The sequence below is a fragment of the Shewanella electrodiphila genome (genome assembly GCF_023283985.1).
GTDB classification, from domain to species: Bacteria; Pseudomonadota; Gammaproteobacteria; order Enterobacterales; family Shewanellaceae; genus Shewanella; species Shewanella electrodiphila.
The window spans coordinates 1-57,671 of sequence record NZ_JAKIKU010000013.1 but is presented as its reverse complement, the minus strand read 5'-3'; the positions used below and the strand labels follow the sequence as shown (position 1 = coordinate 57,671).

Below are 57,671 nucleotides of genomic sequence, written 5' to 3'. Positions count from 1 at the left end.
ATGTGGGTAATGAACCGCGAATTTATTGTTGTGAATCGATAAAAGTAGATGATTCCGCAGGTAACCCACATGTGTTGTGTGCTGGGATTGATCTGAATCCTGCCATTGAAGCACAAGGAAAAGATGCGGTTAAAATTACCGAAGATTTAAAGCAAGCCTGTGTTGAAAATGGTGGCTTAGTGGCGATTCCAAAAGCCATTAAGGCGGATCTCACTAGTGTGGCTAAAATACTCAATATTAATTGGATTGAACGTGGTATCGAAAATGATGCTAGGGTGATTTGTTCACGTGGTGCAGTGTGTCCACGTCAGCCAAGCTGCTATGCCAGTGGCAAAGCGCAGTGTGAATAAAGCCCTTTGTTTGCTGTGTTATGTGAATAAGCCCTATGCAGAGCATAGGGCTTACCAGTTAAGTAAACATACGATTAAGCAAATTATTAAGCCAAGTATCGAGCTGTAGTTGGGCTGATAACATTTGCCCATCATTGTTATTAAATGGACAGTCATCGCCAAAAGCGAGTTGTAGCTGCACGATTTGTGCTGTATCCCACTCAGGGTGAAATTGCACACCCACTTGCCGCTGATGATGGAACATTTGCTGAGGCCAAAGGGAAGAGCTTGCCGTAATTGTTACTACAGCATCTGTGAAATTAAACCCTTGATAATGCCATTGAGGCACCTGCAGCAATTGGTTATTATCAAAAAGCACTCGCTGCCAGCCTAATTCTGGCTTTTTCAACGGGCTTAAGCTTGCGCCCAATGTTGAAGCTAATAACTGGGCCCCTAAACAAATTCCTAAAATAGGCATGTTACGCTGAACAGCTTGGTTGATAAGTGCCAGCTCTGCTTGCATCCAACAGGGACTATCGACCACATCCATTGGCCCACCTAATATGATTAATCCATCTATTTCATCTAATCTAGGTAAGCAGTTATTCGGCGCCATGAAGTGCACCAAAGTGTGCCCCTCAATGCTGGCCCAATCAGCAATTCTCCCAGCACCCTCGGCTGGGTGATGTTGGATTATTGCTATGGTTAAATTTGACATATGTTTTCCCTAATCGTCATTCCACTACTGCAATTCACCTGTTTCAAGGTAAATCTCAATCAGCTGTTCAGGCGACATTGATAAGTGCTCAGCTAATTCAACCTTTGATGCGTGCAATGAATTTGATAATTCTAGGGTTGTCGGAGCCGTGAATGGCCCAGCTTGTTTTTCAGTTGTAAGTTGCTCAGTAAGCGCAGAATTCACTTGAGAAGTCATTGGTCGGTCAGGGTTTAATACCCGTAAAAGGTGGTCGACTTCAGGCCTGTTTTTAAGTAATTTAATTAAAAACTGATTCTGGCTTTGGTTAGAGGCTGCAACCATTAAGTATTGAGCAATGTTGGTCTTCTCTTGGGCGGGTTGCATACTGAGCTCAGTAAAGATGATCACTTTATCAATAATAATCTTCTGCGATGAGAAGCGTGATGTTCCACCTCGCTCAAAATGTCCCTCTACAACCTCTATTTGTAAATGGGTGAGAGGGCTATCGCTGTTGGGATGTAAGCGCATTAAGTCAAAGGGCTTAGGGACAATCGTCCAAAGTTGTTCAGACTGCGTTGATTGTTGCGCTAGCTGCTGTTTGACCGCTTTGTCGGTTGCGGCATCACTAAAGTGAAATTGCATGACCATTTGTACATTATGAGGTTGATGATACATGGGCAAATGCGATGCAAACAAGCCATCATCGCCACCGAATAAGGTCATGCCGTGCAAACCAAAATGGCTGTCATTTGCATGGGAGGTGGGAGAAATAAACTGGCTGATGATGATAAAACATACTGCGATAAATCTGAGGTTGTACATTGTCGGCTCCTATCTGGAAAATAAATCAGATGGGGCCGTCCCCGGATGAATATCTACTGGCATACATCCCTTATGTGGAAGGTATAAGTAAATTGAGGTCGTCCTCAAATACCATTTTACTACAAACTAATAACAATTCGTAGATGTAGAAATAAGTAGATAACTTGTCATAAATCTCGAGAGCGCTTTGAATTGTTAGATGAGTTGATATCAGGTTAGAAGATTGAGAGGGGGGGACATTTTTGCTCGATAGGCGTGGTTCACTTCATACTGCTTAAGCAGGGTTACTTTTGGCTTCAATAAAAAATGTTCGCTGTTTGAACTCGCTCACATCTCGGATAAGTTTGTAACAAAATTTTGTCGACAGTTTACTAAATTAACATTATTTTAGCGTGCCTGTATTGCCGTTAATGTCATAAGCATTAGACAACCTGGCGTTTTAACAACGGTTCACGCACAGTATTCCAACTCTTCAAAAAGTAAACCTACCTGGCTGTCTCGCAGCATGGGGAAGCACGTGTGGTGTGGACTCTCTCAAATGAGTTTTTAATTGTTTCGGACAATGAAAATGAACAAACACTTCGAGCTTATCGATAAACCGACCTTTTTTGGTGCGTTAATATTACTTTTTTCAGTTGTGATCCCCTTGATGATATTCCCTGTAGAGGGAGCACAATGGATTGCAGTGGCTAAAACCTTCATGACAGATAAGTTAGGCTTTGCTTACCTTGCTCTGGGGTTAGCGGCATTTTTCTTTATGATCTATATCGTTTTTTCTGATATTGGTCAGATTAAACTAGGCGATCCAGATGAATCGCCAGAATTTGGTTTAGCCTCTTGGGCTGCAATGCTTTTTTGCGGCGGCATTGGTGCAAGTATTTTATTTTGGGGCACCATTGAATGGGCTTATTACTATCAAAACCCACCTTTTCAATTAGAGCCAGGTAGCGAAGAAGCTATTCGTTGGGCCGCCACCTATGGTCTATTTCATTGGGGACCGATTGCCTGGTGTATCTATATGATCCCAGCAATCCCAATTGCCTACTTTTTCTATGTTCGCAAACAGCCGGTGTTGAAAGTCTCTGCTGCGTTAATGCCAGTGATTGGCGAAGCCCACAGTTTTGGTAAAGTGGGAAAGTTTATCGATATTCTGTTTATCTTTGGTCTGTTAGGAGGTGCGGCAACGACACTTGGTTTAGCTGCGCCATTGATCAATGAAGGTATCAGTTACTTATTTGGCATCCCTACTACGACAGGTAGCCAAATTGGTGTGTTGATGCTGTGTACTGCTATTTTTGCCTATTCAGCTTATATGGGCATGGATAAAGGGATTAAAATTCTTAGTAATATTAATTTCTGGGGTGCATTAGGGTTATTACTATTTGTGCTGGTGTGTGGTCCAACCATTTTCATGCTAGAAACTGGCTTAGACTCCATTGGTCGAATGCTATCAAACTTCTTTGTGATGGCCACGTGGGCAGAGCCTTTTGGCGGCCTAGGGACATTTGAAAATACTCACTTCCCACAGGATTGGACTATTTTTTACTGGGCTTGGTGGTTGGTTTTTGCACCTAGTATGGGGTTGTTTGTTGCGCGAATTTCTCGTGGAAGAACCATTAAACAGATGATTTCTGGTGCGGTGTTCTTTGGTTCGCTTGGTTGCTCAATGTACTTCATTATTCTGGGTAACTATGGTTTATCATTGCAGTTATCTGGTCAATTGGATGTGGTGTCAATCCTCAATACTGACGGGGCTACCCGAGCAATTTTTGCTATTTTAGAGCAATTGCCTTTTAGTACGCTGGTTATAACGGTGTTTACTCTACTGTGTATCATTTTCACTGCCACTACATTTGACTCTATTTCCTATATTTTGGCGTCTGTGGTGCAAACCAACGTAACCGACGATCCTCTACGCTGGAACCGCCTTTTCTGGGCTTTTACGTTATCCCTCATGCCATCGGCATTGATGTTTATGGGCGGTTTAGCCACATTACAAACTGCTGCGATTGTTGGTGGTTTACCCTTGCTAGTGATTGCAGTCATGCTGATGATTTCTGGTGTTAAAGCAGCTTCGTTAGATTTGAGTCATCAAGATGACTATGTTGACCCTGTGATTAATATTTCTGATCTGCCTGATGTTGATCCATGGAGCAAAGAAGGCCAAGCTTTGGCTCGTTTTGAACTCTTACGGGACAATGCTATTGAAGCGGCCAACTCAGAGCGTGAAGCTAATGAAGCCATTTGGATGTTGAAAAAACAATTACGAAAAGAGGCATTATCTCGCGGTGAATCTAGTGTCGATTTAGGAGATGCACCAGATGATATTATTGCTAACTTGCAGCAGCTTAATGTAGATGCTTTAAAAGCAAAAGAGGCAAAACTTGCAGCATCTGAACTTGCACAGCAGGCTCGTGTCGCCTTTGATGTTTTGATGAGAGAAAAGGAAGAACAGGAGCTGTTACTTGAGCAAGAAGAAGTAAAACTTGCGATTCAAGCAAGACTAAACTCGCAAAGCTAATTAGGATTAATTTGCTGAAATTAAGCCACAAAAAAGCCGCTATTAAGCGGCTTTTTTTATTCAAGATGAAGAATGAGGTTGAAGTGCTATCGCACTCATTATCTCAATATTTATCTCAATCTTTATCGCATGGTAACAAATTCTTCAGCGCCGGTCGGGTGAATCGCGACAACAGCATCAAAGTCAGCTTTTGTTGCACCCATCTTCATCGCAACACCAAAGCCTTGGAGGATTTCATCCATGCCAAAACCAATACCATGAATACCGACAACCACTTCATCTTCGCCAGCACAGATTAATTTCATTTTACACGCTTCACGATGAGCGGTAATTGCGGTGTACATAGAGGTGAATCCAGATGTGTACACTTTAATGTTATCTTCGCCGAACTGTTCAGCCGCTTCTGGTTCAGTTAAGCCCATAGTGCCAATTGGTGGGTGACTGAATACGACAGTTGGAATGACACTGTAATCCATTTTAGCGTTTGGCATATTGCCAAATAAACGCTCAGACAGAAGACGCCCAGCTTTAACCGCAACAGGGGTCAGCTCTACGCCGCCTTCCATAATGTCGCCAACACAGTAAATGCCTTTTGCTGTGGTATTTTGCTGCTCATCAGTGACAACATAACCTTTAGCGTTAAGCTTAACGTCGGTGTTTTCTAGGCCGATATTACCCGTTGAAGGTGAGCGACCAATTGCCCAAATCAGCGTATCGACAGTGAGACTTTCACCGTTTTCAAGCTCTAAGGTTAAGCTGTCGTCTGCATTTTTCACTACCGCTTTTGGAATGCTGTGAGTGTGCAGCGTTGGGCCATTGATTTCCATGGCTTCAACTAAAGTGTCAGTTAAAATTGGGTCAAAATTACGAAGTGGAGCATGCTTACGGACTAACAAATGCGTTTCGCTGCCTAGGGCATGCAATACACCAGCAAGCTCTACAGCAATGTAACCTGCACCAACTACAGCGACACGTTTAGGTTGTTCGCGTAGCGCGAAGAAACCGTCAGAGTCGATACCGTACTCTGCGCCTGGAATATTTGGGATCGTTGGCGCGCCGCCTGTGGCAATAAGAATATGATCGGCAGTGTAATGCTCGCCATCGACTTCAATAGTATTGCTATTGACGAATTTACCGTAACCGTTCAGTAGGGTGACGTTGTTACTTGCAAAGCCACGGCCGTACGCATCATGGATGCGGCTGATATAAGCTTCACGGTTATCGACTAAGGTATTCCAGTTAAAGTTATTAACGGTGACGTCAAAACCATAATCTTTAGCAAATAAATGCATTGCTTCGGCTACATGAGCGCCATACCACATGACTTTTTTCGGTACACAGCCCACGTTTACGCAAGTGCCGCCAACGTGCTTAGCTTCAATAACCAATACTTTTGCGCCACGCATAGCCGCGCGATTACCAGAAGCGATACCACCACTACCTGCACCTAGGCAGATATAGTCAAAATGTTGAGCCATGTTAACCCTCTCTATTTATTACTTCTGCCAAGCTATCAATTAATTACAGCCTGACTTTAATAAGTGTTTATTTGAGTTTGAATGATTTAATTGCAGCCATTGTAGGGTGGAATGCAATCACAAGCTAGTTTCAAAGACCGTAAAGTCGGGGAATTTATTGCAGCGAATTACTGACACTCAGTTTAAGACAGAGTCACAATACAGATACAAACAATCATGACTTTGCAGTGAGTAAGACTGCAAAGCTCTGTGTTAAATGATGAGTTGATCATTAGCGGCGGTACTGACATTCAGCTTGTTGCCCTTGTGAAGGACCTTCGCCTTCACAATCCATGCATTGCCATTCTGTCTCACGATGTGACAATTCAGTTTGCAGGTATGCCGCTTGATCATGGTGTTTGAGTTGATTCGATAACTGCTTTATGCGGTTGCCAAGCCAGCGGCAACTCGGGTCGTTGGCAGTTTTTCCTGAGCTGGCGCTCAGTTTTGTTGGCTCAGGTTTACCTGTTATTTGGGGCTTATTATAAGGGGCAATGGATTCATCTCGAAGCATATCTGTGGATGAAAAGTTTAGCGAGCCTTGTTCTGGTGGCAGTGAGATCGGTTGGCCTTGATGGTCGAGCACCATGCCCATGGGGATTGGCTTTGGGGGCGTTGAACTTGTTTTGGTTTGCGTTCCTGTTTGCGTTTTAGCTTTAGTGAGTGTTGATAAGTCACTGGCTTGAGTGGCTGAGCTGAAAAAAGCACAGATAATGAGGCACAAGTATCCTTTTGAATATGTCATAAGCATTCCTTTGCTTGGTGAGTTTGCGCCTTGTTTGCAATGTAAAAACAAACAGGCTTAGGTCAGTGAGCTTAGAAGGCGATGCGTATTAATGCCAGTTTGAGGGAGAGGGTGATGGAAGTTAAAAGCGCCAAGTTAAATGAATGCCAGCGTAACTTTCATCTAAACTACCGCTAATGCCCTCAACTTTTGCTTGTTCTTTGATATCGTCCATAGCAATGGAGTGACTAAAGTGAGCACTGACGGCGATATTGCTTGAGAGTTCATAACTTGCTTCAACGCCCATTTGGAAATGGTTGGCACCATTGTGTTCTTCAGTCGCATATTGAAAATCAAAGCCCTGAGTAATATATGGGGTTACTGTGAACTGCTCTGTCAATTGCCAAGGGCTATGTAAGCTGACCTCGACAAAATATCCTCCAGCTTCTGTTGCATAGGTATACGCAACTGATGGGATCAACCAGTCGACACCGGTGTAGGCTATGACGGCAAAGACTTCATTGTCTGAGCTGCGTTCATCACCATAAAACTCTAAACGTTGGTAACCTATTACAGTCTCAATATCTTCATGTAGGTGTAAAGCGTACTCAAGACCAAAATTCCATTCGATGTAATGTTCAGAGTCACCCCTGACCATAGTGGCATAAGTGGTTAAATCACCAGACGTCACCGCCGCTCCAGCTTGATATATGCCACCACTGTCTAAATTATTTCTACCTTCTGACACATACTTAGAATCCCAGCCCGCATTAAAAGCAAACTCAAGATCTTCTGCTTTAGCATGGGAAGAACAAAGAGCGGTAATCGTCATTATTGATAAGAACAAAGGGGTTATGTTTACTTTCATATCAGTAACGTTTCTCAATAGTGTCGGTAGATGAGTCAAGAATACATCAACTTAACGGGCTAAAAATGATAATGAGTTAGATTTGCGATCAGTTTGTCAATAATTGATATGTAAATTATGAGTAAATGAATATGGATGATACATCACATTTTTTAAGGTTATTTTCAGGTAGAAGAAAAATTAGCCATGTTTATGCCAATCAATGCCATTTAAACAGAGGGCTAATTCTTACTTCAATAAAGAGCTAGACTTGAATTCAATCACTTGAGCCCTTATTAATGTGTAACAGGCAATTATTACCCTATTTCCCGAGGAATCACCTATGAGCAACCCATTGCTAGATAATCCTTTGCTTAAACAAAGCGAACTGCCGCAGTTTTCAGCCATTAAAGCAGAGCATATTCAGCCAGCTGTTGAGCAAGCGATTGCCGATTGTCGTAGTAAAATTGAACAAGTATTGGCAAGTACTAACCAATACACTTGGGAAAACTTGATTGAGCCACTTGAAGAAGTCGATGACCGCTTAAGTAAAATTTGGTCTCCAGTTTCACATATGAATTCAGTGACAAGTACAGATGAATGGCGCGAAGCACACGATGCTTGTTTACCATTATTGTCTGAGTACGGCACGTTCGTTGGCCAACATGAAGGCTTATACCAAGCCTATAAGTCGATTCAAGAATCTGCAGATTTTGAAAAACTGACGACCCCGCAAAAAACCTTATTAACTCAAAGCTTACGTGACTTTGAATTGTCAGGCATTGGTTTGAATGATGAGCAAAAAGTACGCTATGGTGAGATTGTAAAACGCTTATCGGAATTAACTAGCAGCTTTTCAAACCAACTATTAGATGCGACAGAAGCATGGTCTAAATTGATCACTGATGAGGCTGCATTGGCTGGATTACCTGATTCAGCAATTGCTGCAGCAAAGGCAATGGCTGAGGATAAACAGCAGCAAGGTTGGTTATTCACGCTGGATTTCCCTTCCTATTTACCGGTAATGACTTACAGCGAAAACCGTGAGTTGCGTGAAGAGTGCTACCGTGCTTTCGTTACTCGCGCATCAGACCAAGGCCCGAATGCGGGTGAGTTTGATAACAGTGCCAATATGGATGAGATTTTGGCTTTACGCCATGAGCTTGCGCAATTGCTTGGGTTCGATAGCTACGCAGATAAGTCTTTGGCAACTAAAATGGCCAACGACCCAAGCCAAGTTTTATCATTCTTAAATGAATTAGCATTACGTTCAAAAGAGCAAGGAAAGGCAGAACTCGCTGAACTGAAAGCCTTTGCTAAAGAGCACTTTGATGTCACTGAAATGGCTTCATGGGATTTAAGTTTTTATGCTGAAAAATTACAGCAGCACAAATATGAAGTTTCTCAAGAATTACTGCGTCCATATTTTCCTGAAGACAAAGTCTTATCAGGTTTGTTTTATACCGTGTCACGCTTATTCGGCTTGAGCATTGAAGAACAAAAAGACGTGGATACTTGGCATAACGATGTACGCTTCTTCCAGATTTATGATGCTGACAAGGTTCACCGTGGTAGCTTCTATTTAGATTTGTACGCCCGCAGCGGTAAACGTGGCGGCGCATGGATGGATGATTGTCGAGGCCGTCGTGTAACAAGTTCTGGTCTTCAAAAACCCGTTGCTTACTTAACGTGTAACTTTAATGGTCCAGTCGATGGTAAACCCGCGTTGTTTACCCATGATGAAGTCACCACTTTATTCCATGAATTTGGTCATGGTATTCACCATATGTTGACGCAAATTGAAGTCGGCGGTGTTGCTGGCATTAACGGCGTACCTTGGGATGCCGTTGAGCTACCAAGTCAGTTTATGGAAAACTGGTGTTGGCAAGAAGAGGCACTGGCTGAAATTTCTGGTCACTTTGAAACAGGCGAACAGTTACCAAAAGCCTTGTTAGATAAGATGCTAGCAGCAAAGAACTTCCAGTCAGGCATGATGATGTTGCGCCAGCTTGAATTCTCACTGTTTGATTTCAGAATGCATCATGAGTTTGATGCTGAAAAGGGCGCTGATATTCAAGGCATTTTGGATGAAGTACGTAGCCAGGTTGCGGTGAATGTACCTCCTGAGTTCAATCGTTTTCAACATGGTTTTGCACACATTTTTGCTGGTGGATATGCCGCAGGCTATTACAGTTACAAGTGGGCTGAAGTGCTGTCAGCTGATGCATTTTCTCGTTTTGAGGATGAAGGTATTTTTAATCCTGAAACGGGTAAAAGCTTCTTGAATAACATCCTAGAAATGGGCGGCAGTGAAGAACCAATGACTTTATTTGTGCGCTTTATGGGTCGTGAGCCTAATACAGATGCATTATTGCGTCACTCTGGGATCAATGCCTAAGTTGCATTTACTCTTATTTTACGTGTAAGCCATTTATACGTATTAAGAAATGCTAAAAATGAAGAGGCGCCCTAGGGTGCCTTTTATTATTTTTATTCCATCGCAGCTAGCTGGGTTGCAAAATAAACTTATTTTATCGTGAAAGTTACATTACTATGATGGAAGCTACGATAAAAACAACGATAGAACTAATAATATCGAATAAATAATATCGAATAAATAATATCGAATAAATAATCGAATGATTTGAATGGACTCTATTTTGAACGAACAGACATCACCAGAACAACAAATCTTTTTTAACCTATCGCCAGGGCGAACGGTTGATTTGCAGATTGATTTTCCTGTGAAATTTAGAACCAAAGCAACATTAGTAGGTTATGAGTTAGGAAAGTACATCATCTTAAAGCATCCCGCACCGCAGCAGATGAATAACTACAGCGATGTGTTTGTTGAAGGTAATGGCGTGGTGGTGCGCTACTTGTTAGAAGGTCAGCAGGGCGAGTGTTACGCATTCAAGTCAAACATCCGCAATATTACCAAATTACCTGAAAAGCTGATCTTCCTTTCATATCCGAAGCAAATTGAGAATCGGCAATTACGTACTCACCAACGATATGTCACTCATTTGCCCGCCGCGATTCAAGCGAAAGACGAAAATGATGCCAGTCGTGGCACTCAATTAAAGGGCATTATTTCGGATATTTCGCCTAAAGGCTGTGGCTTTGTTTTTAAAACAGATAACCCTAACCTAAAAGTGAGTCAGAAGGACATCATAGTGATGATCCGCAATCCAAATGACGAAGGAATTAGCATTCCTGCCAAAGTTTGTAATAGCCGATTTGAAGACGGCAAGGTCAATGTTGGGATTAAGTTTGAAGAGAATGACCAGCAGATTAAAACCTTACTAAATCAACTTTATATTGATTTGTAATTCCCCAGCATGCATGCCATTTCAATGAAAAAAGCGACTGATTTCAGTCGCTTTTGCCATCGTGCTATCACCTTTAGTAAACCTTTAGTAAACCTTTAGACTGAATTGGTTATCGTTTATCGATAACTTATTGCTGTTATATAACCAATCCGCTAGTTTGGGTTTAAATATTAGTTAGCCCTAAAGTGAATCATGGATAGAATTTATCGCTTAAGTAAATGGATAAAAGGATTGCTGCTGTTGCTCTCATTGATGCAATTAGGCAGCTATATTGCTGTGATGTTTAGTGGCGAATATCGCGATGGTGAATACGCAATGAGTATTGACTGGTGGGGATATTTTAGTAGTTTCTTAAGTGTCAGTTTTGAGTCTTCATGGCAAGCACTCGCAGAGAATTTATATTCGGCAGGATTACATCCTGGCATCATCTTAGGCAGCGTTGAAATATTGCCTTATTTATTCATTTACTATTTCTTGTTCCAACTGTTTAGCCTTTATCAACAGGGTCAGGTATTCACTTCAGCTAATTTCCGCTGTTTAACTCGTATTGCTCAAGTCTTTTTAGTGTGGATCTTTGTCAGCCTTTTTTACCCCATGCTGGTGGCCTATTTCATTCATGTAACCGATCTCGCCGATGGGGTGCCGGGGTATTTTACATTAGGCAGTCAAGAACTCGAATATGCGTTATTTGGACTGATATTTTACTGTATCGGCTGGGTAATGAAGCAAGCAGTAGAGTTGCAAGCAGAAGCGGAATTAACCATTTAATGGCCATCATTATTGAACTAGATGTCATGTTGGCAAAACGGAAAATGAAGTCAACGCAGTTGGCTGAACTTGTAGATATTACCCCGCAAAATTTATCGGTATTACGCAGTGGCCGTGCTAAGGCTATTCGCTTTTCAACGCTGGACGCAATTTGTCATCACTTACAATGTTCGCCCGGCGATATTTTGGTGTATCAGGACGAAACGTAAACATGTTTTTTATTAAGGAAAATAGTATGCACAATTCAGTTAACAGAGTGTCTAGTGTCATTATTGCGGCAGCAGTTCTTATGACAACAGCCTGTACGGTTAGATTAAGTGAAGACACTTTCATTGCCAGCGATGATTCCGCCACCCCTTTTACCGCTGAGTTTACTCATCAGTTACAACAAGCTATGCCTAACAATACCATTAACCCAATAAGCTTAGACGCCAGCGAGCAAGCCCGTTTACATGGCTTTTATATTGATAACCCTAATAGCAAAACCACCATTATGTTCTTTCAAGGTAATGGCATGAAAATCGAGCCTCATACCCTTAATACGCTAACAAGGTTATCGACATTAAATACTGACATTCTAATCGTTGATAGACGCGGACTCGGTGCGAGTGAAGGTCAGCCCAGAATTTACAACCTTGTTGCTGATGCACAACTGCAGCTAGATTACTTACATCAACAATATCAGCCAGACAACGTGATTATTCACGGCTATTCATTGGGTAGTTTTATTGCCGCAGATTTAGCAAAAAACAATAAGATTGCAGGATTGGTATTACAAGGTTCTGCAACAAATGCCGATGACTGGGTCGATGAAAAAACACCATGGTACATGTCACCTTTTATGAGCTTAGAAATGCCACAAGGTTTCCGTAATATAGACAATGAACAAGTGGTGGCTAATCATTATCAAGGGCCGTTATTAGTTATTGCGGGTGAAAATGACGAAGAGGTGCCGCCAGAGTTATCTGAGAAACTCTTTGCTGCTAGTCAGTCTGCTCAAAAACAACTGATAATGGTGCCTAATGTGGGTCATCAAGGTATGTTAGATAGCAAAAAGACCTTGCAGCAATATCAGGCCTTTATAGCCGAGCTTTAAATATGTTGCTTGTGTATACGGAGCTTAATTTCTGATAAATCATATCGTCTGAAATAATAAAAAACGGTACAGCGTATTTACGCCATACCGTTTATTTTTATCTGCATTATGTTGCTTAAAGTTAATTCCGACCACCTTTTAAAGCAGGCCGATATCAAGCTTAACTCGATTAAAGTTAAGCTAATTTAAGGTCATATTGCTGACGGTACATCACCATGTCTTCAATGGTGAGCACTGGCATATTGTGCTTTAAGCCAAAAGCGACAATTTCAGGCGCTTTTGCCATCGTGCCATCTTCGTTAGTGACTTCACACAATACGCCATAAGGCTGTAAACCTGCCATTTGCATTAAATCTACCGTGCCTTCGGTATGACCACGACGAGTGAGTACACCACCTGCGCGAGCGCGTAATGGGAATACATGTCCAGGTCTTGCTAAATCTGATGCTTTAGCATTTGCCGCAGTAGCCGTTTTGATTGTTGTCACGCGATCGGCTGCTGAAACGCCAGTCGTGACGCCTTCTTTAGCTTCAATTGATACCGTAAATGCGGTTTGATTGGCGCTATTGTTATCTGCAACCATTGGCGGTAATTCAAGTTTGCTCGCTTGTGCATCCGTTAAGCATAAACACACGATACCGCTGCATTCGCGGATCATTAATGCCATTTGCTGACTGGTAAGATGCTCAGCTGAATAGATAATATCGCCTTCGTTTTCTCGATCTTCATCATCGAGTAACAATACGCCATTACCTTGTCTTAAGGCAGCTAAGGCTTTTTCAACACGTTCTAGAGGATCGCCAAAAGGCGCAAGTAGTGATAGCTGATTCATGGTTAACTCCTAAAAAATACCAGAATCAGGGCTTTAAAGAGGGTTTTTACGCCAAACGAAATACACCAGTAAGCCCTAGGCTCACTGGTGTATTTCTATTCTCTCTCATCCGGACTATAACCGTCGGCTCTGGAATATGAAGTATTACACTTCAGTCACCAAATCTGCTGACCTCGAAAAATCGAGCGCTCGCGGGCTTAGCTAACTCTACATATAGGTAAAATAGCATCACCGCCGGTGGGGAATTTCGCCCCGCCCTGAGAATTAAAATAATCTGCTTAACGCCCTATGCATTAAACAGCGCCGTCATGGTAAGCCAAAATGTAGCGATAAAAAAGTGCTAATGCTCACAGAGATGGTAATTATTTATTCAACTCTGGCAGGTGAACTTTTCAGGGCTCAATTCGTAATAAGGTGTTCTATTTTATGATTTGTTAATTTAGGTGACGGACTTGATAGCTGGTATGACCTCTGATAGCCTGATGCGCTCAAAAGGAGTAGTAGTATATGAATTTATATTTCCGTCTAATATGGTTAATGTTTTGGCGTAATCGCAAAGCCAAAAAAATCAGCTTTTTAGATATCAGTCGTATTAGTTACCGTGCATTGCCACTTGATTGCGATATCAATATGCATTTAACCAACTCCCGCTATCCAGCGTTTATGGATCTCGCGCGTACCCATATGATTGCCGAAATGGGCATCATGAAAAAACTATTAAAGCTGAAATGGCTACCCATCGTGAATGCGTCGGAATTTACTTTTTTCCGCGACATTAAGCCGATGGAAAAGTTTGAGATTGAAACCAGAATTGTCAGCTGGGATGAAAAATACTTTTATATCGAGCAGCGCTTTGTCACTGCTAGAGGTTTGCACTGCATCATGCATGTTCGTGGTGTATTTGTGTGTAAGGGTAAACAAGTGCCTATTACTGAATTAGTGGCCGCAGCAGGTTATGAAGGTCCCACTCCTGAAATGCCACCTGAATTAGTTAAGTGGAAAGCGTTTTTACAGGTGAAGAAAGAACAAAATCAAGCGCCTAAATTGAGTTTAGCATCATAAGGTTTATGATAGGTATTTAGGCTCAACATTGACTGGAATGACTGTGGCAACATTAGAGAAGTTTAGTGATATTTTTGATCGTGCAGCTGAGCGAAAAGGCGGTGCTAAGTCGTTAGGCTTATTGATGCCACACACCTTAGAAGCCGACGAAATTGGACAGTTTTCTGATGCTCAGTTGTTATCAGCGATGAGCAAGCAAGTGTTTCAGAGTGGTTTTGTATGGCGGGTTGTTGAAAATAAATGGCCAGCGTACGAAAAAGCCTTCTTTGACTTTGAGCCACTCAAAGTATTGATGTTGTCACCGGATCAAATCCAGCAAAGAGCATCAGATGCGACACTCATTCGTCATCAAAAGAAAACCCAGTCGATTGTCGATAATGCTTATATGATCCAACAAATTGCTGCGGAACACGGTAGCTTTGCGGAGTTTATTGCTAACTGGCCTGAAGAGGATATTACTGGTTTGTGGCAAGCTCTAAAAAAGAAAGGTAGCCGTTTAGGCGGGAATACTGGGCCATACTTTTTACGCAATGTTGGTAAAGATACGTTTTTATTGACCAATGACGTACAGTCATACCTTAAAGCAACTCAGGTTGTTGATGCTGGATTTACATCACAAACGGCTTTACGCCAAGCGCAAGCCGCTTTTAATCATTGGCAGCAAGAATCAAGCTTAAGCCTTGCACACATTAGTCGGATTATTTCGCTGAGTGTAGGTGATAACCGAGTTTAACTGGGTTTCGTTTCATAGCGACATAAAAACATCAACGCGACTTCTGACGCTATTTCCTGCAGCTCTGCCTCAGTGAGTTGTTTTGAAAATTGCAGCACTTGAGGCCAAAAGCATGGTCCTTTAATCAGGCTGTGAATTTGCATTAAAGCAACATTCTCATCTTTTATCTCGAGTTTACCATCTGCCATTGCCGCTCTTATCCAGCGTAAAGTCGCCCCTTCCTGATTTTTAACTCGCATCAGTTCTTGGTTCATTTCTTGTGGACAATAGAAAAAGTGTCCCATTGCCATGCGCGTTAACTCGATATATTCATTACTGTTGATGAAGTTAATCTCAGTGAGTACTAAGTCCGTTAACTGCTGGTGTAGCGGAACATCAAGCTGATATTTAGCGACATTATGATTGATTGAACGTTCCCACAGATCAGCCATTAATGTCATGACAATGGCTTCTTTAGTTTCAAAATGATTGTAAACCGTGCGCTTAGATACTTTGGCGACTTCCGCTAATTTATCCATGCTTGTTGCTGCTACACCAAATTCAGTAAAGGTGATTTTGGCTGCTTCAATAATCGCGATGCGCTTTTTTTGGCTTAAGGTCATTTTTTCAGTGGTCATCGTTAGGTCTCAAATCATCTTCTGCGGGATATTCTACACTGAGCAGTTTACTTTTCAATATAAGTTTAATAAACTGCACCGTGTAGTTTACTTTTGGTGGTGTGAATGAAATATTTACTTGTCTTGATAGGGGTCGTAGTGATGGGGTTGTCAATTAAGTCATTTTTGGGTGCTGATAAAACAGAGACACCTAAATACCAAAATAGCGATATTCAGTACCAGTCAGGTTTAAGTGATATATGGAGTATTGCTAAAAGCTATATGACCACTAAAAGACTGCATCCCGTCCCAGAAGTAGACGTACCAGTCAAACCTATGACTGCTGTTAGTTTAAGTTTTTCTACAGAAGATGAAATTTTTAGACTTGGCCATTCCACCTTACTTATTCGCCTTGATGGTGAATATATCCTTTTAGATCCGGTGTTTAGTCAAAGAGCATCACCTGTTCAATGGGCGGGGCCAAAACGTTTTCATCAGTCTCCGATAAATATTGAACAATTACCCCCTATAAAGACGGTCATTATTAGTCATGACCATTATGATCATCTTGATAAAGCAGCCGTGATTGCACTTGAAGATAAGGTTGAGCATTTTGTGACGCCCCAAAAAGTTGGCGATCACTTAATTGAGTGGGGTATTGAACCAAGCAAAGTGACACAGTTAGCTTGGTGGGATGAGTTGACGTTAGGTGAGTTAACCTTAGTCGCCACACCAGCTCAGCATTTTTCTGGGCGCGGGCTATTTGATCGAGATGCGACTTTATGGGCGAGTTGGGTGATCCAAGGTCAGCAAAGTAAGCTATTTTTTAGTGGTGACGGTGGTTATTTTTCTGGTTTCAAGGAAATCGGTGAAAGATACGGACCATTTGATCTCACCATGATTGAAACGGGTGCCTATAATGAAATGTGGAGTGAGATCCATATGCTTCCTGAACAAAGTTTACAGGCGCACATTGATTTAAATGGCGAACTGTTTAATCAAAAAGCCATGTTACCAATTCATAATGGCACCTTTGATTTAGCATTACATGATTGGTTTGAACCATTGGAGCGTATTGTGGCATTAGGTGAAAAAGCCAATGTAAATGTGATTACTCCTGTGTTTGGTGAGGCGATTAGCTTGAAAGCGCCTATAGTTAAATCACGGTGGTGGCGTGAGATGCTTGCCAATGAAGAGTTGGTTTTGCAGTCACAGTAAGTTTTGTAAGAAAATAGGAAAATATCTGGTTTAACCTAAATTAAACCAAACAATATACTATTTCATATACATTTATTTTAACGTTATGTTGTATATTGGTGTTTTTGTAGCCCGTTTCAATGTAACGTTTTTGTAACATAAAAGGGTTGTATTTTTTGTTGACACAAATTAGTTAACAAACCAGAAACAAGTCAGCTAAGTTTATTATTTGTTTACAATTTATAATATTTTAAATGGTTGTTGAGTTTATATGGGTGTGCGATAACAGTGCCCATCAAAAAGTAAGTAAATTAAAACGTTAGGAATATCGCTATTTAGCAACTGTTACGCAATGAAGCGAATGGTTACTGATGATGTCATTAGGAGTAAGAACAGTCATGCACAAAGCACTGAAAATAGCCTCAGTAATCACTGCGGCTTTATGGATTACCGCTTGTGGTCAAGCCGATAAGGCTCAAACCCAGCAAAAAGCACCTCCCGTTCCAGTTGGAGTGTTGAGTGTGACTGAGCAATCTCAAGCTATTCAAGTTGAGCTACCTGGTCGTAGTCGTGCTTTTTTAGAAGCTGAAGTACGTCCGCAGGTATCTGGCATTATCACTAATCGTGGTTTTGTTGAAGGCAAAGATGTTGAAGCCGGTCAATCACTGTATCAAATTGACTCAGCAACATATAAAGCTGCGTTAATCAGTGCAGAAGCTGACTTAGCAAGCGCCAATGCAGCTTTAGGTTCAGCAAAAGCAACGGCTGATCGTTATGCTGCACTTGTGCAAACCAATGCCATTAGTAAGCAAGACTTTGATGAAGCAGATGCCGCTTATAAAGAAGCGATTGCGAATGTGACAGTGGCCGAAGCTGCAATTAACACTGCCAACATTAACCTTGAATATACTGAAGTTAAAGCGCCTATTTCTGGCCGCATCGGTAAATCAAGTGTGACTCCTGGTGCATTGGTTACAGCTAACCAATCAACGATTTTAGCTAAAATTCAGCAACTTGATCCAATCAATGTTGATATCGCTCAATCAAGTGCCCAGTTACTTCGTTTAAAAGCAAAGCTGAAAGCAGGTAAATTACAGCAAAGTGAAAATGCCGAAGTAAAGCTTATTCTTGAAGATGGCAGCACTTACGAGCAGATTGGTACGTTACAGTTTGCTGAAGTCAGTGTTGATGAAGCAACAGGTTCAGTGACCTTACGTGCTGAATTCCCTAACCCTGATGGTGTATTGCTGCCTGGTATGTATGTACGTGCGATTTTGAATGCTGGTCAAGATCCTAAAGCGATTTTAGTTCCGCAAAAAGCCATTTCACGTAATACCAAAGGCGAAGCAGTGGCGATGGTTGTTGGTCAAGGCAATAAAGTTGAAACGCGTGTTGTGACAACTGCTGAAGTGATTAATCACCAATGGCGTATCACTGAAGGTTTGAAAACTGGCGATAAATTGATTGTTGAAGGCTTACAAAAAATTCGTCACGGATCGGAAGTAACTCCACAAGTATTGTCAGCGACTAAAGCAACCACTGAAACTAAATAGGGTAACGTTATGGCTCGTTTCTTTATCGATCGCCCTATTTTTGCATGGGTGATTTCAATCTTAATCATGCTGGCAGGTGTCTTAGCAATTAAAGACCTTCCAGTTGCACAATACCCAAGTATTGCGCCACCAACCGTAGAGATTACTGCGTTTTATCCAGGTGCGTCTGCAAAGACCATGGAAGATACAGTAACTCAGGTTATTGAGCAGCGTATGACAGGTATTGACCATCTGCGCTACATTGCTTCAAGCAGTGACAGTTTCGGTAATGCGACTATTACCTTAACGTTTAATGCTGAAGCAGACCCTGATATTGCCCAAGTACAGGTGCAAAATAAGCTGCAAGCAGCGATGACTTTGTTACCTCAAGAAGTGCAGTCTCAAGGGGTTAACGTTGTTAAATCAAGTGCTGGCTTCTTGATGGTTGCAGCATTTGTATCTGAAGATGGCTCTTTAGAAAAAGGCGACATCGCGGATTATGTTGCTGCCAACATTCAAGATCCATTAAGCCGTGTACCTGGCGTAGGTGAAATCCAGTTATTTGGTGCCCAGTATGCAATGCGTATATGGCTAGACCCGCTTAAACTTACCCAATATAACCTGACCAGTATTGATGTCATGGCTGCGATTCAAGAGCAAAATGCTCAAGTTTCAGCGGGTCAATTAGGTGGTGCGCCATCGGTTGCAGGTCAAGAGTTAAATGCAACAGTAACAGCGCAAAGTCGTCTACAAACGCCTGAGCAATTCCGCGAGATTATTCTTAAGTCTGACCCATCAGGCGCGAATGTTTACCTGAATGATGTTGCTCGTGTTGAGCTAGGGTCTGAAAGTTATTCTGTTGAATCATTTTATAATGGTAAGCCTGCATCAGGTGTTGGTGTTCAGCTAGCAACTGGTGCTAACGCGCTAGATACTGCTAAGAATGTCCGTGAAAAGTTAGATGAATTAAAAACTTACTTCCCTGATAGTTTAGAAATTTACTATCCATATGACACGACACCATTCGTTGAGAAATCAATTGAGGGTGTTGTACATACGCTGATTGAAGCGGTTGTTTTAGTGTTCTTGATTATGTATCTGTTCCTACAGAACTTCAGAGCAACGCTTATTCCGACGATTGCGGTTCCTGTTGTATTACTTGGTACTTTCGCGATTTTATCAGCGACAGGTTTCTCGATTAATACCTTGACCATGTTTGCAATGGTACTGGCCATCGGTCTACTGGTGGATGATGCCATCGTGGTGGTGGAAAACGTCGAGCGGGTTATGTCCGAAGAGGGGCTCAGTCCACTCGAAGCTACCCGAAAATCGATGGACCAGATCACCGGTGCACTAATTGGTATTGGTTTAACCTTATCGGCTGTATTTGTTCCAATGGCATTTATGTCAGGCTCAACGGGTGTTATTTACCGTCAGTTCTCGATTACGATTGTGTCAGCGATGGCATTATCAGTATTGATTGCAATGATCTTAACTCCAGCACTTTGTGCCACCATGCTTAAGCCTATTCCAAAAGGCCATACTCACACGAATAAAGGCTTCTTCGGTTGGTTTAACCGCAGCTTTGACAAGTTAACATCGCGTTATGAAGCCAGCGTTGCGGCTATCCTGAAACGTACCGTTCGCATGATGGGTGTATATCTTGTACTTGTGATTGCTACGGCATGGATTTTCATGCGTATGCCAACGGCATTCTTGCCTGATGAAGACCAAGGTATCTTGTTTACTCAAGCTATTTTGCCGACTAACTCGACGCAAGAAAGTACCATTAAAGTGCTTGAAGAAGTCAGTGACTATTACCTGAATGAAGAAGGCGATACTGTTAAATCTGTATTTAGCGTAGCTGGTTTCAGTTTTGCGGGTTCTGGTCAAAACATGGGTATTGCTTTCGTAGGTCTTGAAGACTGGGCCGAGCGTGGTGAAGGGCAAGATGTTCAATCATTGTCTAACCGTGCTATGGGTCGCTTCATGCAAATGAAAGAGGCATTGGTGTTTGCCTTTGTGCCGCCCGCGGTAATCGAATTAGGTACATCGAATGGTTTCGATATGTATCTGCAAGATCGCGGTGGTCAAGGACACGAGGCCTTAGTGGCAGCGCGTAACCAACTGCTGGGTATGGCAGCACAAAATCCAAACCTTGTGGGGGTTCGTCCAAATGGACAAGAAGACGCCCCGATGTATGAAATCCATGTTGATCAAGCCAAAATCCGCGCTTTAGGTGTCGATATTGATAATGTCAACAGCGTACTGGCAACCGCTTATGGTGGTTCATACGTCAATGATTTCATCGACCGTGGCCGAGTGAAGAAAGTATACGTTCAAGGTGAAGCTGAATACCGTATGCAGCCTAGCGATTTAGATAGCTGGTATGTACGTAATTCAGAAGGTGAAATGGTACCTTTCTCAGCCTTTACCACAGGTACTTGGGAGTTTGGTTCACCTCAGTTACAACGTTTTAATGGTTTACCAGCAATCAATATTCAAGGTGCCACTATGCCTGGGTACAGTACTGGTGACGCTATGAATGATTTCGAAGAAATGGTGAAGCAGTTACCACCAGGATTCGGCATTGAGTGGAACGGTCTATCTTATGAAGAAAGATTGTCAGGCAACCAAGCTCCTGCGTTATATGCCTTATCCATTTTGGTCGTATTCTTAGTACTTGCGGCGCTATATGAAAGTTGGTCAGTACCCTTTGCGGTTATCTTGGTAGTACCTTTAGGGGTTATCGGGGCATTATTAGCGATGAACGGTCGTGGATTACCGAACGATGTATTCTTCCAAGTAGGCCTACTGACGACAGTGGGGCTTGCGACCAAGAATGCGATCTTAATTGTAGAATTTGCTAAAGAATTCTACGACAAAGGCGCAGGATTGATTGAGGCAACATTGCATGCGGTTCGTGTACGTTTGCGTCCAATCTTGATGACATCATTAGCATTTGGTTTAGGTGTTGTTCCACTGGCAATCAGTACAGGTGTTGGTTCTGGTAGTAAGAATGCACTTGGTACTGGTGTACTAGGTGGCATGATGAGCTCAACCTTTATTGGTATCTTCTTAATCCCGCTGTTCTTCGTGGTGGTTGAGAGAATATTCAGTAAAAAAGAGCGTAAAGGCTATAAACCGCCTGAAGCTGAATCGGAAAGCACTGAGAAAAGTTAATCGTATTAACTGACTATCACTTAAAAAGCCTGCAATATGCAGGCTTTTTTATGCCCGAACATAAATTATAGTTAAGTCCAAATAGGCAATATACTGATCCTTATAGTGTCCGATAAACGTAACATGGTCATCAGTTTAGTTATAAGATACTGGCATTAATAAGGATGTGTGTTGGATGTAGGAGTGAACGATGAAAATGATAATCGGAATATTGCTGTTGATTGCGCCATTAATAGCATCAGCGGCGCCCTCATTAAATCATCTTGTGGAGGATGTAGAAGGTAATAAGGTTAGCTTGAGCGAGTTTAAAGGCAAAGTCGTTTATGTGGATTTTTGGTCATCTTGGTGTGGGCCATGTAGAAAATCATTTCCATGGATGAATCAAATGCATGAGCAATATCAGCAGCAAGGCTTAGCTGTTGTGGCGATTAATCTAGATGTTGAAATCGAATTAGCCCAAGTATTTTTAGAACAGTTACCAGCACAATTTACGATTCGTTATGATCCCGAAAGTGAAGTCGCAAGACTATTTGGCTTAAAAGGGATGCCAAGTAGCTTTATCTTCAATCGCCAAGGAGAACTCGTGCAGCAACATACTGGGTTTAATTTGGAGCAGACTTCTCAATATGAACAAGAGCTAGTGAATTTACTGGAGCAATAAAAAAGCCAATGACAGCTGATTGCTATCATTGGCTTTAAGGCGTTTTCATTCTTTTCTATGGTGTGTAGTAAGTTGCAGCACCAGGGCCTACAGGGAAGCCAAGCACGAACACCCATAGGAAGAAGAACAGAGTCCAGCCAATAAAGAACACGATAGAGTATGGCAACATGGTAGCGATCAGTGTACCAATTCCTAGATTCTTCTTATAACGGCTTGCGACCGCAAGAATAAGTCCAAAGTAACTCATCATTGGGGTGATAAGGTTCGTTACCGAATCACCAATACGATACGCAGCCTGAATAGTTTCAGGGGCATAACCGACAAGCATCAGCATAGGCACAAAAATAGGTGCAGTCACCGCCCATTGTGCAGATGCACTGCCTAGCATTAAGTTAATAAAACCACATAGCATGATAAACAATACAAACACTAGTGGGCCAGTTAATCCTATGCTGCTCAATGCATCGGCGCCAGTAACCGCAAGCACAGCGCCTAAGTTTGTCCATTTAAAGAATGCGACAAATTGAGATGCAAAGAAAACCAACACAATGTACATACCCATGGTACTCATGCTGTGAGACATGGCATTAATGATATCAGTGTCTTTTTTCATGCTGCCGACCACTTTACCGTAAACTAAGCCTGGAATAGCAAAGCCGATAAAGATGAATGCAACAATCCCTTTCAGAAATGGTGAACCTGCGACTAACCCTGTTTCAGGGTTACGAAGTGCGCCCCACTCTGGAACAATGGTTAAAGCAAGTAAGCCAGATAGGACTAATACAGAAAAACCTGCCATTTTTAGCGCATGTTTTTCTTCTGCAGTCACCACATCCATTTTTTGTTCTGATAAATCGTCAGCGGCTTCAGCTACGTCATATTTCCCCAGTTTAGGCTCAACGATTTTTTCAGTCACTAATGCGCCTAACCCGGTGATTAAAAAGGTGGAAACGAACATGAAGTACCAATTCACTTCTGGTCCAACAATGTACTCTGGATCAATCATCTGAGCGGCCGCTTCGGTAATACCTGAAAGCAGCGGGTCGACGGTTCCTAACAATAAGTTGGCACTATAACCGCCCGATACCCCTGCAAAGGCAGCAGCAAGACCGGCTAATGGATGGCGACCAAGGGAGTGAAATATCATCGCAGCCATTGGGATAAGCACGACGTAACCTAACTCTGAGGCTGTGTTAGACACAATACCCGCAAACACAATCGTGAGTGTCACAAGACGCTTAGAAGCGCCCATCACTAACAAACGCATAGCGGCAGAAAGTAGTCCTGAGCGTTCGGCAATACCTACACCTAGTAAGGCAACAAGTACAGTACCTAGTGGCGTGAAACCAGTAAAGTTAGTGACGAGGTTTGAGACAATCATTCTCAAACCTTCAGCATTCATTAAGCTGACAACATGGATCAGTCCATCTTCGCTTCGGCCTGAACTACCAATGGGTCTAGGGTCTGCGACCGTGAGCTCGAAATAACCTGCAATACCGCTCATAGCTATAACGGCTAAACAGAACATGGCAAATAAGGTAATTGGGTGAGGTAACAGGTTACCTAAACGCTCAACAATATTAAGAAATTTTACAAAAGCACCACTAGAAGCAATATCTTGAGGTGTCTGATTATTTGGCGGCGCGCCATTACCGGTTGGGCTCGTATTTGATGGAGTTGTGGTCATGATCTTCCCTTTAGCTTGGCTTAATTATTATGTGTTTGAGATTTTGCCAAGTTACAGCCTAGCGTATTTATTTTAAATTAAGCTTAAATTAACGATGAAAAAGTTGATAAAAATAACTTAACAACCATTATTCATTGAAGTTAACTTTATCACAACTCAACCAAGATAAAATAGCCTATATCGTGATGATTTTTTTGTAAGCTGGTATAAAAAACACTCACAACAGTTTGTGGTTATAATGCTGTTATTTAACGGTAAAATTTAGTTTGTGGGGGATTTGTTCATTATTTAGTTGTATATAAAGCAATTCATTGACTGTTAATTGTAAAGTTGCTTTTTTTACTGGTTTAACCCCTTCTTTTTATCCGGTTTTTGAATGGATTGTAAAAAAGTGCGCAATAAAAAAACACTGCTTGTTACGCTATTAAAGGTGAACTTTGGTTCAAAATATGACTATTATGAACAATAACAATAGGTGAACTGAGCTCGGTATTACCTTGAATAATAAAGAAATAGAGCTTCATAAGCTTGAGCATTAGGATTTTACAGTTTAAACATAATGAGAAAAATACAGTTTTTAATCAAAAGCTTAAGCATGTTTATTGCAGTATTAACTGTCATGATCAACCCTGTGCTGGCGAATGATAGCGCTACGTCAGACTCTACAACGCCTAAATCAAAACTCAGTATGAAACCCGCTGCAGTTGATTTAGAGCGCAAACAGCAGCAAAAGGCTTTGCTAACCTTATCACCAACTACTGCAGTAGCTGGTGATATTAACTTCACCGATTCGCCTGAAGAAAATACACTAAAAGAATCTAAACCAACTCTGACATCTCAGTCATCTAAACCAACTAAGCCATCTAAACCAACTAAGCAATATCACTATGTTGAAACAGTTAAGCCGCAAAAGCAGTTTTCGCAATCAGTAACAGAACACATCAAACCCAACAAAGTGGCTCAAGTACAGCTAGAGTCTGTAAAGCAAACTAAATCACAGCAAGTGCTATTAGCTCCGATAGTGGTGTTACCAACGCAAAATTCATCTACAAAGGATGTTGAAAGTCGATTGCAGTTAAAGCCGAAAAAGCAGCAAGTGCTTCATCCTTCTGTTGTTGCACTAGCAAGTGAATCACCAAAACCCATGTTGGTGTTACAACCTAAAGTCGTCGAAGCGCCAATTATTGAAGCGCCAATTCTTGAAACGAAAGTTATTGAAACTAAAGGTGTTCAACTTTCTCCGGCAACATCAGTGGTTTCTAAGCCTAAAAAAACTTGGGTTAAACCCAATAAAACGGCCTCTTTTTCTACAACAAATTTATCTCAAGGTAAAACCAAAGCGAAGCGTAAAATTTATCAATATGAGCAAGGTGGTATTACAACGTTTTCAAACATAGTGCCTGACTCTGTAGACTTTGAAGTGCTGCTTTATGATTGTTTTGCGTGTCAGGTCAACTCCCAGGTCGATTGGCATAGCATTCCATTATTTACTTTTAAACATGCCGACTTTGTTACCGATGCCGCTGAGCAGTTTCAATTAGATCCTGCGTTAATTCGTGCGGTCATTCATGCTGAGTCAGCCTTTAATGCCAAAGCTCGCTCAAAAGTGGGGGCTATTGGCCTAATGCAATTAATGCCTGCGACAGCAAAAGAATTAGGTGTTAGTGATGCCTTTGATATCAAACAAAATATTTGGGGCGGCAGTCAATATTTAGCTTACTTACTCAACCGGTTTGATAATGATATTGATCTTGCTTGCGCCGCTTATAACGCTGGCCCAACAACAGTAAGTAAATACCAAGGCATACCGCCTTATCCTGAAACACAAGCCTATGTAGAGCGAGTCAAAATATTACTAAAACGTTATCGCGCTGCACTGCAAAGTTAGAGGAAACTATGAAACCACAATTACAGTTAACTAAAACAGTTGCATCAGTTTTCGGACTGATGTCATTAATCAGTTTTGGAGCGAGCGCCGCGCCAGCACCTTCGCAAGAAGATCTTCGTTTATACGATATTGCCACTGCGCCAAAAGCCGAACGACTACATGATGATGTGGCTAAACTGGTGAGTTTTGGTACACGTCATACTTTGTCTGAAACTCAGTCAGATAGCCGTGGGATTGGTGCGGCAAGACGCTGGATTAAAGATGAGTTTGAGCGTATTTCTGCTGATTGTGGCGGTTGCCTTGAAGTGGTGATGGTAGGAGAAACCGTTAGCGGTAAACGTATTCCTGAACCCACTGAGGTGGTCAATGTATTTGCAATACAAAGAGGTAAAACAGATCCCAATCGTGTAGTGATGATGAGTGGTGATATTGACTCACGGGTTACTGACCCGATGGACTTTACTTCAGATTCACCAGGTGCGAACGATAATGCCTCGGGCGTGGCAGGTGCGTTAGAAGCTGCGCGCGTATTATCGCAATACCAATTTAATGGCACGATTGTTTATGCAGCGCTTTCAGGAGAAGAACAAGGCTTATATGGCGGCGATGTACTGATTAATTATGCTAATAAGCATGATTGGCAGGTTCAAGCTGTGTTGAATAACGACATGATCGGCAATATTGCTGGCATAAATGGCGTTATCAATAATTCAACCGTTAGAGTGTTTTCTGAAGGTGTGCGTATTGCTGAAACCAAAGAAGAAGCGAAAGAGCGTTATTTTAGTGGTGGCGAAAATGATTCTGCATCGCGTAATTTAGCTCGTAACATTAAATCTTTAGCAGATCAGTACATGACCAATTTAGATGTAATGCTGGTTTATCGTCTAGATCGTTTTGGCCGTGGTGGACACCACTTGCCCTTTAACAAAGCGGGTTTACCAGCGGTTAGAGTGATGGAAACCAATGAACATTACGACCGTCAACACCAAGACTTACGCACTGAAAATGGCATTGAATACGGCGATGTGATTGAAGGAGTCGATTTTGACTTTAATGCTAAGTTAACAGCATTAAATGCGATCAGTTTGGCTTCAATGGCATGGGCGCCTGCGCCGCCAACGGGGGTGAAGATTGAAGGCATTATGCAGCCAAACACTAAAATACAGTGGGATGCCATTAAAGATAAAGCTGTGGTGGGCTATCGTGTTTATTGGCGCTTAACCACAGAATCTGAATGGACTCTTAGCCGTTATGTTGGCAATGTGAGTGAATTTATACTAAAGAATATGGTCATAGATAATTATCTTTATGGCGTAGCTGCCGTGGGTAAAGACGGCAACACTAGCCCTGTGGTATTTCCTGGAGCGGCTGGTGCGTTTTAACAATATGATTTATTGAGGATAAATATGAAAAGGATATTCATCGCTAGTTTAGTATTGGTTATGTTATTTGGTATTAGTGGGTGCTCATCAATGACTGCAAAAAATGCGACCTGTGACTTTGTTCAGGGAGCGCATGACAGTGCTAAAGAACGTGAAGAGCGAGAAGCTAGGCCGGGGGCTACAGCATCTTTGAGTAAAAATAAAGATGCTCAAGAGGGGGTTATATCTGCTATTTTGGGCTCTATTTTTCGTTCGAGTGATGACGAATGCCAATTGAAACCTTATACAAGCTGATAAACTGAGTCGTGCTTATGCAAATATGACATGGTTTTTAATTGAGCTTAAACCATTAAAAGAGCGGTTTAAGCTCATCTAGTTGAAATTATTCTGGCACTTCTAATTTCACAACGGTTTTACCGCCACTTTTACCAAGACAGCGCTCTAAATAGTCTAAGGTTTCTTTAGCCGCGATATCTAATTTCCATGGTGGATTAATCACCCATAAGCCCGCTGCTGTCATGCCAAACACATTATTATCAGGAGTAATTGACTGTTCAATTCGCAGTTGATGCTTAATGCCACTGTCAGTCAAAATCTTTAGCATCGCTTCTGTTTGCGCTCTATCTACAACTGGATACCAAAGCATATAAACACCCGTTGCAAAACGTTTATGGGCTTTGATGATGGCATGAGCAACATCTTGATAGTCTGTTTTCATTTCATAGCTTGGGTCGATCAGCGCGACAGCACGGCGCTCTAGTGGTGGCACTGCAGCAATCAAACCTTTTAAACCATCACCTTTAATCACGCGAACATGTCGGTCGTTACTAAATTGCTCATCTAATGAAGCAAAGTCGGTGCCGTGTAATTCATGCAATACCATGCGATCTTTTTCGCGCATGTTCATGTCAACAAAAGCCGGTGAGCCTGGGTAAAACGCTAACTCTTCTTCACCTTGATTAAAGTGTTTTACATCTTCAATATACTGCTGCAAAGGTTCAGGTAAATCATCTCGTTCCCAAAGTTTGGCGACACCATCTAAGTATTCACCCGTTTTCTTCGAAAACTCATCAGTTAACGCATAACCTCCCGCGCCAGCATGGGAGTCAATATAGGCCATAGGCTTATCTTTTTTGTGCATCAATTTAAGCACTTGAAGCAGCATTGTGTGCTTGAGTACATCAGCATAATTGCCAGCGTGATAACCGTGACGATAACTTAACATGAGAGATCCCAACTTATTTGAACAGCAAAATGCTGTGTAATAGCTGCATTATAAGTTTTCTATGGCATCAGGTATAGGTATTCACTGCCGCAGGCTTTTGGCATAATAAACAGGAATCACTTTGACTGTCGGGATCCCTTTGCAAATACCTATCTTTTTTAATCAACAATATCCTTCTCTCATCGATATTACTGAGCGTTGGGGATTAGTGTGGGACAAAGAAGCGGATTTTGAGCTGCGTTTTGAACACAACACCTTGAGTTTACATAAACGCGACGAGCCAAAACTCGATGGGATCAGTGTTGATTTTGTCTCTGGTGCCGTTGCTCATCGACGTAAATTCGGTGGCGGTCGCGGTCAAACTATTGCAAAAGCAGTGGGACTTAAGCAAGGCGTGACGCCGACGGTAGTGGATGGCACTGCCGGTTTAGGCCGTGATGCGTTTGTGCTTGCCAGTTTAGGTTGCAAAGTGATTATGGTTGAGCGTCACCCTGTGGTGGCAGCATTACTTGAAGATGGTCTTCGCCGCGCCTATGAAGATGCTGAAATTGGTGAATGGATGCTTGCTCGCATGAGTTTATTCCATGGTTCAAGCATTGAGGCTTTAGCCGATGCAGCAGCGCAATCAGGTGAAGCAATCGATGTCGTCTATCTTGATCCTATGTATCCACATCGCGAGAAGTCGGCGTTAGTAAAAAAAGAAATGCGCGTGTTTCAAACCTTAGTGGGTGCAGACTTAGATGCTGACGGACTATTAAAGCCTGCTCAGGCACTGGCAACAAAACGTGTTGTGGTTAAGCGGCCTGACTATGCAGAAGATTTAGATGGGGTAAAACCTAGCATGGTATTAGCGCAGAAGAAAAACCGTTTTGATGTGTATGTAAAAGCTGCAATGAAATAGTTTAAACTGCAACCAACTGAGGCATTAATAAAGCTAAACAACTCTTTCCCTCAAAGTTAAGGGAAAGGTTGTGAATCGATGAGTTGTCAATCATGTTAGCTGCATTCATCAACGGAGATAAACAGTTAGCATGATGTTTAGCGCTCGCCTTGTACTTCAAATTCGTCGCTAGCGAGTCTAGCGCGTCCGTCTGCTTCAACAACCCAAAGTTCGCGATGTACAACACCAAAAGCTTTATTCATTGTCCATTGCGAGGTTAAAATATAGCCACTTTCGCCTTCAGCTTCCCAAGTCACTTGAGTGTAGTCAACTTGGTTAAAACCTTGGTCCATAATACCTTGCCAAAAAGCTTCAATAGCTTCGCGCCCTTCAAATACACCAAATGGACGTGCTGTCATAATGCAGTTTTGTTGATATTGAGCTGCACAAGCCTTGGCATCTTGATGGTTAAATGCGACTTGCCATGCAGCAATCCCTTTTTTGCATGCGGCTAATATTGCGTTGTCAGTGCCAGTAATCGTGTTATTTGTCATTTGAGGTTCCTTGATAAGCTGTTATTTCGTCATTGAGATCTAGATTAGTCTTATCATTAGCTCTGAAAAACAGCTATATTGATGTTCACTGTTAAGTTAAATAGAACAATAAATGTCTAGATTACGACAAATGTCAGTATTTGCTCATATTGTTGAGATGGGCTCGATTACCGCCGCAGCTGAAGCGTTAGAAGTATCAAAGTCAGTGGTAAGCCAGCATTTAAAATCCTTGGAAGCCTCTCTGGGCATCATATTGTTAAAACGCACCACTAGAAAGCAAGCTCTGACCGCTGCAGGTGAGCAGTTTTATCAACAATGTAAAACGATAAATCAGATCGCCAGTGACGCATGGCTCGAAGCTGAGGAAACAAAGAATGTGCCTCAAGGTAAAGTAAGAATAACGGCACCCAATGCGCTTATGGAAACCCTCGTTGCTCCTGCTATTACACAACTGTTAGTGCAATATCCTCAATTAAAACCAGAGTTAATTAGTCATGACCAACATTTGGATTTGGTAAATGAAGACATTGACTTAGCGATTCGAGTTGGCCAGTCACCATCAAGTAACTTGAAGCAAAAACGCATTGGCGAGTTTAGAGATGTACTTGTTGGCAACAAAACACTTATTGAATCAAAGGCGTGGCAAGTTTTACCCTATGTCGCCAATTCATGGCAAAGTAAAACTATTAGCCATCAATTTATCAATTCAGAAAAATTAATTTGGCATTATCAAGCACAAGCACACTGTATTGCTAACTCATTTCATACTTGCTTAGCGTTAATCCAATCAGGAAGCGGTATAGGAATAGTGCCAGATTTTTATTTTTCCAAGTCTGAACATGCGTTATGTGAAGTTTTTCTGGGGCAGAAATTAGCGTTAAATAGTGTCTATGGCTTACACCCCTTTGACAATAGAATGCCACTGAGTGTCAAAGTGTGCTTAGATGCCATTAGCCAGCAGTTAACCCTAGCGACCGCATAATGCCAAATAGCTTTTGATCTATGTACGATTAAGCAATTTACAAAAGCATTGCACATAAACATTGCACATAAGCATTGAGCATAAGCACTTCATATAAGCATTTAACATCTCTATTTGGCAGCATGTTAATACTGAAACACTCCAAAAATATTAAAATCAATCGAGGCTTACAATGAGGTCTAATGAAAGCCGAGTCTAGATATTTTTATTCATTCACGAGAGTCATATTTTTACGTTAGAAGCAGTAATTATTTTTGTTCCATATGTAACTATACGTCACAAATATTTCTTTAAATCAATATTCTACCTTTAATGGAATGCTATGTTGGCTTGAAATAGATATACTGCTAAAGGGTTAGTGGATTGAGATGGATAGGGATTTTAAATGAAGCAAAATTGGCGAGTATGGCTGTGTTGTGCCATTTTTGCATTCAGTGCAAGTGGAGTTGCAAATTCTCGTGATTTAAATTCTCGTGATATAAATTCTCATGATATAAACAGTCTAGATATATTAGAAGAGTCAGCTTTATCTGTTAGCCCTCAAGAAGGTATAGCGTTATTAGATCAGTTTGGTCTGGGAAATAACGGCTTGAAACCAGAGCAGCAAGCCAAAGTGTGGTTTCTCTATGGTCAATTATATGAAAAAGCTCGTGAATTGGATAAAGCCATTGCCAGTTATGACAAAGGCGTTGCATTAGTAAAGTATCTGCCAATTACTGATGTACTTATTGATAGTCATTTAGAAAAGTCCTTTGCTTTGTATTTACAAAGCAATGATCCTGCTGTGTATTGTGCCGATAGAAAACAAGCGCTTATTTATGCCCGCCAACATAACAACTCTGAACTACTCGCAAAAACCTTAACTCAAAATGCATTTTGTTACAGTGAGCCTGAAACTGTTTATCAAGGGATTGCCTTACTTGATGAAGCCATGCTGATTATTGATAAGAGTGAGAATCTCAATGTACATCGTAAAGCGATGATTTATAACGCAACAGGCAGTTTATATCGGAGCGTAGGCTTACATCAAAGAGGCTATGAAAATTTTGAAAAAGCGTATCAAACCTGGCAAAGCATTAATGACATTGAAGATATGTTTAACATGCAACATAACATGGTCAGCCAAGCGATTAAGTTAGCTGATTGGGACAAAGCGCGTAAGAGCATTGAAGCACAATTTGCCCTAGCAAATATGGTTGATGAAACCAAAGATTTACTGTTTTTTGCTCATTTAAATGCAGGACGTATTGCATTACGGACTCAAAATTATCAACAAGCTATATTCCATTTAGAAAATGCGGTTTCCTTAGAGCACACCACAAAAGAAAAGTATTTTATCTCCAGTAATTATTTGTATTTAGCCTTGGCCTATTTTAAAAGTGGCGATGCTAAAAAAGCTGCTGAAGCTGCAAGAACGTTTCGATTAAACAAGCGCTTTGCCGCCAATATGAAAGCAATGTTTCTAAAGGCCGATGCCATTATCGCACTGGATGAAAATAAGCCTGTTATCGCGGCAAGTAAACTGTTTGAAGTTATTGATATAGAGAGAAAAGTTAATCAAAGTGTTATCGATAACAAAGTGGTGAGTAATTCGCTGGAGCATAATTCAAAAATTGCCGATTTTGAGAATGAATTACTGGCAAATAAGTTAGCCATCAATGAATTGAATTGGGCATCAGTAAAAGATAAAGAACGTATCAATGAGCTTAAAATGAGCTTGTTCATCGTCATTCTGGTTGTTCTAGCTAGCATAGTATTGTTTTTACTTTTTTCGAGAAAATCTTTAAAAGTAAGGGCGCAAACCGATTTTTTAACGGGGCTTGCAAACCGTGGTCATACTTTTCAAATCGGTCAAAAAATCGTAGAAAAAGCCTGGAAGAAGCACCAACCTGTCGCTGTGATTATTTTTGATATCGACAACTTTAAATCGATCAATGACCAATATGGTCACCATATTGGTGATTTAGCGATTGATGCAGCCGCTAAACGAGCAAAAAGCTGGCTTAAAAAGCATGATCTCGTAGGACGTATTGGTGGCGAAGAGTTTTTAATCATTCTTGAAAATACCAATAAAGAAGAAGCATTTAACATTGCAGACCGATTACGCAATGGAATAGCATCTCAATCATTTCAATTTGATGATGAGACTGTCGAGTTCACCGTGAGCCTAGGAGTTGCAGTGCTAAGCGACAGCCATACAGCACTAACGACATTAGTTAAACAGGCAGATGATGCGCTTTACCAAGCCAAATTTTCAGGAAGAAATAAAGTTTACCTTGCTGAATGCGCTTAAAGTAAACTGTTGTTTTTCTTTCTGAGCATTAAAAATTTATTAAATAGCCTAGCAATTCAAGCTTTGGGGCCGCATAAGTTTACCTCGTTTATTATTTAAAAGATGATGATTAAAGTGGCTCTCTCTGAGCAACTCAATGACCAAGTTTTGCACCCTATTGGTGCGTAAGTTGTTTTAAAACCTCGCAACAATGCCCTTAATTACCTCAAAAGCAGTATTTGTTTTGCAAATATCACTCAATAATTTATTGATTACTTTCAATGGTTAAAGCCTCTGTCTGTTCCAATTTAGTGCAGCCTATTACGATCTGGCATATAACCTGAAACGTTTTAAACAGAGATATTTTTTGTTTGCGAACGGAAGGGAATAAATATGACGACAAGACCGCTTATTTTTACCGACATGGATGGCACGTTACTGGATCATTACGATTATAGCTTTTCGAGTGCAATCGGGGTGATTGAGGCTTTGGTAGAAAAACAAATTCCCATCATTGCTAATACCAGTAAAACCTTTGCTGAAATGGAAAAAATCCAACAGACAATTGGTTTCAATTCTCCTTTTATTTCTGAAAATGGCGCGGTGGTTTATATCCCCATCGGCTATTTTGATACCCAACCTGCTGACACAATTACCCAAGGTTACTATTGGGTAAAAGAGTTTTGTGAACCCCGCGAACATTGGCTACAGCTATTAGATTCAAAGGCGAGTGATTTTGCCAGCGACTATATTGGCTTTTCAACTTTAACTGCAGAAGAGTTATGTGAGTTTACTGATTTATCAGCTGAAAAGGCGACCTTAGCCTTAGTGAGACATTATTCCGAGCCTGTACTTTGGACGGCCGATGAAAGCCGAAAAAGAGCCTTCATAGAACATATGAACAGCCTTGGAGCGAATATGCTTCAAGGAGGTCGTTTTTTACATGTGGGCGGTCATACAGATAAAGGTCGCGCAATGGATTGGCTTGCGCAAGTGTATGCAGACAAGTATCAAACCAGCGTGCAAACCATCGCCCTAGGCGACAGTGGTAATGACAGCGCCATGTTAGAGGCCGCTGATGTGGCAATTCAAATTAAGTCACCCACTCATACTTTTCCAAAAATCATCACAGACAACAAAACCATGCAGAGCAAGCATTATGGCCCTAAAGGTTGGGCTGAATGTTTGCAGGCCTTGTTATTAGAGTCATCGACATCCACACCATCATTCACACTTGAGGAGGCATAACATGGCCGATTTTTACCAAAATGGCATTGTTACTACGCTACATAACTTAACTCAGCGTACCCATGATGAAATGGAAAAGGACTTACTCAAGTTTTCTAAAACCCGTCCTTTAGGCTTGATCTTGCCTTCATTATATTCAGAGCTTGAAGGCGAAGCCTTACCGCAGATAATCAGTAAGTTAAAAGAAGTACCCTATCTCAGTGAGATTGTTATTGGGCTTGATAGGGCTGATAAAGAGCAATATAAGCAAGCGCTTGGTTTCTTTAATCAACTGCCGCAACATCATCGAGTATTGTGGAATGATGGCCCTAGATTGCAGGCATTAGATGCCAAACTGAGTAAGTTAGGTTTAGCACCAAAAGAACTCGGTAAAGGACGAAATGTCTGGTATTGCATGGGTTACACCTTAGCGTCTGGTAAAACGGAATCGGTGGCACTGCATGATTGCGATATTGTCACTTATGAAAAATCATTACTTGCTCGTCTGTTATACCCAGTGGCCAATCCACAGTTTAATTACGAATTTAGTAAAGGTTTTTATGCCCGTATGTCGGATGGGAAAATCAATGGCCGCGTATCACGATTACTAGTGACCCCATTGATTAAGGCGCTTCAGAGGGTTTTAGGACACAATGAATATCTAGAATATATGGACAGTTTTCGTTACCCATTGGCGGGTGAGTTTTCATTTCGCCGTGACGTATTAAACGATCTGCGTATTCCTAGCGATTGGGGTCTTGAAATTGGTGTACTCAGTGAAATGCACCGTAACTATGCTCATAACCGTATTTGTCAGGTGGATATTGCGGATAATTATGATCATAAGCATCAGGATTTATCCTTAGATAATGCTGAGGCTGGCTTATCTAAAATGTCGATTGATATCACTAAGGCTTTTTTTAGAAAGTTGGCAACCCAAGGGGAAACCTTTAATACAGAAGCCTTTAGAACCTTAAAAGCCACTTACTACCGTATCGCACTCGATTACGTAGAAACCTATCATAATGATGCGTTGATGAATGGGCTCACTACTGATATTCATACTGAAGAAAAAGCAGTAGAAATGTTCACCCAAAATATTGTCACAGCAGGGCAACGCTTTTTAGATAATCCGATGGAAACGCCGTTCATGCCAACGTGGAGCCGCGTGATTAGCGCAATGCCGGATGTACTCGAACAGCTTAAAGCCGCTGTCGAAGCAGATAACGCCGAGTTCATGTAAGTTATGAGTGTTGGGTTTTCTGGTCTATGGTTTTCACTGCAAAGTCCTTAAACGATTTAGTACTCAGATTAAGTACCTAGGTTTAGTACTTAGATTTAGTGCTTAGATTTAGCGCTTAGATTTAGTCGCTAAAGCCGCTGGCTTCAAGGGCTTGGTAGTGAGTAGAAATGACTCAGGTTAGAAGAAAGACAAATGACAGAATTAGAATGTTTAAAACACAAGCTTACACAGCAACTTGATAGCATCTATAAAGATGTTGAATTAGCGCTTGAAAGCGATGAGATCGCTGATGCTTTAATTGATGCAATGCGTATCGAGCAAGGTGGATTTACCCCGAAACCGTTTAGTAATCATTGGTCAGAACAAGATGTGGTGATGATTACCTACGGTGACAGCATCATGTGTCCGAATCAAAATCCGCTCGCGACCTTATCTGAATTTATGGACACTCATCTTGAGTGCATTAATTCGGTGCATATATTGCCGTTTTTTCCGTTTAGCTCCGACGATGGTTTTGCTGTTATCGATTATTCCAGTGTCAATGATGGCTTAGGGGACTGGTCTGATATTGAGACCATTGCTGCAAAACGCAGGTTGATGTCAGATTTAGTGATAAACCATTGCTCTAGCCGAAGTGCATGGTTTCAAAACTTCATTAAAGGTGAAGGAGTCGGTCACGATTACTTTTTTACTGCCAATGTCGAAGATGACTTGGCAGAAGTCGTGCGCCCAAGAACCTCTGATTTACTCAGGCCGACACAAACCAGTAAAGGCTTGCAGCATGTGTGGTGTACGTTCAGCCATGACCAAGTCGATTTTGATTTTAGAAACCCACAAGTCTTGTTGGAATTTGTGCGGATTATTCGTCAGTATCTTGATGCTGGAGTGAATATTTTCCGCTTAGATGCAGTCGCTTTTTTATGGAAAATCGTTGGCACCAAATCCATTAATTTGCCGCAAACCCATGAAGTTATCCGCCTGCTGCGCACGCTTATCGAGCACGCACAACATGATGCAGTCGTTATCACTGAAACGAATATTCCTAATACTCAAAACTTGACCTATTTTGGTAATGCTAACGAAGCCCACTGTATTTATAACTTCTCTTTGCCGCCGTTACTTATCAATACTTTGATTACAGGTAGTTGTTTGTATTTAAAGCGTTGGCAAATGAGTATGCCACCAGCGCAAGACGGTACCACTTATTTCAATTTTATTGCTTCTCATGACGGCGTTGGTTTACGCCCAGTGGAAGGGATATTGGAAGATGAAGAGATCAAGGTGTTGGTGGACACCATGACCTTATTTGGTGGCAAAATTTCCAGCCGAACCAGCGAAGATGGCCAGAAAAAACCTTATGAAATGAACATAGCGTTAATTGACGCGCTGCAAGGGACGACAAAGGGTAAAGATCCGTTTGGTTTGGCGCGATTTACCTGTGCCCATGCAATTATGTTAGGGCTGGAAGGTATCCCTGGTATTTATATTCACAGTCTACTCGGTACTGGCAATGATTATGAAAAGCTCGCTAACACCTCTCATAATCGTTCTATCAATCGTCACCGCTGGGATTGTCAGGCGCTTAATGGTTTATTAGCTGATGAAAATAATGTTCACAGTAAGGTGTTAGCGTCATTAACTAAACTGATCAGCATTCGAACGAGTCAAAAAGCATTTAACCCTAATGCGACTCAATTTACCTTGCATTTAGGCTTACAGTTATTTGGTTTTTGGCGTCAAAGCCGCGATCGAAGACAAAGTGTTTTTTGTATCAGTAACATCACCGATCAACCGATGGACTTACCCTTAGCCGAGCTTAATTTAATTGGCACAGAAACCTGGTTTGATTTGATTGATGGTGAAGTGATTAATGACATTACTGCAACGCAATTATTAGAGCCTTATCAAACCGTTTGGATCAGTAATGTGGCGTAATATCAGTTAAATAAATTTTGGATATTTAAACAAAAAACCAGCATGATTGCTGGTTTTTTTATTAGTTTAGTTAGTGAAGTACTCATTTAATTAATACTAAACACTATGGCATTGATGTGTAGACGCTGCTATTTTTCAGCAAGCGTGTACTGCTTCAAAATATCATCAAGCCCAACAGACGATTGGGTTAAATTGGCTGCAAGTGCTACTGAGCGGTGAGCGGTTTCTCTAATGGTTTCTGCTTGGCCGCGAATATCGTTTAGCTGACCTGCAATATCACGTGATGCCGCGCTTTGTTCTTCAGATGACGCTGCTATTTGTGAACTCATATCAAACACACTACTAATTGAAGTCACCATACTATCCACATCATGACCCACTGACTCAATTGCACTTCTACCTTGATCTGCTTGAGATACAATATCCGTGGTGATATGCGATAAGGTATTGGTGTCTTTTTGTAGCCCTTCAATCATGGTTTGAATTTCAACTGTGGCTTGCTGGGTGCGACTTGCCAGGGTTCGCACTTCATCTGCTACCACTGCAAACCCTCGACCTTGTTCACCGGCTCGCGCTGCTTCGATAGCCGCGTTGAGCGCCAGTAAATTTGTTTGCTCTGAAATACTATTAATCGTGGTCACTACAGCACCAATATTGGCTGCCGCTTGAGATAACTCGCCTACCGAGGTTGAAGCTTCTGAGATTCGACTGGTTAGGGTACCAATACGATTAACTGCTTCAGCAATTTGCGCTTGGCTATTACTGGCTTGCGATGCGTTTTCTTGGCTTTGTTCTGACGTGCTGCTGGCATTTTGAGATACATCTTCAATAGCCGCTGTCATTTGCGTCATCGCGACGGATACCGTATCTAAAAATTCGTGTTGATACTGGGTTAGTTCTTCACTTTGATTAGCTTGCTGATTAAATTCATTCGCCGCTTCAGACAGCGTTTGCGCATTAGCAGCAATTGCGGTGACCATTTCACTCATATTATCGGCGCTACGATCAATTTCACGGGCGATTAAGCTGAAATCATCAGTACCAAAAAAGTTAAGCCGTTGACTGAGGTCGCCGTCAGCAAGGCGTTTGATGGCAACATACATGTCCCATAATCCGCCACCGAGAGAGGTTGAAGTCCAATAGCACACTAAGTACAGCGGCAGTAAACCGATAAAGGCGAATAAGAGTGAGCTACTGGCGCTTGAGAGTGCATCGGCTTCTTGTTTAGCGACATTAACAGTGATGACTAATGCTTGGTTATTAATCGGGGCACTCACTGTGACATTGTCACCACTGCGGCGTGGTTGCATTAACGAGCCTATAGACGCATTGAGTTGTTGCGCATATTGAGATAGCTCTTGGCCTTCAAGGGATTGCAGTTGAGCGCTTTCGGCCAGTGCATTGACTCTTGATTGGACTGATTGCTCTGAGGCAGATTTGATGTTTGCGGTGGTATTAAAGTAAGTACTAAGGGCCACCGTCGCGGTAATCAGGGTGACTAAAGTGCAAATTACCCAAAATTTACCATTTAAGCTTAACTTGATCAGTATGGCATCGACTTTGCGAAAATTGATTTGTTTCATCTTAAATATTCCTTTACCAAAGCCAAACTTGAGCAGTAACTTCGTCTGTTAAACTCACGATAATTTATTCTAGTTGAATCTGAATTATCTATGGTTTAGTTAGCAGTATGAGCCCATGTTCAGGTTATTAATGTTCAGCTTTTCGGTAATATATTGTTGAGTCATATATTGTGAATCATGTAACAAGGCATGGTAACGCCAATGAATAGCAATTAATTCGAGAGAGATCCCAGTATGCGTGTTTTATGTTTATGGCATAACGCGAATTCAGCTTAATCATCTAGTGAATGCAGTTCTCTACAGTCAACTTGTATCGGCTAAATTTTAAAATAGTTTAATCAGTTTACTTGATCATACTCACAAATTAACTGGCTGTTTAATACTGACATCATCGTTGGCGTGCTTAAGATTCAAAGGGGCAATTACAGCCAACTTTTTACTATGTTCAAGTGAGTTAGCATCGAAAGCTTGAATCTGATTTCTCCCAGCCGCTTTAGCAGTGTATAGGGCAATGTCAGCATGCTTAAAAGCTAAGGTGGCATCATCTTGTACTTTCGAAATTCCACCACTCACAGTAAATTGCATCAATTCACTGTTAGCGATCATTTGTTTTAAGCGGTTAAGTACAGCCTCCGCTTGTTCAAGAGAAGTATGAGGCATCAAAATGGCAAATTCTTCCCCGCCAATACGCGCAATAATGTCAGTTTCTCGGCATTGCGAAGTTAGAAAACTGGCTAAGTTTTTAAGCGCTACATCACCAACATCGTGACCATATTGGTCATTAATTTTTTTAAAAAAATCAATATCAATAATTCCTAAGCAGGCTTGATAATTACTATAGCGCTTAGTGAATATGTTAAGTTTAGTCAGTTCATCATCAAACTTTCTTCGATTCCATAAGCCTGTTAATGGGTCAGACTCACTCTGATTTCTAAGGGTTTCTTCCAACTGCTTTCGCTGAGTAATATCAGTAAACGTAACCACATATTTTTTCACGCTGCTAAAACTATTTCTGAGTACTTGAATGCGTACCATCAAGGCGTATTCACTGCCTGACTTATTGGTTCCCATGACTTCACCTTGCCAATTATCTGCTTGTAAATGACGTTGAATTGCGACCATTTCCGTTTGGGAAAACTTCAGGTTTAACTTAGCCAGTGACTCGCCGATTAATTCATTAGCAGTAAAGCCTGAAACCCTCACAAATACTTGATTTGTTTTGACTAACTTAAAGCGCTTATCGGTAATAATGACACCGGCAATGCCATTAAAGGCAGCTTCCATGAGTTGCTGATTCATTTGATTATTTTCATGGCTGTTATAAATTTTGAAGAGATAGCTGCAAAATCCTAGTAAGAGCAATAGCAGCAAAATAGCCTTAGTTAGTAGGTTTTGTTTTTGTTCGGTGACATACGCAGAACTTGTCGGCGACGAAATAAGAATATATTTCCCTAATGGTGCATAAACGGCACTGAGTCCTAGCTCTGTATAAGAGTAAACCATGCTATCGATGGTTAAACGTCCTTCATCTGAAGACAATATTTGTTGCCATAAAACAGCAAAATCATTGGCAAGATTATGCTGTTCATCCGTGCTAAATAAATGGCCTAAGACTTCAGATGGCTTGTCACTGGCGAGTAAGTTGCCGTTTTCGTCAATGAACCGCGTTATAAAGGTGTCGCTTTGCATTTCTTCAATGGCATTAAGGATGTTATTCACACTGAGGTTGATGACGATATAGCCTTGACGTGCATTGAGGTGATAAACAGGCATGATGATCCGTAAACTGGTTTGGATTGGCTTCATTAGTTGGCCGTTTTCAGTTTCAATATCAACAGGCCAGGTTCCTATTTCGCCTTGTTTAAGTGCTTGTGCATGCTGAAAATAAGGGCGTTTTGACTTATCTTCTAATTGAGAGGCAGGAATGCGCTCGATATTGTTTTGCTTATTATTGACCCTGATGAGCTCAATACCTGAAGCATCCAAATAGCGAATGTGTGAGTAAACATTTTCATTTTTAACAATGAAATAAAACATGTTTTCTAGTGCAGTGCGATTTCTGCTGCTTGGCGTTTGGCTGAATAACTCAATCTGTGGGCTGGTGGATATTTTTTTGATGATGTCGTCAACTTCTTCAATCACATCTGATAAGCGTTGAGATGAGAAAGCCAAACGTTGCTTATGACTGTCATTAATTCGAGTCAACTGATCGGATGTAATCCGTTGATATTGGCTGAATACGTATAAAGATAAACTTATCGCAAAGAACAGCACTGTGCTAAAAATAAGCTTGAATACACGGATATTCTTATTTCGCAGGGTGTTATGCATAGGTCTTTGCTCACTTGTTTGGCTATGAAATTAGGGTTACCAATCTCTTCAGCTGCTACTTTATATGGGCCAAGAAACCGATAGTTACCTTTATGTGCCAAAGCAAGTTTGAGTATCAATGTTTTAAACTGATGGCATTTTACTGAGCAGATAAAATATTAACTAAGGCAATGTTTTTAAATGATTAATAAATTAAATTAAATTGAAATTTAAGCGCTGGAACTATTGCGGAACATGCTTATGCTGGTTAATCTAACTGCAGAACATATTGTTAGTCGAATAGTGAAGGATTGCTATTGAGTCAGTGAAAAGGAGCTTTCAAGTTTTTTCTTCACGCCTTTCTATATCCTCCTGTAACAAACTATTCCTAATATGCCTTCAATAACAATAATTTAATTATTTTTTAAAACAGCATAAAGCGAATGAAAAAGGATTCAACATGAGCGAAGAAACAAGTTTACAAGTCGAAGAAATTAACCAAGATTCTAAAAACCTAGCGCTACTTTGCTGGATTGGCACCATCTTTTTTGGTTTTATCCCTGGTTTAGTTTTATATCTGGTGAAAACTGATGATGAGTTTGTCCGTGAGCAAGCAAAAGAGTCATTAAACTTATCGATTACGGTCATTATTGGTTACTTCATTTCAAGCCTGCTATTTATCATTGTCATTGGCATGTTAACTATGTTTGCTGTAGGTATTTTTAATCTAGTATTTTGTATTTTAGGTGCAATTGCAGCCTCTAAAGGTGACAGCATCAAAGTGCCTTATATTTTACGTTTAGTTAAGTAAATCAGAGTAAATTCATAGTGCTTGAACATCAGCATGGTGCAGTTATGCCATGCTGGTTAAGCGCCGCACTTAAAAGGAATATTAAGTGGAAACAAATGTTTTTGACCGTAGGCATACCACGGATAATATTATCAGTGGTCCGCTGTATAATTTGGTCATAGGTTTAACCCTTTGTTGGGGTTTTGGCGTGAACTGGTGGATGGTAACGAACATCTCCCCAGAAGCCATTGCTTCAGTTAATTCTTGGGTGTTTTTTATTGGCTATTTTGCTTCATGTTTTCTCGGTATTTACCTGTTTTCATCGTCTGATAAACCGATTGTGAGTTTTATTGGCTACAACTTTGTTGTGGTGCCGTTTGGTTTTATCATCAATTTAGTCGTCAGTCAGTATGATGCAGCTTTAGTGTCTGAAGCGATTAGAATTACTGGCTTGGTCACCATTGGCATGATGTGTTTAGGCACATTGTTTCCCGCTTTTTTCAGTAAAATTGCCGGTGCGCTGACGATTGCACTCTTGCTGGTTATCGTGGTTGAACTGATTGAAATCTATGTATTTGGTATTCATCACGGCATATTAGATTGGATAGTAGTGCTGATTTTTTGTGGTTATATTGGTTATGACTGGGGTCGTGCTAATCAAATACCAAAAACCGTCGATAATGCTATCGACAGTGCTGCAGCGCTCTACATGGATATTATTAACTTGTTCCTGCGGATTTTACGGATTTTAGGTCGAAAATAATTTGCCTGTTATCGATATTCATTAAGGGCTGCAAGGCCCTTTTTTATGGGCTATCGAAAATATAAATGGGTGTTCGCTAAGGAAATGATGACTCAAAGTGGCGTGTCACAGAATGATATGCAGGAGAATAGTTTGCAGGATAACGAGATGAAATTGATTAAACCTTGTATGCAGTATCAGGCAAGCTATTTGGCTTACATTATTGAACTAGCTGATGAAGAACGTTACCCATTTCCGCTTGATTTTGACTGTGATGATTTTGCGGCAATGCTACAAAAAAATCAGGATTTTGCTGATGGGGTTAATTTGCCTCAAGGCTATGTTGCCAGCGAAACCTATTGGCTAATCGACGGAGTAGACTTAATCGGTGTAGCCAATTTACGCTTAACCCTTAGTGACAACATAAGGCACTGTGGTGGTCATATTGGTATGGGGATCAGACCGAGTTATCGGGGTAAAGGTTTAGGGGCTAAATTGATGGCGCAAACTATCGCATTGGCAAAGGGTAAGGGCATGAATGAACTGCACATTCATTGCCATAAGCACAATCAGGCGTCAGCGAAAATGATCATCGCCAATGGCGGGATATTGCACTCAGAAATAGAGATAGTGACAGACAATGGCAATCAATCTAATAACGCTGTAGCAATAGTACAGCGCTATCGGGTTTGTAAATGAAACTAAAACTGCTCAAGCTTTATGAGTTACTGACCAATTCACTGACTGCTTGAGTTAACTGTTGTACTAGCGCTGAGTCGGTTATTTCGCCTGTTGCAGCATCAAAGTTTTGGTAAAAGCTAGGTACTGAGATTGAGCCTTTCACGTCTGCGGCAAAATATGGGGCTGAACCCGTTGCAGCGGCTAAAACACTGCTGGCGCCGCCAGGTCCCGGAGAGGTTGCTAGTAGTAATGTTGGCTTACCTTGGAATACTTTTTGGTCGATACGCGATGTCCAATCAAACAAGTTTTTATATGCAGCGGTGTAAGAACCATTATGTTCGGCAAAAGAAATAACGATAGCGTCAGCTTGACCTATTTTGTCGAAAAAAGCTTTAGCTAGTGCTGGCTGGCCTAACTCTTTCTCTCTGTCTTCACTGAATAATGGAATTTCATAGTCATTAATGTCCAGTAATTCTACTTCGGCGTTATCGACTAATTTGGCTGCTTGGTTAGCGGCGTAATTAGCTAATTGTTTGTTAATTGATTGACGGCTACTGCTTGCTGCGAATGCTAAAATTTTCATGTAATTGCCTTATATGTCTAAGTCAGTTTTTCTATTTGTTCATTAATGGTTTCTGTAAAGGGATTAATGGATATCTAAGCCTTTATATTCAATAAACTCAACCACATTTCTATCAGGGTCTCTGATAAAGAAAGAGGTGCCAGTGACGTGCTTCATTGGCTCACCACTTAATGGAATGTTTAATTCAGCTAGCCTAGTTATCACTGCTGCTGCGCTCGTCACTTCTAGTGCCACATGGGTATAGCCAGTATGTTTAGTCGGAATATCCATTAACACGTTAGTGTCAGTATCTGCGGCGTTCAAAATAAAGTTAATATTGACACCGCTCGGGTGCTCGATAATCGCAACCGGCTCAGGTCCTATTGGGCCTGCAATATAGTTAAATCCGAGTTGTGCATAAAATGCCTTTGATACTTCGAAATCTTTAACTCTTAAGCCGTAATGATTAATGCGTGTTATCTGTTCCATGGCGTTATTCCTTACATTATCAATAAATTATTCAGTTAAGTGACTAGATGACTAGATGACTAGATGATTAAGTGACTAGATGATTAAGTGACTAGGAACTCATGAAGCTACTTTACGCAATAAACTGCTTATGATTAAGCCAGCAAAAGGGAAATTATTATTTCCATATGACTCGTAATAACCATTTTAAGTTTTAATTTGGGCTTTGTTGGAACTAAAACTATTGCTAAATTGGTTATTCATTAATGCACTAATGGCTGCAGACAATTCGAATTACAGCTCTGTTGCTAGAAAAGGAATGTGAAGTGAAATTGGATACTAAGTTATTTGACGGAATCGTTATTTTCACACAGGTGATTGAATCTGGCAGTTTTTCAGAGGCAGCAGATAAAATGGGCCATTCAACTTCGCATATTAGCAAAGCTGTTACCCGCTTAGAGCAAAGGTTAAAAACCAGATTACTGCACCGTACAACGCGTTCATTAAGTTTAACGCCTGAAGGAAAACTGTTTCATCAACAATGCCTGCAAATCGTCAGTGATGCTGAGCAGGCCGTGGTCATGCTCGACAGTAGCCAGCAAACGCCTTCGGGCACGTTAAAGTTAAGCTGTCCTGTGACATTTGGACTAAAGCACTTACAACCGATTCTATCGATGTATATGCGCTTATATCCTGAGGTTAAACTAGAGTTGGATTTCAGCGATCGCCATGTGGATTTAGTTCAAGATGGTTATGATTTAGCGATTAGAGCGACACATCAACTGGATGATTCCAGTCTGATTTGTAAGCGTATTAGTCAATTTAATGCCTATACCATTGCGACACCTGCTTACTTAGCTAAGTATGGAATACCGCAAACTCCAGAAGATCTCATTACTCATCAATGCATCTGTTATAGCAATCTAAAACAGCCAAATCGCTGGGTGTACGAGCATCCAGAAAAAGAGACTGTGACCATTGATGTCCCGCAAGTCATTGGCTGTAATAATGCTGATATGGAGCTGGCAATGGTACTCGACCATCATGGTATATGCCGCTTGCCATCGTTTTATCTTGGTGATGCATTGGCAGAAAATAAACTGACATTACTGTTTGAAGATTACCTTCAACCTGAAATTGATATCTATGCCATCTACCCAAGCCGTAAGCATTTAACCCCCAAAGTTAGAAGCTTTATTGATTTGCTGGTGGAGCAAATGCCGGCTTAAAGCACACGTGCCTAAGCTACCTCAAGATGCACGGTTCTGCCCCAAAACTTGTTAGCAGCTTTAGCTAGCTAATGATTTCTAGATTTGAATCGAATCTAAACCTAAATCAAAGTCGTGGCGCTTCGCCCACACCAGACGAAAGGGAAACAACAGCATTTCCCTTTTCGATATCCCTTGCCGCTCCGACGAAATTTAAACAGCAAAATTTCCAACGGAGAATGATCCAGTTTTAAACTTCATTTTGAGTCCGCTTCGGCAAGCTACAAAAATCACTAACGCTTACGATGGGGCGTCCCTTCCCCTCGAAAGCTAGCCAGACATCCATGTCTGGACTCACGCGATTTTCTTACTTGCCTCAATTCAAATTGAATCTTCTAGCTAATTAGAACTAGATATTTTAGTTTTTTAAATTGACACAAATACAGTTAATTCGAAGAGATGAATATTCGGGTGTAAGCACGGCTGTGACCGTCCATGACATGGACGTCATGGCCGAGCTTTCTGGGACGAACTTGCTGCGTGTCACAGTCGTGCTTGCACGATAGCCTGCGGCAGACAATGGGTTAAATTGCAGTCATGGACTACTGAAATTTAGTCAATGTAAATGAAGTATAAAGTTGGTGCTGGTAACTCGTTTATGCCCCAAAGTGAGTTAGTACCAGTTGTCACTTCCATCACTTATCTAATGATCGAAATTAAATTTCGATTTAGAAATCTATAAAGTAGTGACCCAAATAGATGTGCCACTAAAGATTGTCGTAGTGTGGTAAACAATCTGTTCCGCTCTGGCCGTCATCTAAAACAAGCGAAGCATTATCGAACTATACGTGATAGTTCTTTTTCTCACGGATGCAGGTTAGTGGTATCCAGAATTTAGCTTTAGGCTATAATTTACAGCTTTCAGTCGTCGATTTCAGATAAGTTGACAGTATCTCCAGCTAACTTGATCACACTTAAACCAAGTACATGGTACATAATGTTATCTGCATTCTTTTCTCCAAATTTATTGGTTAGTAATTGTTTTAATCTTCCTAAGCCAACAAGCGTCATTGCAGATGTATCTGATCGAGTAGCATTACTTACTAGCATATGAATGACCATTTTAAACATTTTACTTTCAATTAAACTGTTCTTCCATGATTCAATAAATTGCTCTGGTGATTGAAAATCGAGTTCTTTCATCGCTCTTGGAAATACTTTTCCACTTAATGCTTCTGCGAAATTTGATTTGGCAGGATAGTATCCTTGTACTGTACTTTTTCTTATATCTAATTTTGCTGAAACCGTGTTAAGCGTAATACTATCCCAACCTTCAGCTAAGAACATTTCAAGTATCACTTGATCATATTTCTTTTTGTTTTTTTCACGTAATTCAGCGCTAATTTTGGCCATGATTTTCTCCTTATTTCCATAGTATACAGTTTTAAGTCCAAAGGACCTAAAAAGGTTGACTTATTGGGTTCTTGGGATGTAATATGTTTTGCGTTCCAAGGACGTAAAATTTAATCTCAAAAAAGTTAATTTTTTTAAGTATCAAGGGAATAAAATAATCAAAATTTTAACGATAGTTATTTCAGTATTAGGCGCTCTTCTCTTAAGTGGATGTTCATATAGAGTTACTGCATTAACATTAGTTTCAAGAAAAATGTAGATTTTAAAAGTGTATATTTTACAAGAAGATAAAGTTTTTAAAAAGATGCAAAGCCAATTGTACTTTTTCCTTTGGTAGTCCTAGCAAAAGAAGATGCGTCGATTGGTAACTATATTAATGGTTATTACAATCGATATCGTCCGTATCGGTTTGCCGGTGGATTTTCGCCAATAGCAGCAGAGAAAGAAAGCTTAAAAACCTCTAATAAGGTGGCTAGTTTTACTTGACCACTACAGATAAAACAGAGAAGGGTGCGAGCGAAGTACTTCATAGTTTCTAGCTTAAATAGTTACAGGTGACATCAGAATCTGAATGATGTTAATCAAATTGCGTAATTCATCTTTTGGGTTTGATATGACGAGGTTTTATGACTTTACATCAAGGGGATTTATGCCCTCATTGTGGTTTTATAATCGTGATGCCCCCCGACCTTGACCCGATATGTTCATGTTGTAGCGAAAATGTCTTACATGAAGATGAAAGCGAATTAAAACCTGAAGCTGGAGTTTAGATGGGTATTAATGAGCTTCAATAAAAGTATTGGGGCAAAAGCTTACTATAGGGAGACTATGTGCCAGCTAAAAGGCTATGTGTTTGGCTGTAATTGAAGGCAATCAAATGAAAGTTCACTCTGATACCTCATATAGAACCAAAGTTGGTCACATAAATCGTAATTGTACAAAACGAAAAGAAGGATTTGGGAAGTTAAAAGTGATGTACCTGCTTACTGTGTAATGGTTTTTTGTGGTAAATCCTTACATGCAGATTCGTATAATATTCAAGGGCTTAACTCGCACTAGATATTTAAACATTCAGGTCTCGAATTTATTGAGAAAACAGTTATATATAGAGAAAATTATGCCTAACCAAACTGTAGTATTTAACAATAACCGTTCATTAAAAAACCAAGTGATTTTCGGTAGCGAAAACAAAGTTATCCATTCTTTCCGTATACATGGAAACGAGAAGTATGCCGCAGAGCTTTTAGAGCTTATCGGTAGTGTTGCCCTAGTAGCAGTTGAAAAGAAAGTACGCATTCAGTATGTGATTGAAGATGTGAGAATCATCAAATCAGTTAAGGAACGTTTAAATGCTAAAGGTGAATTAGAGCCTGTGGGTACAGAGTATTACTGTGTGGTTGCAAAGCCGCTAACTACATTATGCGCTCATGCAGTTGATTACCGTAAGCATATTAAAACATTATTGGACGACAAAGGCTTAACTGCCGTGGACGTTAAAGGATTACAAGCAGGCGGGGCATCAATTAACTCATTCGCTATTAGCGTTGCATGGGTAATCATCTAATGCGTATGGGTGGTAAAAGTAAATTATTGAGATTTATTATGAACAACAACTTAGTTAAATTTATTGCTATAAGCGTTGGATTTTTTGTTTCAACGGCTGTTTGTGCAGCAAACATTGTGAAAACGATTGAAATCAAAGGTCATGGTTACGATCTTCCAACTGCAAAGCTTACCGTAGTAGACAACCAAGCTACATTTTCTTTTTACGAAGGACAGGGAGCTGATTTTGTAGCTCTATCTAGGTTGACGAGCTATTCTTCGAAAACTCTAGTTCATTTTGCTGAGAAGTCTCGCTAAATTTTTGAATCTATGAAGTTAAATGGCAGATGTCCAGATGGTGACCTAACCGCTGAAATAGGTTCGATTTCTAGTAAGTTAGGATCTGATAAAGCTAGATTTAATGTAGTGTGTGTCAATAATGACATTACGGTACAGGCAATCATGATGGACGAATACGTAGTAAATTACGTTTCTACTAACTTCGAAGTTTTTCAGTTCGAAAAATGGGCTAAAGCCATTAACCAACAAATGAAAAAGTACAATAAATAAGCATATACAACAAGACATAAGAGTCGGACTTGTTATAGTTTGCTCGGTTCAACTACGTTTCACATTTTAGCAAACTATTACTCACCGCTTAAAACGGTGTTAAGTGCTTTGGAGTCTTATGAAAATTCGGTATATAAAACTAGGTGACTCAGGTAAATGGGAAAAGCCTTGTCTTGAAAACGATCAAGTAGTGCGACTTGGTTACTACAGTCCATTTCATAATGAATCCCTGAATGGTGAATGGGATGTTGTACGTGATTTTTGGCTAGGCGAAAGAAATAATAATTCAGGTGCAGCCACAAGAGATATTAACCAAATTAAGGACTTCTATGAACTCTCGGAAGCTGACCTTTGGATTACTTTTTACCAAAGAAAGTTGTACTGGTGCCATGCAAAAAAAGAAGTAATAGAACTTGAAGATGGAAGCAGAGTGCGAAAAGTTATTGGAGCTTGGAATTCATGTGATAAGCAAGGTAACCCTCTTTCAATCGAAAACATTGATGGGCGTGTTACAAAAGTTCAAGGTTATAGAGGGACAATCTGTAGTGTAGAGCTACAAGACTACCTTATTCGGAAGATTAACGGTGAACCACAACCAGAAGTTGAAGCAGCTAAAAACTCCCTATTATTACTGAAAAACAATGTAGAAGAATTAATCAAAGGTCTGTGGTGGAGCGATTTTGAATTATTAATAGATTTAATTTTTTCTCAATCAGGCTGGAAGCGAATATCCGTTTTAGGTAGAACTGAAAAAGACATTGATTTAGATGTATTCTCACCAGTGTCGCAAAAACGAGCATTTGTACAAATTAAATCAACAACAAATTCAAAGCAGTTGCACGAATATCATGAAATCTATAAGGAATATAAACAGTATGATGAAATGTACTTTGTTTATCATACCTTCAACGGAAATAATGCGCCGGTCATTGATGATCCTAGCGTTACAGTATGGGATATTTCGAGGATCGCTGATTTAGTTATAAATGCAGGTCTAATTAGTTGGTTAATTGAAAAACGAACTTAACAAGAGACTATGGCGTCAATAGCTGATTTCATGCTTTGGCGCTTCCCACATTACACCACCTCTTAGCATCAAATTTAACGTTACAACGATCTTTCTGATACAGGCAATTATCGCCACTTTCTTGGGGGGCAGCGAGATCTATGCTGGCTCATTTTTGCCCCATTATCATTTAGAGCAATGACTCATTCTAACTTTGTGTTTCTGTGTTTGCCTTATATTTACTAATGCAGAAAGCAAAAGATATGGCTTTAGTAGCTTGTCTTGTTGTATGCCTTAAAGACTATCAAGAGGACTTATGACCCCAGTATGATGGCCACCAATCACATGGGTATATATCTCGGTTGTTTTGACATCACAGTGTCCCAATAACTCCTGGATGGTACGAATGTCATGGCCTTTGAGTAATAAAGATGTTGCAAACGAATGGCGGAAAGTATGGGCGGTAACGCGCTTATCTATACCACTGTTAGTGGTAGCTTGCCTTAATGCACGTGAAAAAGCCGTTGGATGAATATGGTGTCTGCACACGTAGTTGTCACTTGGGTGCATACAACGGCGGCTAGCAGGAAAGATATATTGCCAATGAAACTTAGAAGCATTACTGCGATATTTTCTGATTAGAGAGATGGGCAATGAAGCAAGTCCAAAGCCATCTGACAAATCCGTCTCGTGGAGCTTTTTTACCAGTTTCATTTGTGACTTTAGAGTATCAATCAATCCGTTAGGAAGCATACAAACTCGATCTTTTTGCCCTTTACCTCGGTACACAAAGATAGATTTAGTGGTTAGATCAATATCTTTTACCCTAAGTTTTAGGGCTTCCTTTAATCTTAGGCCTGAGCCAAATAGGATGGCACCAATTAAATAGTGGTAGCCTGACAAATTGTTGATGATCAGTTTTGCTTCTTCGTTAGACAATACCTGCGGTATTCGTTTAGGGGCTTTTGCATAGGGAAATTGTAACTCATTGGACTCAACTTTTAACACATGGCGACAAGCAAATACAATGGCACATAGGGCCTGTTTCTGGGTGCTCGCGGACACTTCACACTCGACTGCTAAAAAGCAGAGAAATTGTTCAATCAAAGCGGGGCTTATATCAGCGCCATGACGAATATTACAATGTCGAATGAAATAACGGTTCCAATAGAGGTAGGACTTTTCTGTTTGATAGCTGTAATGGCGTACTCTGATCTCTGCCCGTATAGCCTCCAAAAATGTTAATTGCCCCATAACCGTCGCCTTAACAATGAACTGTATATATATACAGTTATAGTTCAAGTTGAGATAATTACTATGAAAAAGATGCATAAATCGTTGGATTGGCGCATCGATAATACTAACCTTTAAATATTAACTCATTATTATCAATAGTTTGTAATGTATGTAAAAGTGCTATGCAGACCTCGTAAACACCTATGCATCTTTTTATCTGCTAAATTGTCATTTTTAACCTGTATTTTTTGTTAAATAATATATTTACAACAAATACTTACAAGTGATAGTTTGAAGAAAAGACTTACAAGAAAGCAGGAGGTTATCCTGCTGCTAATCAATAAGCTGTTAGCCGTATCAAGGAGTTCTGATGTCAGGTCGAATGTATGGAATGGTAGGTTGGGAAGAGTTTTCATGTAATAGATCTGATATTCTTAATAAGTTTGATCTAGCAAAAGCAAAGACCAAATCAAGAAAAGTTAAAGTTGAGCATGGAAATGTAGTTGAAGCTGCTGTCAGAGAGTGGTTAGAAAGTTACTTACCTAAAAAGTATGGTGTTACTTCTGGTTTTATTATTCCCGATTTTGTTGAACTTTCAGACCCATACAATTTAGGTCATTTTGACATAATAATTTATGATATTTTGGAATCGCCGATATTATGGGTTGATGATAATGATGACAAAAGTGAACTTGGTAAAGCTAGGGCTATTCCAGCTCAATATGTAAAGTCTGTTTATGAAGTTAAGTCAAACCTGACCGCGCAGACAGGTAAAGATGTGATTAAGAAATTGTGCGAGCTTAATCTCATGCATAAGTTTCTACCTGAACACTTTTCTTGTGGAGCAATATTTATAGAGCTTCAAGAAAAAAACATTAATAAAGCTGCGATCTTAGAATCCTTTCAATCTTCACAATTACCTTATAAATTCTGGGGTGGGATTGTTTTAAGGTGCTCTGAAGATACTGATCTTATTGGAAATATCTTTCTGTCAAAAGCACCTGTGGATGAACTGCAAGTAAAAACAACCACTCCTTTGATCATTGCTGGTGAAGACATGAATGTAGTGCAAGGAGTTCCCTCCGGTGATGTAGTAATAGGGCCTGGTTTTGGAGCTAAAGCCACGGTAGGCCCCGATAGGAAATATCATTTTAATCGAAGTTATACTGCCGTTTCCCATGGTGAAAACTATACTGTAAACCTGTCATGGGCGACCGATAACTTTGTAACATTTGCTATTGATCTAATTGGTAGACTTGAGGGGAAGCAACCAATGACAGGGGAATCCCCAAAGTACTTATTCGGTCAAGTCTTTGATAAACTAATACTAAAATCTGATGCTGAAATAAAGTAAAAAGTATAGGTGTTCGAGTCAACGGCTAACAAGAACTTCAAACGGAAAAAATACAGTTGGCTGTTTTCACTCCGTTCAACATTTTAGCCAACTATATTTTTCCGCTTAAGTAGGCGTTATATTGCCTTTAGGAATCTTTGTAAATTGAACATTCGTGAAAATGGCTTTGAAATTCTAAAAGACTTTATTTCAATATCAGAAATTGAATCCATCAAAAAACAAGTAGAAGACTTTCCTGAAAAATACCCTAAATATGGTATTCGACACGCAAATAAAAAGTTTGATGCGATCCAAGAGTTATGTTCATCAGATAAATTAATTGATAAAGCAGAAGCCATCCTAAAAGCTAAACCAAGTTTAGTTCGAGTTATTTTTTTCGATAAAACGCCTGAGCACAATTGGTTGGTTACTTGGCATCAAGACAAAACTATTAGTGTAAGTTCTAGAGCTGAAGTAAAAGGTTGGAAAGCCTGGAGTATTAAAGACGGTACTAACCATGTACAGCCGTCAATTGATGTATTAAATAATATGGTAACGTTTCGAATTCATTTGGATAATACAGATGAAACAAACGGTTGCTTAAAAGTTATACCCAATAGCCATAAACTAGGTATTTTAACGCAAAATGAAATTGATTCTATTACCAAGCAAGAACAACCGTTTCCTTGTTCTGTAAATTCCGGTGATGCATTAATCATGCGTCCACATATTTTACATTCTTCAAGTAAATCAATAAGTCCAAGTAATCGGAGAGTGGTTCATGTTGAGTTTAGTTCCTATCAATTACCTTGCAATTTAACTTGGGCATAGGGCAATATAACAAGCCAATTAAGCGGGACTAAAAACAGTTTGCTCGGTTTCGCTTCGCTGCACATTTTAGCAAACAATTTTTAGCCCCTTATTGGGGCGTTAAGTGGCTCGGAGGTTGAGAGTATTGTTCACATTCCTTAGAAGTCTTTTCTCCAATGATTTACTTTTTGAATTAAGCGAAAGTAAAGTTTCGATTAAGGCTTTTTCTTCTGATATTTCCTTTGAGGAAGAGCCTTATATTGCTTTAGAAAATACTAAGAAAGGGGAAATCGTAAAAGCAATAGGAAAGGCTGCTGAATCCCTATCTTCTCCAAATATAAGAGTGCTTAACCCTTTCAAGCACAGTCGGTCTTTTGTCGCAGATTTTATGTGTGCAGAGAAAATATTGCAGCATGGTATTTATACAATGCACAATTCAATAATTAGACCTGCACCAAGAGTTATTATTCACCAGTTAGAAAAAACTGACGGTGGTCTAACAGATATTGAAGAAAGAGTGTTACGCGAGCTGGCACTAGGTGCAGGTGCTCGTGAAGTGGTTATTTATCTAGGTTGTAAAATTAATACTAATGTTGAAAGCTTTGACACAGTAAAGGCAAGAGTAGCAGCCACTTAACAAGGCAATCAAGCAGGACAAAAAACAGTTGGTTTTGTTCATGCTTCACAAGTATAACCAACTATTTTTTGCCTCTTATTGGGGCGTTATAAAGCATCGAGAGTGTTGTGGAAGATTCTACCAGTGAAGTAAAAATTGGATTCAGGTTTCTAAATTTGAATAAATTACAGGCATTTACCTTAGCTAAAGAAGTACCTGGAGCTACCTATAAAATGCCTCGTAAAAAAAATTATTATGTTGGCTGTGTACCATTAACAGACACAACTATTCACGATATTAATGATTTTTATGTTCGTCAAAATATCGATATAAGTAGCTGTGATATATTTGTTTCAACAGTAACTGAATATGATTCTTATATTATTGATGTACCTCAGGTTGTTAATCACATACTCAAATACATTGACTGTAAATTAACGTATTCTTTCACAGTGGTATAAATGCTTTTATAACAAGCTGTTAAACAAGAACAAAAAACAGTTGGCTTTTGTTCCTTCGTCACTATTTTAGCCAACCATTTTTTGCCTGTTAACAGGGCGTTAAGCGCAGGGATAGATCGTACCAATGAGCCAATCAGCATCTCAAGCAAGTATGTTTTATCAAGATGTAGCCAAAAATAAAAAGGTTTGGTGCATTCGAGATGAATCTGGTATTCCTGCACCCATTGGAGATAATGGAAAAAGATCGATGCCATTCTGGTCAACTAGAAAACGAATCGAAAAAATCATTGCTACAATCGATGACTATAAAAGCTTTGATATATTCGAAATTGAATTAGAAGACTTCAGAGAGAAATGGTTAGTTGGTTTAGATAAAGATGGTCTTTTAGTCGGTGTAAACTGGTCAGGGAAAAGAGCAACTGGTTATGACATTGATCCACTACAGGTAATGCAAAATATCGAGTATGAGCTTAATAAATAGCAAGCGCTTAACAAGGGCAAGCAACGGACTCGTCAAACTGTCACTTGTTTTGCAAAGGGCCGCAAAACAAGCGCCAGTTCAACTCACCGCTGTTGCCGGCGTTAGCCCCTAATATTAACATCGGAGAATAATTCGAAACTATGGCATCAATTATATTACCAGTTGCCCTCTTGATTCTCTCTTTCATGGTGAAGATGTCCATTGAGAGAGAAGTCGATTTACCAAAAGCACTGCAAAGCCTAATAGAGTTACCATCTGATATTATGTTTTTGTCATCAAGTCTTGTAATCGCATATATTCTAGGCAATACATCAGAAATAGACGACGGTTTACTTTGGTTTGTAGGATGTGTTGTTTTATCGATTATAGTTGTACTCCTATGGCGAAAATCCGAATCTCAGCTTTCCAAGAAATCGTGGCATGCCCTTTGGATTTCGACCATTAGTTACCTGATAGCAATTCCTGTGTTGGTTTTATCCATTTCTATTAATATTCCGGTGGTGCAGCCATGAGCTATCAAGAAATACTACTATCAATTTTAGTGACTTCTATAGTTGCTTTATTACCAATGCTTTATCTATTTTTTAAAGTGTATGTGAGAAGAACAGACTTAAGTCTCGAAAAGCAGAAGATTGAACTAGAGATGTTTAGAAAATCTTTAGAAAACTCCTTGTATTCAACTAATGAAAAAATGGCTTCTAATAAAGAGCGCTGGGAAGATGTAAATCATATGATTTACGAGGCCGCAAAAAGGAATATTGATGTAAGTAGTGTGACTGAAAATAGCTACCTAAGCTCACTATCGATTAATCGTTCAGAAATTGAAATTGACCATAATCGAGCGTTTTTGTTAGCACCTATTAATCCAAGGTTTGAGAATCAAGTAGATATTATTAAAACAGCTTGTAGTGATATAGGTATTGATTGCGAAACAGCTGATGAGGAATTTATATCAGGGCCTATATTATCCGTAATAATTAAAAAGATGCTTTCCGCAAATATAGTTATTGCTGTTATTGATGGGAGGAATCCCAATGTATTCTATGAGCTGGGTTTGGCTCATGCATTCGGAAAAACCGTAGTCATGGTTTCTGGGGGAGTAGAAGGCATCCCATTTGATATTCAAAGCCAGCGTATGGTTATTGTAGATTGGGATGATAAGGATAGTATCGAGAAGATACGTAGATCTATCGCAGAATCAATGAGATGGGCTAACAAGGCATTGCAGCGGACGAGCCGCTGAATGCGGCGTTATATTTATTCAGCATCGGTGTTCCAAAAGGAGTTATGTGAATATTTTCTGTAAAGTTATAAATAAAGATATTAAAGAAGAAATACCAAAAAATTGTGAGCAAAAAAAAATAGAAAACAGTATTTCTGATCAGGATTTGCAAAGGTTATACGCTGTAGAGTTTAAAAGTCAGTCTTATTCATCTTTTTACAACACTACGATGGAGAAAGACAAAAGCATTTTGACGCTTTCGGTTGCTGGAATTGGTTTTTTAATAACTTTGTTAAAGCTATCTGACAGCCTTGGCTATTACGATATGGCGTTTTTTTCTATCGCTACGGTGGGCTTTCTAATTTCAATATTCTGTATTGTTACCTTATTTGGCAAAAATGCTGATTTTATAGTGGACTTGGCGCAAGAAAAAGATGTAACTATAAAACAACATGTTTTAAAACAATTGGATACATGGGCTATAAGAACTTTCTATTTAGCAATAATAATGTCGGTATGCTTAGGTGTCTCGACTTCATCTACACTTTTTTTAAAAGGCGAAAAAGAAATGACAAAAGAAACAAATATAAACAAAACTATTGAAACACAAGGTACTCCTGCAAACGAAAGTTTTACCCAAGCAGTCGATTTAACAAAAAGCTATCAACAAGCTACCAGCTTGCAAGATAGCTTTCAGGGAGCTGGAAACTTACAGTCAAACACTAATGCTCAAACAACTGCACAAAGTAACAATACTGGTGCGGCTGCAATGATGCCAAACACAAATAGTGACAAAGAATAAATATAACAAGAGACTATGGCGTCAATAGTTAATTTTAAGCTTTTGGCGCTTCCCACAAAACACCGTCTCTTAGCATCGAATTTAAGATCACAACCATCTTCCTAATGCAGG

53 protein-coding genes, 1 pseudogene and 1 riboswitch (1 of these 55 running past the window's edge) are annotated in these 57,671 nt (G+C 40.3%); of the genes and pseudogenes, 37 read left to right on the top strand and 17 right to left on the bottom strand.

Annotated elements, in window-relative coordinates:
* Nucleotides 1-350, top strand: partial view of a DUF3612 domain-containing protein gene (locus L2737_RS18735; protein WP_102526998.1) — the 3' portion only. It extends 1,174 nt beyond the left edge of the window; 350 of the gene's 1,524 nt are visible here — the last part of the coding sequence; the start codon falls outside the window, past its left edge; its stop codon occupies nt 348-350.
* 58 nt (nt 351-408) lie between these two features.
* Here the strand turns inward: L2737_RS18735 and L2737_RS18730 are convergent, their stop codons facing one another.
* Both L2737_RS18730 and L2737_RS18725 read right to left on the bottom strand, forming a co-directional pair.
* Nucleotides 409-1,047 carry a type 1 glutamine amidotransferase gene (locus L2737_RS18730; RefSeq protein ID WP_248956744.1) on the bottom strand — a complete coding sequence of 213 codons (639 nt, stop codon included), beginning with the start codon at nt 1,045-1,047 and terminating at the stop codon, nt 409-411.
* A gap of 24 nt (nt 1,048-1,071) precedes the next feature.
* Entirely contained in the window at nt 1,072-1,848 is a 777-nt protein-coding gene (locus L2737_RS18725; RefSeq protein ID WP_248956743.1) for a hypothetical protein, read from the bottom strand.
* A gap of 568 nt (nt 1,849-2,416) precedes the next feature.
* Between L2737_RS18725 and L2737_RS18720 the strand changes: the two genes are divergently transcribed.
* A complete protein-coding gene (locus L2737_RS18720) occupies nt 2,417-4,369 on the top strand; it encodes a BCCT family transporter (protein WP_229370560.1) in 1,953 nt (650 codons plus the stop codon).
* A gap of 122 nt (nt 4,370-4,491) precedes the next feature.
* Here L2737_RS18720 and gorA read toward each other — a convergent pair whose 3' ends face one another.
* From gorA to L2737_RS18705, 3 genes are all read right to left on the bottom strand, one after another.
* Nucleotides 4,492-5,847, bottom strand: coding sequence for a glutathione-disulfide reductase (gene gorA, locus L2737_RS18715; protein ID WP_248956742.1), 1,356 nt, complete (start codon nt 5,845-5,847; stop codon nt 4,492-4,494).
* Nucleotides 5,848-6,118: 271 nt separating this feature from the next.
* Nucleotides 6,119-6,631: a hypothetical protein gene (locus tag L2737_RS18710; RefSeq protein ID WP_102526992.1), complete on the bottom strand. Its 513-nt coding sequence runs from the start codon at nt 6,629-6,631 to the stop codon at nt 6,119-6,121.
* 121 nt (nt 6,632-6,752) lie between these two features.
* The gene (locus tag L2737_RS18705; protein ID WP_248956741.1) at nt 6,753-7,478 is read right to left on the bottom strand and encodes a hypothetical protein; all 726 of its coding nucleotides are present in this window, start codon (nt 7,476-7,478) and stop codon (nt 6,753-6,755) included.
* Between the two features lie 322 nt (nt 7,479-7,800).
* On the opposite strand from L2737_RS18705, the gene prlC reads away from it, so the two are divergent.
* The 5 genes from prlC to L2737_RS18680 all read left to right on the top strand — a co-directional run bounded on the left by prlC (nt 7,801) and on the right by L2737_RS18680 (nt 12,653).
* Nucleotides 7,801-9,855, top strand: coding sequence for an oligopeptidase A (gene prlC, locus L2737_RS18700; RefSeq protein ID WP_248956740.1), 2,055 nt, complete (start codon nt 7,801-7,803; stop codon nt 9,853-9,855).
* A 262-nt stretch (nt 9,856-10,117) separates the two neighbouring features.
* Entirely contained in the window at nt 10,118-10,789 is a 672-nt protein-coding gene (locus tag L2737_RS18695; protein ID WP_248956739.1) for a flagellar brake domain-containing protein, read from the top strand.
* Between the two features lie 192 nt (nt 10,790-10,981).
* On the top strand, nt 10,982-11,557 hold the full coding sequence (locus L2737_RS18690) for a DUF2975 domain-containing protein (RefSeq protein WP_248956738.1): 576 nt from the start codon (nt 10,982-10,984) through the stop codon (nt 11,555-11,557).
* Nucleotides 11,557-11,766 carry a helix-turn-helix domain-containing protein gene (locus L2737_RS18685; protein ID WP_248956737.1) on the top strand — a complete coding sequence of 70 codons (210 nt, stop codon included), beginning with the start codon at nt 11,557-11,559 and terminating at the stop codon, nt 11,764-11,766. Before L2737_RS18690 ends, L2737_RS18685 begins: the two co-directional genes overlap by 1 nt.
* A 26-nt stretch (nt 11,767-11,792) precedes the next feature.
* Nucleotides 11,793-12,653, top strand: coding sequence for an alpha/beta hydrolase (locus tag L2737_RS18680; RefSeq protein ID WP_248956736.1), 861 nt, complete (start codon nt 11,793-11,795; stop codon nt 12,651-12,653).
* Nucleotides 12,654-12,828: 175 nt separating this feature from the next.
* On the opposite strand, the gene ribB is transcribed toward L2737_RS18680, so the two are convergent.
* The gene (gene ribB, locus L2737_RS18675) at nt 12,829-13,485 is read right to left on the bottom strand and encodes a 3,4-dihydroxy-2-butanone-4-phosphate synthase (RefSeq protein WP_102526985.1); all 657 of its coding nucleotides are present in this window, start codon (nt 13,483-13,485) and stop codon (nt 12,829-12,831) included.
* Nucleotides 13,486-13,578: 93 nt separating this feature from the next.
* Nucleotides 13,579-13,754: riboswitch (FMN riboswitch) on the bottom strand.
* A gap of 238 nt (nt 13,755-13,992) precedes the next feature.
* Between ribB and L2737_RS18670 the strand changes: the two genes are divergently transcribed.
* Both L2737_RS18670 and L2737_RS18665 read left to right on the top strand, forming a co-directional pair.
* Nucleotides 13,993-14,547 carry a thioesterase family protein gene (locus L2737_RS18670; protein WP_248956735.1) on the top strand — a complete coding sequence of 185 codons (555 nt, stop codon included), beginning with the start codon at nt 13,993-13,995 and terminating at the stop codon, nt 14,545-14,547.
* A 43-nt stretch (nt 14,548-14,590) separates the two neighbouring features.
* Nucleotides 14,591-15,280: a DNA-3-methyladenine glycosylase I gene (locus L2737_RS18665; protein WP_248956771.1), complete on the top strand. Its 690-nt coding sequence runs from the start codon at nt 14,591-14,593 to the stop codon at nt 15,278-15,280.
* Here L2737_RS18665 and L2737_RS18660 read toward each other — a convergent pair.
* The gene (locus L2737_RS18660) at nt 15,277-15,897 is read right to left on the bottom strand and encodes a TetR/AcrR family transcriptional regulator (RefSeq protein ID WP_229370567.1); all 621 of its coding nucleotides are present in this window, start codon (nt 15,895-15,897) and stop codon (nt 15,277-15,279) included. The genes L2737_RS18665 and L2737_RS18660 overlap by 4 nt on opposite strands.
* A gap of 105 nt (nt 15,898-16,002) precedes the next feature.
* On the opposite strand from L2737_RS18660, the gene L2737_RS18655 reads away from it, so the two are divergent.
* From L2737_RS18655 to L2737_RS18640, 4 genes are all read left to right on the top strand, one after another.
* Nucleotides 16,003-17,094, top strand: a complete 1,092-nt coding sequence (locus L2737_RS18655; RefSeq protein WP_248956734.1) for an MBL fold metallo-hydrolase — start codon at nt 16,003-16,005, stop codon at nt 17,092-17,094.
* 377 nt (nt 17,095-17,471) lie between these two features.
* A complete protein-coding gene (locus L2737_RS18650) occupies nt 17,472-18,626 on the top strand; it encodes an efflux RND transporter periplasmic adaptor subunit (protein ID WP_248956733.1) in 1,155 nt (384 codons plus the stop codon).
* 9 nt (nt 18,627-18,635) lie between these two features.
* Nucleotides 18,636-21,788: an efflux RND transporter permease subunit gene (locus tag L2737_RS18645; RefSeq protein ID WP_102526980.1), complete on the top strand. Its 3,153-nt coding sequence runs from the start codon at nt 18,636-18,638 to the stop codon at nt 21,786-21,788.
* A 190-nt stretch (nt 21,789-21,978) separates the two neighbouring features.
* Nucleotides 21,979-22,449 (top strand): TlpA disulfide reductase family protein, encoded by a 471-nt coding sequence (locus tag L2737_RS18640; RefSeq protein ID WP_248956732.1) that lies wholly within the window; start codon nt 21,979-21,981, stop codon nt 22,447-22,449.
* A 55-nt stretch (nt 22,450-22,504) separates the two neighbouring features.
* On the opposite strand, the gene L2737_RS18635 is transcribed toward L2737_RS18640, so the two are convergent.
* Nucleotides 22,505-24,136 (bottom strand): AbgT family transporter, encoded by a 1,632-nt coding sequence (locus tag L2737_RS18635; protein WP_229370582.1) that lies wholly within the window; start codon nt 24,134-24,136, stop codon nt 22,505-22,507.
* Between the two features lie 595 nt (nt 24,137-24,731).
* On the opposite strand from L2737_RS18635, the gene L2737_RS18630 reads away from it, so the two are divergent.
* The 3 genes from L2737_RS18630 to L2737_RS18620 are packed head-to-tail and all read left to right on the top strand — an operon-like array spanning nt 24,732 to nt 27,700.
* Nucleotides 24,732-26,024: a lytic transglycosylase domain-containing protein gene (locus tag L2737_RS18630; RefSeq protein ID WP_248956731.1), complete on the top strand. Its 1,293-nt coding sequence runs from the start codon at nt 24,732-24,734 to the stop codon at nt 26,022-26,024.
* 8 nt (nt 26,025-26,032) lie between these two features.
* The gene (locus tag L2737_RS18625) at nt 26,033-27,406 is read left to right on the top strand and encodes a M28 family peptidase (RefSeq protein WP_428848409.1); all 1,374 of its coding nucleotides are present in this window, start codon (nt 26,033-26,035) and stop codon (nt 27,404-27,406) included.
* Nucleotides 27,407-27,430: 24 nt separating this feature from the next.
* Complete coding sequence (locus L2737_RS18620) at nt 27,431-27,700, top strand: YgdI/YgdR family lipoprotein (protein WP_248956730.1); 270 nt, start codon at nt 27,431-27,433, stop codon at nt 27,698-27,700.
* Between the two features lie 88 nt (nt 27,701-27,788).
* On the opposite strand, the gene L2737_RS18615 is transcribed toward L2737_RS18620, so the two are convergent.
* Nucleotides 27,789-28,631, bottom strand: coding sequence for a 23S rRNA (adenine(2030)-N(6))-methyltransferase RlmJ (locus tag L2737_RS18615; protein ID WP_102526976.1), 843 nt, complete (start codon nt 28,629-28,631; stop codon nt 27,789-27,791).
* Nucleotides 28,632-28,770: 139 nt separating this feature from the next.
* Between L2737_RS18615 and L2737_RS18610 the strand changes: the two genes are divergently transcribed.
* On the top strand, nt 28,771-29,532 hold the full coding sequence (locus tag L2737_RS18610) for a class I SAM-dependent methyltransferase (protein ID WP_267869166.1): 762 nt from the start codon (nt 28,771-28,773) through the stop codon (nt 29,530-29,532).
* 137 nt (nt 29,533-29,669) lie between these two features.
* Here the strand turns inward: L2737_RS18610 and L2737_RS18605 are convergent, their stop codons facing one another.
* Nucleotides 29,670-30,065: a YybH family protein gene (locus L2737_RS18605; RefSeq protein WP_248956729.1), complete on the bottom strand. Its 396-nt coding sequence runs from the start codon at nt 30,063-30,065 to the stop codon at nt 29,670-29,672.
* Between the two features lie 112 nt (nt 30,066-30,177).
* Here L2737_RS18605 and L2737_RS18600 point away from each other — a divergent pair, with 112 nt between their 5' ends.
* The 5 genes from L2737_RS18600 to L2737_RS18580 all read left to right on the top strand — a co-directional run bounded on the left by L2737_RS18600 (nt 30,178) and on the right by L2737_RS18580 (nt 37,724).
* A complete protein-coding gene (locus L2737_RS18600; RefSeq protein WP_248956728.1) occupies nt 30,178-31,047 on the top strand; it encodes a LysR family transcriptional regulator in 870 nt (289 codons plus the stop codon).
* Nucleotides 31,048-31,432: 385 nt separating this feature from the next.
* Nucleotides 31,433-33,340 carry a GGDEF domain-containing protein gene (locus L2737_RS18595; protein WP_248956727.1) on the top strand — a complete coding sequence of 636 codons (1,908 nt, stop codon included), beginning with the start codon at nt 31,433-31,435 and terminating at the stop codon, nt 33,338-33,340.
* 372 nt (nt 33,341-33,712) lie between these two features.
* On the top strand, nt 33,713-34,567 hold the full coding sequence (locus L2737_RS18590; protein ID WP_248956726.1) for an HAD-IIB family hydrolase: 855 nt from the start codon (nt 33,713-33,715) through the stop codon (nt 34,565-34,567).
* 1 nt (nt 34,568) lies between these two features.
* Complete coding sequence (locus tag L2737_RS18585) at nt 34,569-35,789, top strand: glycosyltransferase family protein (protein WP_102526971.1); 1,221 nt, start codon at nt 34,569-34,571, stop codon at nt 35,787-35,789.
* Nucleotides 35,790-35,981: 192 nt separating this feature from the next.
* Complete coding sequence (locus L2737_RS18580; RefSeq protein ID WP_248956725.1) at nt 35,982-37,724, top strand: sugar phosphorylase; 1,743 nt, start codon at nt 35,982-35,984, stop codon at nt 37,722-37,724.
* Between the two features lie 128 nt (nt 37,725-37,852).
* On the opposite strand, the gene L2737_RS18575 is transcribed toward L2737_RS18580, so the two are convergent.
* Nucleotides 37,853-39,307 (bottom strand): methyl-accepting chemotaxis protein, encoded by a 1,455-nt coding sequence (locus tag L2737_RS18575; protein ID WP_248956724.1) that lies wholly within the window; start codon nt 39,305-39,307, stop codon nt 37,853-37,855.
* Between the two features lie 357 nt (nt 39,308-39,664).
* Nucleotides 39,665-41,638: a sensor domain-containing diguanylate cyclase gene (locus L2737_RS18570; protein WP_248956723.1), complete on the bottom strand. Its 1,974-nt coding sequence runs from the start codon at nt 41,636-41,638 to the stop codon at nt 39,665-39,667.
* A 439-nt stretch (nt 41,639-42,077) separates the two neighbouring features.
* Here L2737_RS18570 and L2737_RS18565 point away from each other — a divergent pair, with 439 nt between their 5' ends.
* The 3 genes from L2737_RS18565 (at nt 42,078) to L2737_RS18555 (ending at nt 43,848) form a co-directional block, all read left to right on the top strand.
* Nucleotides 42,078-42,428 carry a DUF4870 domain-containing protein gene (locus L2737_RS18565; protein ID WP_229370595.1) on the top strand — a complete coding sequence of 117 codons (351 nt, stop codon included), beginning with the start codon at nt 42,078-42,080 and terminating at the stop codon, nt 42,426-42,428.
* A gap of 85 nt (nt 42,429-42,513) precedes the next feature.
* Nucleotides 42,514-43,170 (top strand): Bax inhibitor-1 family protein, encoded by a 657-nt coding sequence (locus tag L2737_RS18560; RefSeq protein ID WP_102529618.1) that lies wholly within the window; start codon nt 42,514-42,516, stop codon nt 43,168-43,170.
* A gap of 45 nt (nt 43,171-43,215) precedes the next feature.
* Complete coding sequence (locus L2737_RS18555; RefSeq protein WP_248956722.1) at nt 43,216-43,848, top strand: GNAT family N-acetyltransferase; 633 nt, start codon at nt 43,216-43,218, stop codon at nt 43,846-43,848.
* Nucleotides 43,849-43,867: 19 nt separating this feature from the next.
* Here the strand turns inward: L2737_RS18555 and L2737_RS18550 are convergent, their stop codons facing one another.
* Both L2737_RS18550 and L2737_RS18545 read right to left on the bottom strand, forming a co-directional pair.
* Complete coding sequence (locus L2737_RS18550; RefSeq protein WP_248956721.1) at nt 43,868-44,413, bottom strand: NADPH-dependent FMN reductase; 546 nt, start codon at nt 44,411-44,413, stop codon at nt 43,868-43,870.
* Nucleotides 44,414-44,476: 63 nt separating this feature from the next.
* A complete protein-coding gene (locus tag L2737_RS18545; RefSeq protein ID WP_229370598.1) occupies nt 44,477-44,881 on the bottom strand; it encodes a VOC family protein in 405 nt (134 codons plus the stop codon).
* Nucleotides 44,882-45,186: 305 nt separating this feature from the next.
* On the opposite strand from L2737_RS18545, the gene L2737_RS18540 reads away from it, so the two are divergent.
* A complete protein-coding gene (locus L2737_RS18540) occupies nt 45,187-46,089 on the top strand; it encodes a LysR family transcriptional regulator (protein WP_248956720.1) in 903 nt (300 codons plus the stop codon).
* A 900-nt stretch (nt 46,090-46,989) separates the two neighbouring features.
* Here L2737_RS18540 and L2737_RS18535 read toward each other — a convergent pair.
* Nucleotides 46,990-47,481, bottom strand: a complete 492-nt coding sequence (locus L2737_RS18535; RefSeq protein WP_248956719.1) for a hypothetical protein — start codon at nt 47,479-47,481, stop codon at nt 46,990-46,992.
* Nucleotides 47,482-48,598: 1,117 nt separating this feature from the next.
* Between L2737_RS18535 and L2737_RS18530 the strand changes: the two genes are divergently transcribed.
* From L2737_RS18530 to L2737_RS18520, 3 genes are all read left to right on the top strand, one after another.
* Nucleotides 48,599-49,045 (top strand): hypothetical protein, encoded by a 447-nt coding sequence (locus tag L2737_RS18530; RefSeq protein ID WP_248956718.1) that lies wholly within the window; start codon nt 48,599-48,601, stop codon nt 49,043-49,045.
* Entirely contained in the window at nt 49,045-49,341 is a 297-nt protein-coding gene (locus tag L2737_RS18525; RefSeq protein ID WP_248956717.1) for a hypothetical protein, read from the top strand. The genes L2737_RS18530 and L2737_RS18525 overlap by 1 nt, the downstream gene beginning before the upstream one ends.
* A 370-nt stretch (nt 49,342-49,711) precedes the next feature.
* On the top strand, nt 49,712-50,620 hold the full coding sequence (locus L2737_RS18520) for a restriction endonuclease (RefSeq protein WP_248956716.1): 909 nt from the start codon (nt 49,712-49,714) through the stop codon (nt 50,618-50,620).
* A 15-nt stretch (nt 50,621-50,635) separates the two neighbouring features.
* On the opposite strand, the pseudogene L2737_RS18515 reads toward L2737_RS18520, so the two are convergent.
* Together L2737_RS18515 and L2737_RS18510 are read right to left on the bottom strand one after the other, a co-directional pair.
* A pseudogene (locus L2737_RS18515) lies at nt 50,636-50,746 on the bottom strand (IS110 family transposase); the annotation flags it as partial.
* A 147-nt stretch (nt 50,747-50,893) separates the two neighbouring features.
* Nucleotides 50,894-51,853 carry an integron integrase gene (locus tag L2737_RS18510; protein WP_248956715.1) on the bottom strand — a complete coding sequence of 320 codons (960 nt, stop codon included), beginning with the start codon at nt 51,851-51,853 and terminating at the stop codon, nt 50,894-50,896.
* 352 nt (nt 51,854-52,205) lie between these two features.
* On the opposite strand from L2737_RS18510, the gene L2737_RS18505 reads away from it, so the two are divergent.
* From L2737_RS18505 to L2737_RS18470, 8 genes are all read left to right on the top strand, one after another.
* Nucleotides 52,206-53,189 carry a DUF6602 domain-containing protein gene (locus L2737_RS18505; protein WP_248956714.1) on the top strand — a complete coding sequence of 328 codons (984 nt, stop codon included), beginning with the start codon at nt 52,206-52,208 and terminating at the stop codon, nt 53,187-53,189.
* A gap of 144 nt (nt 53,190-53,333) precedes the next feature.
* A complete protein-coding gene (locus L2737_RS18500; RefSeq protein WP_248956713.1) occupies nt 53,334-53,999 on the top strand; it encodes a phytanoyl-CoA dioxygenase family protein in 666 nt (221 codons plus the stop codon).
* Between the two features lie 124 nt (nt 54,000-54,123).
* Nucleotides 54,124-54,615: a rod shape-determining protein gene (locus L2737_RS18495; RefSeq protein WP_248956712.1), complete on the top strand. Its 492-nt coding sequence runs from the start codon at nt 54,124-54,126 to the stop codon at nt 54,613-54,615.
* Nucleotides 54,616-54,722: 107 nt separating this feature from the next.
* On the top strand, nt 54,723-55,055 hold the full coding sequence (locus L2737_RS18490) for a hypothetical protein (RefSeq protein WP_248956711.1): 333 nt from the start codon (nt 54,723-54,725) through the stop codon (nt 55,053-55,055).
* Between the two features lie 124 nt (nt 55,056-55,179).
* Nucleotides 55,180-55,536 carry a DUF2750 domain-containing protein gene (locus L2737_RS18485; protein WP_248956710.1) on the top strand — a complete coding sequence of 119 codons (357 nt, stop codon included), beginning with the start codon at nt 55,180-55,182 and terminating at the stop codon, nt 55,534-55,536.
* 140 nt (nt 55,537-55,676) lie between these two features.
* Nucleotides 55,677-56,048: a hypothetical protein gene (locus L2737_RS18480; protein ID WP_248956709.1), complete on the top strand. Its 372-nt coding sequence runs from the start codon at nt 55,677-55,679 to the stop codon at nt 56,046-56,048.
* Nucleotides 56,045-56,779 carry a nucleoside 2-deoxyribosyltransferase gene (locus L2737_RS18475; RefSeq protein ID WP_248956708.1) on the top strand — a complete coding sequence of 245 codons (735 nt, stop codon included), beginning with the start codon at nt 56,045-56,047 and terminating at the stop codon, nt 56,777-56,779. The genes L2737_RS18480 and L2737_RS18475 overlap by 4 nt, the downstream gene beginning before the upstream one ends.
* 46 nt (nt 56,780-56,825) lie before the next feature.
* Entirely contained in the window at nt 56,826-57,560 is a 735-nt protein-coding gene (locus tag L2737_RS18470) for a hypothetical protein (protein WP_248956707.1), read from the top strand.
* Nucleotides 57,561-57,671 lie beyond the last annotated feature (111 nt).

Coding starts and splice junctions, on each gene's coding strand:
- L2737_RS18730 (WP_248956744.1), bottom strand. CDS start 1,047: ATGTCAAATTTAACCATAGCAATAATCCAACATCACCCAGCCGAGGGT.
- L2737_RS18725 (WP_248956743.1), bottom strand. CDS start 1,848: ATGTACAACCTCAGATTTATCGCAGTATGTTTTATCATCATCAGCCAG.
- L2737_RS18720 (WP_229370560.1), top strand. CDS start 2,417: ATGAACAAACACTTCGAGCTTATCGATAAACCGACCTTTTTTGGTGCG.
- gorA (WP_248956742.1), bottom strand. CDS start 5,847: ATGGCTCAACATTTTGACTATATCTGCCTAGGTGCAGGTAGTGGTGGT.
- L2737_RS18710 (WP_102526992.1), bottom strand. CDS start 6,631: ATGACATATTCAAAAGGATACTTGTGCCTCATTATCTGTGCTTTTTTC.
- L2737_RS18705 (WP_248956741.1), bottom strand. CDS start 7,478: ATGAAAGTAAACATAACCCCTTTGTTCTTATCAATAATGACGATTACC.
- prlC (WP_248956740.1), top strand. CDS start 7,801: ATGAGCAACCCATTGCTAGATAATCCTTTGCTTAAACAAAGCGAACTG.
- L2737_RS18690 (WP_248956738.1), top strand. CDS start 10,982: ATGGATAGAATTTATCGCTTAAGTAAATGGATAAAAGGATTGCTGCTG.
- L2737_RS18685 (WP_248956737.1), top strand. CDS start 11,557: ATGGCCATCATTATTGAACTAGATGTCATGTTGGCAAAACGGAAAATG.
- L2737_RS18680 (WP_248956736.1), top strand. CDS start 11,793: ATGCACAATTCAGTTAACAGAGTGTCTAGTGTCATTATTGCGGCAGCA.
- ribB (WP_102526985.1), bottom strand. CDS start 13,485: ATGAATCAGCTATCACTACTTGCGCCTTTTGGCGATCCTCTAGAACGT.
- L2737_RS18670 (WP_248956735.1), top strand. CDS start 13,993: ATGAATTTATATTTCCGTCTAATATGGTTAATGTTTTGGCGTAATCGC.
- L2737_RS18660 (WP_229370567.1), bottom strand. CDS start 15,897: ATGACCACTGAAAAAATGACCTTAAGCCAAAAAAAGCGCATCGCGATT.
- L2737_RS18655 (WP_248956734.1), top strand. CDS start 16,003: ATGAAATATTTACTTGTCTTGATAGGGGTCGTAGTGATGGGGTTGTCA.
- L2737_RS18650 (WP_248956733.1), top strand. CDS start 17,472: ATGCACAAAGCACTGAAAATAGCCTCAGTAATCACTGCGGCTTTATGG.
- L2737_RS18645 (WP_102526980.1), top strand. CDS start 18,636: ATGGCTCGTTTCTTTATCGATCGCCCTATTTTTGCATGGGTGATTTCA.
- L2737_RS18640 (WP_248956732.1), top strand. CDS start 21,979: ATGAAAATGATAATCGGAATATTGCTGTTGATTGCGCCATTAATAGCA.
- L2737_RS18635 (WP_229370582.1), bottom strand. CDS start 24,136: ATGACCACAACTCCATCAAATACGAGCCCAACCGGTAATGGCGCGCCG.
- L2737_RS18630 (WP_248956731.1), top strand. CDS start 24,732: ATGTTTATTGCAGTATTAACTGTCATGATCAACCCTGTGCTGGCGAAT.
- L2737_RS18625 (WP_428848409.1), top strand. CDS start 26,033: ATGAAACCACAATTACAGTTAACTAAAACAGTTGCATCAGTTTTCGGA.
- L2737_RS18620 (WP_248956730.1), top strand. CDS start 27,431: ATGAAAAGGATATTCATCGCTAGTTTAGTATTGGTTATGTTATTTGGT.
- L2737_RS18615 (WP_102526976.1), bottom strand. CDS start 28,631: ATGTTAAGTTATCGTCACGGTTATCACGCTGGCAATTATGCTGATGTA.
- L2737_RS18605 (WP_248956729.1), bottom strand. CDS start 30,065: ATGACAAATAACACGATTACTGGCACTGACAACGCAATATTAGCCGCA.
- L2737_RS18600 (WP_248956728.1), top strand. CDS start 30,178: ATGTCTAGATTACGACAAATGTCAGTATTTGCTCATATTGTTGAGATG.
- L2737_RS18595 (WP_248956727.1), top strand. CDS start 31,433: ATGAAGCAAAATTGGCGAGTATGGCTGTGTTGTGCCATTTTTGCATTC.
- L2737_RS18590 (WP_248956726.1), top strand. CDS start 33,713: ATGACGACAAGACCGCTTATTTTTACCGACATGGATGGCACGTTACTG.
- L2737_RS18585 (WP_102526971.1), top strand. CDS start 34,569: ATGGCCGATTTTTACCAAAATGGCATTGTTACTACGCTACATAACTTA.
- L2737_RS18580 (WP_248956725.1), top strand. CDS start 35,982: ATGACAGAATTAGAATGTTTAAAACACAAGCTTACACAGCAACTTGAT.
- L2737_RS18575 (WP_248956724.1), bottom strand. CDS start 39,307: ATGAAACAAATCAATTTTCGCAAAGTCGATGCCATACTGATCAAGTTA.
- L2737_RS18570 (WP_248956723.1), bottom strand. CDS start 41,638: ATGCATAACACCCTGCGAAATAAGAATATCCGTGTATTCAAGCTTATT.
- L2737_RS18565 (WP_229370595.1), top strand. CDS start 42,078: ATGAGCGAAGAAACAAGTTTACAAGTCGAAGAAATTAACCAAGATTCT.
- L2737_RS18555 (WP_248956722.1), top strand. CDS start 43,216: ATGGGCTATCGAAAATATAAATGGGTGTTCGCTAAGGAAATGATGACT.
- L2737_RS18550 (WP_248956721.1), bottom strand. CDS start 44,413: ATGAAAATTTTAGCATTCGCAGCAAGCAGTAGCCGTCAATCAATTAAC.
- L2737_RS18545 (WP_229370598.1), bottom strand. CDS start 44,881: ATGGAACAGATAACACGCATTAATCATTACGGCTTAAGAGTTAAAGAT.
- L2737_RS18535 (WP_248956719.1), bottom strand. CDS start 47,481: ATGGCCAAAATTAGCGCTGAATTACGTGAAAAAAACAAAAAGAAATAT.
- L2737_RS18530 (WP_248956718.1), top strand. CDS start 48,599: ATGCCTAACCAAACTGTAGTATTTAACAATAACCGTTCATTAAAAAAC.
- L2737_RS18525 (WP_248956717.1), top strand. CDS start 49,045: ATGCGTATGGGTGGTAAAAGTAAATTATTGAGATTTATTATGAACAAC.
- L2737_RS18520 (WP_248956716.1), top strand. CDS start 49,712: ATGAAAATTCGGTATATAAAACTAGGTGACTCAGGTAAATGGGAAAAG.
- L2737_RS18510 (WP_248956715.1), bottom strand. CDS start 51,853: ATGGGGCAATTAACATTTTTGGAGGCTATACGGGCAGAGATCAGAGTA.
- L2737_RS18505 (WP_248956714.1), top strand. CDS start 52,206: ATGTCAGGTCGAATGTATGGAATGGTAGGTTGGGAAGAGTTTTCATGT.
- L2737_RS18485 (WP_248956710.1), top strand. CDS start 55,180: ATGAGCCAATCAGCATCTCAAGCAAGTATGTTTTATCAAGATGTAGCC.
- L2737_RS18480 (WP_248956709.1), top strand. CDS start 55,677: ATGGCATCAATTATATTACCAGTTGCCCTCTTGATTCTCTCTTTCATG.
- L2737_RS18475 (WP_248956708.1), top strand. CDS start 56,045: ATGAGCTATCAAGAAATACTACTATCAATTTTAGTGACTTCTATAGTT.